Annotated in this window: 40 protein-coding genes and 3 tRNA genes; 4 read left to right on the forward strand and 39 right to left on the reverse strand. The window is 47.3% G+C overall.

The window, feature by feature from the left end:
- The 13 genes from ACTO17_RS13645 to ACTO17_RS13705 form a co-directional block, all read right to left on the reverse strand.
- Positions 1-89 (reverse strand): ParA family protein (locus ACTO17_RS13645; RefSeq protein ID WP_166554284.1); only part of this gene is annotated, 89 nt, incomplete at its 3' end.
- A 453-nt stretch (positions 90-542) separates the two neighbouring features.
- Positions 543-935: a 30S ribosomal protein S9 gene (gene rpsI, locus ACTO17_RS13650; protein ID WP_482558317.1), complete on the reverse strand. Its 393-nt coding sequence runs from the start codon at positions 933-935 to the stop codon at positions 543-545.
- A gap of 17 nt (positions 936-952) precedes the next feature.
- A complete protein-coding gene (rplM, locus tag ACTO17_RS13655) occupies positions 953-1,381 on the reverse strand; it encodes a 50S ribosomal protein L13 (protein WP_135990204.1) in 429 nt (142 codons plus the stop codon).
- 229 nt (positions 1,382-1,610) lie between these two features.
- On the reverse strand, positions 1,611-3,296 hold the full coding sequence (locus ACTO17_RS13660; protein ID WP_172539403.1) for a methyl-accepting chemotaxis protein: 1,686 nt from the start codon (positions 3,294-3,296) through the stop codon (positions 1,611-1,613).
- Positions 3,297-3,300: 4 nt separating this feature from the next.
- Complete coding sequence (truA, locus tag ACTO17_RS13665; protein WP_482558318.1) at positions 3,301-4,050, reverse strand: tRNA pseudouridine(38-40) synthase TruA; 750 nt, start codon at positions 4,048-4,050, stop codon at positions 3,301-3,303.
- A gap of 12 nt (positions 4,051-4,062) precedes the next feature.
- Positions 4,063-4,869, reverse strand: coding sequence for an energy-coupling factor transporter transmembrane component T family protein (locus ACTO17_RS13670; RefSeq protein ID WP_482558319.1), 807 nt, complete (start codon positions 4,867-4,869; stop codon positions 4,063-4,065).
- 16 nt (positions 4,870-4,885) lie between these two features.
- Positions 4,886-5,746 carry an energy-coupling factor transporter ATPase gene (locus ACTO17_RS13675; protein WP_482558320.1) on the reverse strand — a complete coding sequence of 287 codons (861 nt, stop codon included), beginning with the start codon at positions 5,744-5,746 and terminating at the stop codon, positions 4,886-4,888.
- A complete protein-coding gene (locus ACTO17_RS13680) occupies positions 5,731-6,582 on the reverse strand; it encodes an energy-coupling factor transporter ATPase (protein WP_482558321.1) in 852 nt (283 codons plus the stop codon). Before ACTO17_RS13680 ends, ACTO17_RS13675 begins: the two co-directional genes overlap by 16 nt.
- Before the next feature lie 66 nt (positions 6,583-6,648).
- Complete coding sequence (gene trmL / locus ACTO17_RS13685; RefSeq protein ID WP_172539408.1) at positions 6,649-7,155, reverse strand: tRNA (uridine(34)/cytosine(34)/5-carboxymethylaminomethyluridine(34)-2'-O)-methyltransferase TrmL; 507 nt, start codon at positions 7,153-7,155, stop codon at positions 6,649-6,651.
- Positions 7,148-8,329 (reverse strand): aminotransferase class I/II-fold pyridoxal phosphate-dependent enzyme, encoded by a 1,182-nt coding sequence (locus ACTO17_RS13690; protein WP_172539409.1) that lies wholly within the window; start codon positions 8,327-8,329, stop codon positions 7,148-7,150. The genes trmL and ACTO17_RS13690 overlap by 8 nt, the downstream gene beginning before the upstream one ends.
- Entirely contained in the window at positions 8,329-8,808 is a 480-nt protein-coding gene (locus tag ACTO17_RS13695; RefSeq protein ID WP_482558341.1) for an Lrp/AsnC family transcriptional regulator, read from the reverse strand. The genes ACTO17_RS13690 and ACTO17_RS13695 overlap by 1 nt, the downstream gene beginning before the upstream one ends.
- Positions 8,809-8,837: 29 nt before the next feature.
- Positions 8,838-9,821 (reverse strand): AIR synthase family protein, encoded by a 984-nt coding sequence (locus tag ACTO17_RS13700; protein WP_482558322.1) that lies wholly within the window; start codon positions 9,819-9,821, stop codon positions 8,838-8,840.
- 99 nt (positions 9,822-9,920) lie between these two features.
- Positions 9,921-11,618 carry a VanW family protein gene (locus ACTO17_RS13705; protein WP_482558323.1) on the reverse strand — a complete coding sequence of 566 codons (1,698 nt, stop codon included), beginning with the start codon at positions 11,616-11,618 and terminating at the stop codon, positions 9,921-9,923.
- Positions 11,619-11,943: 325 nt separating this feature from the next.
- Between ACTO17_RS13705 and ACTO17_RS13710 the strand changes: the two genes are divergently transcribed.
- Positions 11,944-12,558 carry a hypothetical protein gene (locus ACTO17_RS13710; RefSeq protein ID WP_172539412.1) on the forward strand — a complete coding sequence of 205 codons (615 nt, stop codon included), beginning with the start codon at positions 11,944-11,946 and terminating at the stop codon, positions 12,556-12,558.
- Positions 12,559-12,615: 57 nt separating this feature from the next.
- Here the strand turns inward: ACTO17_RS13710 and ACTO17_RS13715 are convergent, their stop codons facing one another.
- The 6 genes from ACTO17_RS13715 to dhaL all read right to left on the reverse strand — a co-directional run bounded on the left by ACTO17_RS13715 (position 12,616) and on the right by dhaL (position 18,176).
- The gene (locus ACTO17_RS13715) at positions 12,616-13,344 is read right to left on the reverse strand and encodes a 3'-5' exonuclease (protein WP_172539413.1); all 729 of its coding nucleotides are present in this window, start codon (positions 13,342-13,344) and stop codon (positions 12,616-12,618) included.
- A gap of 85 nt (positions 13,345-13,429) precedes the next feature.
- Positions 13,430-14,062, reverse strand: coding sequence for an endonuclease III (nth, locus tag ACTO17_RS13720; protein ID WP_172539414.1), 633 nt, complete (start codon positions 14,060-14,062; stop codon positions 13,430-13,432).
- Complete coding sequence (locus ACTO17_RS13725) at positions 14,059-15,936, reverse strand: B12-binding domain-containing radical SAM protein (protein WP_482558324.1); 1,878 nt, start codon at positions 15,934-15,936, stop codon at positions 14,059-14,061. The genes nth and ACTO17_RS13725 overlap by 4 nt, the downstream gene beginning before the upstream one ends.
- Before the next feature lie 172 nt (positions 15,937-16,108).
- Positions 16,109-17,104, reverse strand: a complete 996-nt coding sequence (gene dhaK, locus ACTO17_RS13730) for a dihydroxyacetone kinase subunit DhaK (RefSeq protein WP_172535483.1) — start codon at positions 17,102-17,104, stop codon at positions 16,109-16,111.
- Positions 17,105-17,149: 45 nt separating this feature from the next.
- Positions 17,150-17,539 (reverse strand): dihydroxyacetone kinase phosphoryl donor subunit DhaM, encoded by a 390-nt coding sequence (dhaM, locus tag ACTO17_RS13735; RefSeq protein ID WP_172535482.1) that lies wholly within the window; start codon positions 17,537-17,539, stop codon positions 17,150-17,152.
- Between the two features lie 7 nt (positions 17,540-17,546).
- Positions 17,547-18,176, reverse strand: a complete 630-nt coding sequence (gene dhaL / locus ACTO17_RS13740; protein WP_172535481.1) for a dihydroxyacetone kinase subunit DhaL — start codon at positions 18,174-18,176, stop codon at positions 17,547-17,549.
- A gap of 247 nt (positions 18,177-18,423) precedes the next feature.
- On the opposite strand from dhaL, the gene ACTO17_RS13745 reads away from it, so the two are divergent.
- Positions 18,424-18,705, forward strand: coding sequence for an ArsR/SmtB family transcription factor (locus tag ACTO17_RS13745; RefSeq protein ID WP_172535480.1), 282 nt, complete (start codon positions 18,424-18,426; stop codon positions 18,703-18,705).
- A 53-nt stretch (positions 18,706-18,758) separates the two neighbouring features.
- On the opposite strand, the gene ACTO17_RS13750 is transcribed toward ACTO17_RS13745, so the two are convergent.
- The 13 genes from ACTO17_RS13750 to ACTO17_RS13810 form a co-directional block, all read right to left on the reverse strand.
- Positions 18,759-19,952 carry a GGDEF domain-containing protein gene (locus tag ACTO17_RS13750; RefSeq protein WP_482558325.1) on the reverse strand — a complete coding sequence of 398 codons (1,194 nt, stop codon included), beginning with the start codon at positions 19,950-19,952 and terminating at the stop codon, positions 18,759-18,761.
- A 117-nt stretch (positions 19,953-20,069) separates the two neighbouring features.
- Complete coding sequence (locus tag ACTO17_RS13755) at positions 20,070-22,589, reverse strand: lipocalin/fatty acid-binding family protein (protein ID WP_482558326.1); 2,520 nt, start codon at positions 22,587-22,589, stop codon at positions 20,070-20,072.
- Positions 22,590-22,611: 22 nt separating this feature from the next.
- Complete coding sequence (locus ACTO17_RS13760; protein ID WP_482558327.1) at positions 22,612-24,711, reverse strand: efflux RND transporter permease subunit; 2,100 nt, start codon at positions 24,709-24,711, stop codon at positions 22,612-22,614.
- 174 nt (positions 24,712-24,885) lie between these two features.
- Entirely contained in the window at positions 24,886-25,449 is a 564-nt protein-coding gene (locus ACTO17_RS13765; RefSeq protein WP_482558328.1) for a TetR/AcrR family transcriptional regulator C-terminal domain-containing protein, read from the reverse strand.
- Positions 25,450-25,462: 13 nt separating this feature from the next.
- Positions 25,463-26,500, reverse strand: coding sequence for an HD-GYP domain-containing protein (locus ACTO17_RS13770; RefSeq protein WP_172535475.1), 1,038 nt, complete (start codon positions 26,498-26,500; stop codon positions 25,463-25,465).
- A gap of 3 nt (positions 26,501-26,503) precedes the next feature.
- Positions 26,504-28,189 (reverse strand): GGDEF domain-containing protein, encoded by a 1,686-nt coding sequence (locus tag ACTO17_RS13775; protein WP_482558329.1) that lies wholly within the window; start codon positions 28,187-28,189, stop codon positions 26,504-26,506.
- Positions 28,190-28,336: 147 nt separating this feature from the next.
- Positions 28,337-28,409, reverse strand: a tRNA-Gly gene (locus tag ACTO17_RS13780).
- Positions 28,410-28,412: 3 nt separating this feature from the next.
- Positions 28,413-28,483 (reverse strand) — tRNA-Gly (locus tag ACTO17_RS13785).
- A gap of 25 nt (positions 28,484-28,508) precedes the next feature.
- Positions 28,509-28,581 (reverse strand) — tRNA-Phe (locus ACTO17_RS13790).
- Positions 28,582-28,703: 122 nt separating this feature from the next.
- Positions 28,704-29,504 (reverse strand): gluconate 5-dehydrogenase, encoded by an 801-nt coding sequence (locus tag ACTO17_RS13795; protein WP_482558330.1) that lies wholly within the window; start codon positions 29,502-29,504, stop codon positions 28,704-28,706.
- Positions 29,505-29,529: 25 nt separating this feature from the next.
- The gene (locus tag ACTO17_RS13800; protein ID WP_482558331.1) at positions 29,530-30,318 is read right to left on the reverse strand and encodes a carbohydrate-binding protein; all 789 of its coding nucleotides are present in this window, start codon (positions 30,316-30,318) and stop codon (positions 29,530-29,532) included.
- Positions 30,319-30,337: 19 nt separating this feature from the next.
- A complete protein-coding gene (locus ACTO17_RS13805; protein ID WP_482558332.1) occupies positions 30,338-31,228 on the reverse strand; it encodes a glycoside hydrolase family 88 protein in 891 nt (296 codons plus the stop codon).
- 75 nt (positions 31,229-31,303) lie between these two features.
- Positions 31,304-31,462 (reverse strand): hypothetical protein, encoded by a 159-nt coding sequence (locus ACTO17_RS13810; RefSeq protein WP_482558333.1) that lies wholly within the window; start codon positions 31,460-31,462, stop codon positions 31,304-31,306.
- A gap of 187 nt (positions 31,463-31,649) precedes the next feature.
- Here ACTO17_RS13810 and ACTO17_RS13815 point away from each other — a divergent pair, with 187 nt between their 5' ends.
- A complete protein-coding gene (locus tag ACTO17_RS13815; RefSeq protein WP_482558334.1) occupies positions 31,650-32,498 on the forward strand; it encodes an AraC family transcriptional regulator in 849 nt (282 codons plus the stop codon).
- Between the two features lie 56 nt (positions 32,499-32,554).
- Here ACTO17_RS13815 and ACTO17_RS13820 read toward each other — a convergent pair whose 3' ends face one another.
- The 7 genes from ACTO17_RS13820 to ACTO17_RS13850 form a co-directional block, all read right to left on the reverse strand.
- On the reverse strand, positions 32,555-33,427 hold the full coding sequence (locus tag ACTO17_RS13820; protein WP_482558335.1) for a carbohydrate ABC transporter permease: 873 nt from the start codon (positions 33,425-33,427) through the stop codon (positions 32,555-32,557).
- Positions 33,428-33,447: 20 nt separating this feature from the next.
- Positions 33,448-34,347, reverse strand: coding sequence for a carbohydrate ABC transporter permease (locus tag ACTO17_RS13825; protein WP_016285682.1), 900 nt, complete (start codon positions 34,345-34,347; stop codon positions 33,448-33,450).
- Between the two features lie 75 nt (positions 34,348-34,422).
- On the reverse strand, positions 34,423-35,793 hold the full coding sequence (locus ACTO17_RS13830; protein ID WP_482558336.1) for an ABC transporter substrate-binding protein: 1,371 nt from the start codon (positions 35,791-35,793) through the stop codon (positions 34,423-34,425).
- Between the two features lie 223 nt (positions 35,794-36,016).
- Positions 36,017-38,074 (reverse strand): DUF2264 domain-containing protein, encoded by a 2,058-nt coding sequence (locus ACTO17_RS13835; RefSeq protein WP_482558337.1) that lies wholly within the window; start codon positions 38,072-38,074, stop codon positions 36,017-36,019.
- Between the two features lie 102 nt (positions 38,075-38,176).
- Positions 38,177-39,040: a 5-dehydro-4-deoxy-D-glucuronate isomerase gene (kduI, locus tag ACTO17_RS13840; RefSeq protein WP_482558338.1), complete on the reverse strand. Its 864-nt coding sequence runs from the start codon at positions 39,038-39,040 to the stop codon at positions 38,177-38,179.
- Between the two features lie 274 nt (positions 39,041-39,314).
- A complete protein-coding gene (locus ACTO17_RS13845) occupies positions 39,315-39,995 on the reverse strand; it encodes a TIGR00266 family protein (protein WP_482558339.1) in 681 nt (226 codons plus the stop codon).
- 71 nt (positions 39,996-40,066) lie between these two features.
- Positions 40,067-41,557, reverse strand: a complete 1,491-nt coding sequence (locus ACTO17_RS13850; protein WP_172539520.1) for a methyl-accepting chemotaxis protein — start codon at positions 41,555-41,557, stop codon at positions 40,067-40,069.
- A gap of 206 nt (positions 41,558-41,763) precedes the next feature.
- Here ACTO17_RS13850 and ACTO17_RS13855 point away from each other — a divergent pair, with 206 nt between their 5' ends.
- Positions 41,764-43,104 (forward strand): butyryl-CoA:acetate CoA-transferase, encoded by a 1,341-nt coding sequence (locus ACTO17_RS13855; RefSeq protein WP_482558340.1) that lies wholly within the window; start codon positions 41,764-41,766, stop codon positions 43,102-43,104.
- Positions 43,105-43,343 lie beyond the last annotated feature (239 nt).

Genomic DNA, 43,343 nt, shown 5'->3' on the forward strand with positions numbered 1-43,343 from the left:
TGTGCCAGTCCAATCCCTAAGTTGGCACAGGTTGTGGTCTTGCCCACACCTCCCTTTTGGTTGGCGATGGCGATGATTTGCGTGTTCAAGATAATCACCTCATTTCTGATTCGTTGTGGATGCTTCTGGAAATAGAAAAAGCCGCCACTTCATAAATTGAAAAGTGACGGCTTTTTCTGATCCCGGAATACAGTTTCCTGGAAATGCAAAAAGCACCCAGCAAAAAATACTGAGTGCCTGCATTAGAATCATATTCAATTATTCAAATTCGGTCAAACTATGCCAAACTGTTCTCGTATAAATCGAGGGGAGAGAGGGAGTAAAAATCACCTCTGAAATACCCCAAAAACAGAGCTGTGGTTATCCTATTTTGTAACCACTTGACCCTCTTTTTGCCCTCTTTTTGCCCGGTTATCCTATTGGGAACCACTATAAATTTGGTGAAAAATGGCTTTTTTGCGTCAAACTGCATCAAACCCTATCAAAAGCAAAAGCCCGGAAAACCTTGATTTTCCGGGCTTTTTGAGCCATTTTGATAAAATTTAACGCTTGCTGAACTGCGGAGCGCGACGAGCCGCTTTGAGACCGTACTTCTTTCTTTCCTTCATTCTCGGATCACGGGTCAGATAACCTGCGGTCTTAAGCACTGGTCTGTAATCAGAGTCAGCTTCCAGTAATGCTCTGGCAATTCCGTGACGGATTGCGCCTGCCTGTCCGGTATAGCCGCCGCCCTTTACATTTACAAGGACATCGAATTTATCTACGGTATCTGTTGCCACCAACGGCTGACGAACGATAACCTTCAGGGTTTCTAATCCCAAATATTCATCAATATCTCTTTTATTAATGGTAATTTTGCCAGTTCCCGGCATTAAATACACTCTGGCAACTGATTTTTTTCTTCTACCTGTTCCATAATATCTTGCATCTGCCATTTTATTTTACCTCCTGATTAAAATGTGAAAGCTTCTGGTTTCTGAGCTGCATGCTTGTGCTCCGGTCCCGCATAGACGAATAATTTCTTATACATCTGTCTGCCCAGGGGTCCTTTTGGAAGCATACCTTTTACAGCAAGTTCAACAACTCTTTCCGGTTTATCTGCCAACATATTTTTCAATGTGGTCTCTTTCATTCCGCCCACATATCCGGAATGATGATAATAAATCTTCTGATTCAATTTCTTACCGGTTACTTTCACCTTCTCAGCATTGACAACAATCACATAATCGCCTGTATCAATATGAGGAGTAAAAATCGGCTTATGTTTTCCTCTTAATACTTTTGCCACTTCTGATGCCAAACGTCCCAATGTCTTTCCTTCAGCATCAACTACATACCATTTTCTTTCCACTGCCGCTGTGCTGGCCATAAAAGTTTTCATCAAATGTTACCTCCTTGAATTTTACAATGTTACTCTGATATCCGGATGCCGTCCTGATTGTATGAATTCACCCGTTCTATCATTTTCGCACCATTTACATTTTTCTTTGTACATCAAAGTAAAAACGCTTCGCCGGAGAAAGGCTTGCATTTCTAACTCGCCATACCCGACTATTATATTACATCGCTTCTTCCCTGTCAATTATTTTTTCAAACGCTTTGGCGCCTGTTTAAAACTTTCCGACTCTGAACTGCTGTATCATGCCCCGCAGCGTCTCTGCCTGGGCCGTCATTTCCTCACTGGAGGCTGCGCATGCCTCAGAGGTTCCTGTATTGGTCTGCACCACATGATTGATCTGATCTACGCCCTGATTGATTTCCTCCACTGCCTCTGCCTGCTCTCTGGAAGCTTCCGCAATCAGATTGATTTTGTCAATAATTGTTCTTGCGCCTTTTACTACTTCCTGCAATTGATTTGCGGTTTCATTGGCAATCACCATTCCCTTTTCCACGGCCCGGACAGATTCCTCAATCAAAGCTGTGGATTCTGTTGCTGCTTCCGCGCTCTGGGAAGCCAGCAGAGATACCTGATCCGCAACCACTGCAAATCCTCTTCCGGCTTCTCCGGCCCGGGCAGCTTCTATGGAAGCGTTCAGCGCCAGAAGATTTGTCTGGGAAGCAATCTCATTGATGGCGGCAATGATCTTGCTGATTTCATTGGAGGACCGGCTGATTTGGTTCATGGATTCCACCATTTCCTGCATTTTGCCGTTGCTGTATTCCAGTTCCTGACCTACCTGCTGCACTTCCCTGCTGATATCAACCGCTTCCTTTGCATTCCGGTCAATCTGCCCGGAAACATTCTCAATTGTAGCGGAAAGCTCCTGGGTCACCCCTGCCTGCTCAGAGGCTCCCTCTGCCAGTTCCGTGGAATTTGCGGCAATCTGCTCAGAAGCTTTTGTCACCTGATTTGCCACGGTCTGAACATTTTTCACCATATCCGACATATTTTTTTCAAAATGCAGCAATGATTCTTCAATTCCCACAAAATCTCCCCGGTATTCCACGCCGGCCTGCACGTCAAAATTCCCTTCTGCAAATTCAGACATGGTATGATCGATATCCGCCACATAGGAGCTTAACCCTTCTATGGAGCTGCGCAGGGCATGGGCCAGTTTCCCGATTTCATCTTCGCTGCGGTAGGTAACATCGGCATGAAGATTGCCCTTGGACAGCTCCACAGCCGCTCTCTCAATCTCATTTAACGGCCCTAAAATACTTTCCACAATCCTATTTCCCACCTTCATAGAGGTAAATATGGCAAGCCCCAGCACCAAAAACATCACAACAATTACAATGATTACCGTTTTCTGATTGATTTCCAGTGAAGATTTTTTCATTAAGTTGGTAGCGTCATCGATTTCTTTTGCGATTCCCACAGCTTCTTCCAGAGCCGGAGAACATTCTGTAATAATCAGGGTAATCCCCTCTGCCCGGTTTCCGGCTTCCAGCTCCTCCACAATCTGGTATCCCAGTTTCATCCAGTTCTCCAGCGCTGTCTCGTATTTCTCATTCAGCTGTGTGGTCAGCACATCCGCCGCTTTTAAATCTTCCAAAGCCTCTGTGATGGTATTCATGCTTTCTTCGATATTCCCCTTATATTCCGCCAGCATATTCTTATCATCATTCAGCGCCAGCTCCCTTATCATCCTGGCTGCAATATTGCATTCAACCCGGCAGGTTTTTACCGCAGTATCTGCAGCCTGAGCGCCTTTGATATAAGAATTCATCTTCCCCTGCACCAGAAACAGCCCGATCATGGCAAACACGGTAATTACAATCATAAGCCCGATCACCAGACTGTAGCCAAACTGGAGCTTCTCCTTCATCTTCATCCGATCCATTTTCTTTAACATCTCATTAATTCCCTCCTCCGTAATTAATTCCAATCATGGTAAGCCCGTGAGCCGGCGCTGTGGGCCCTGCAGCGCTTCGGTCCTTTTTTTGCAAAATCTCCAACAGAGATTCCGGAGCAAATTCTCCCACGCCGACAGAAATCAGCGTTCCGGCAATAATCCTTACCATATTATAAAGAAATCCTGTCCCGGTTACCCGAATAGTGATGATGCTGTCCCGGGATCTTTCAACGGTACAGGACAATATTTTCCGTACCGTGTCCTCTGCGCTTGTCTTAACGGAACAAAAGCTTCTGAAATCATGCTCCCCTACCAGAAAAGCCGCTGCCTTCTGCATATTTTCCAGATTCAGCTCCCTGTAATAAAAATATGTATCCCGCCGCAAAGTAGGAACCGGTATCTTTCGGTTCAGAATGCGGTATTCATATGTTTTTTCACTGTAACAGCGGCGGGGATGAAAATCCTCCGGCGCCTGACAGGAACTCTGAACTGCAATATCCTCCGGCAATCGCTGATTCAGCGCATAACATATTTTCTCCGCCGGGATTCTGGTCCCTGTATCAAAAACCGCCACATTTCCCAGGGAATGTACGCCTGCATCCGTCCTGCTTGCGCCGATTACCTGAATCTTTTCTCCCAGCAGCTCTGACAGAGTTCTGTTTAACACTTCTTCGATTGTGATTCCATTGGGCTGAACCTGCCAGCCGCAGTAATTCGTGCCTTCGTAGGCAACTGTCAGTTTTACTCTTTTCAATGGTTTCCGGCGTCAGAATTTCAGCCATATCCGCAGCGCTATGATTCCTGCAAAATACAGGGCGAGCAACAGATAGGCTGCGCCATCCCTCCTTTCATATTTCAAAGGTTTCATTTTTGTCCTTCCCATTCCGCCGTTATAGCATCTGGCCTCCATTGCCAGGGCAAGATCATTGGCGCGCCGGAACGCTGAAACGAACAGCGGCACTAAAAGGGGCACCATGGACTTTGCCCTTTTTATCAGATTCCCGCTTTCAAAATCCGCGCCCCGGGCAAGCTGGGCTTTCATAATCTTGTCGGTTTCCTCCACCAGAATAGGGATAAACCGAAGGGCAATGGACATGATCATGGAGATTTCATGCACCGGAACTCCGATTCTGTTTAAGGGCCTCAGAGCTTTCTCTAACCCGTCGGTCAGCCGGTTGGGCGTGGTGGTCAGCGTCAGCACAGAACTGCCCAGAACCAGGTATGTCAGACGCACCACCATAAATGCAGCGCTTTTTATCCCTTCTTCTGTAATTTTAACAGCCCCAAAGGATATCAGAGGCTCTCCCGGCGTCAGGAGCAGATTAAACATTCCGGTCAGTATAAGAATTACCGCAATGGCCTTAAGCCCTTTCACCATATAGCCAACAGGCACGCCGGACAAGCGGATCAGAACCGCCAGTCCCAGAGTAACGGCTAAAAAGCCCGACACACCCCGAAAGAAAAACAAAGACAATACATAAACCAGCGTTCCCATCAGTTTTACCCTGGGGTCCAGTTGATGCAAAATGGAATCTGAAGGATAATATTGTCCGATTGTAATATCTCTTAACATAATAATTTCAGCTCCCTTATGCCTGCCTGTGTTTTGAAAATGCCTGCAAAACAGCTTCTTTTGCTTCTTTCAGCATAGTAACCTCCGGAGAAACCGGAATTCCCCTGTCCCTTAACTCCTGCATCAGTTCTGTAACCTGGGGAACGGACAGCCCTGCCGCCTCCAGTTCCTGCCGGTAACGGAATACTTCCTTTGGAGCGCCGTCCAACAGAATGCTGCCCTGATTCATCACAATAATCCGATTCACATATTCCGCCACATCTTCCATGCTGTGGGACACCAGAAGGATCGTCATATTTAATTCCCGATGCATGGACGCTATCTGATTTAAAATTTCATCCCTGCCCAATGGATCTAATCCGGCGGTGGGTTCATCCAGAATCAGTACCTCCGGCTTCATGGCAAGGACTCCGGCGATGGCCGCCCGCCGTTTCTGCCCACCGGACAATTCAAAGGGAGAACGGTACCAGTATTCCTCCGGCAGTCCCACTCCCCGCAGCGCGCTAAATGCCCGAAGCTCCGATTCTTTCCTGGAAAGTCCCAGATTCTTTGGCCCGAAGCACACATCTGCAAACACTGTCGGCTCAAATAACTGATGCTCCGGATACTGGAATACCAGTCCTACCTTGCTGCGCAGCTCCTTACGGTCATAATCTTCCTCGTAAATATCCCGGCCATTATAATATATTCCCCCGGAAGATGCCAAAAGCAGCCCGTTCAAATGCTGAATCAGCGTGGATTTGCCGGAGCCTGTATGACCGATAATTCCGATAAACTCACCGTCCTGGATTTTCAGGCTGACCTGATTTAACGCCCGCTTTTCATAAGCTGTTCCCCCGCTGTACACATAATCCACTTTGTCTAATATAATTGACATAATGCCTCCGCCAGTTCCTGTTTCGTGAGAATTCCTTCCGGTATCTGAAGCCCTTCCCGGCGCAGTTTATGGGCCAGAAGGGTGATCTGGGGCACATCCAGGCGATAAGATTTCAGCCGGTCCACCTGGGAAAAAATCTCCCTGGGCGTTCCCTGCATCACAATTTTTCCATGATCCATCACATAAACCTTATCCGCCTGCACCGCCTCTTCCATATAGTGGGTAATTAAAATCACGGTAATGCCTTTCTCTCTGTTTAACGCTCCTGCCGCCTCCAGAACCTCCCTGCGCCCTTTCGGGTCTAACATGGCGGTAGGCTCATCTAAGACAACGCATTTTGGCTCCATTGCCATTACGCCGGCAATGGCCACCCGCTGCTTCTGGCCGCCGGAAAGTTTATTGGGGGAATGCTCCCGGTATTTAAGCATTCCCACGGATTTGAGGCTCTTTTCCACCCGGCTCCAGATTTCTTCTGTGGGCACCCCGATATTTTCCGGGCCGAAGGCCACATCCTCTTCCACCACGCCGGCAATAATCTGATTATCCGGATTCTGAAAGACCATGCCTGCATTTTTGCGGATATCCCACTGATACCTGTTATCCAGAGTATCTTTTCCATCCACCCAAAGAGTGCCTTCACTGGCCTTTAACAGTACGTTTAAGTGCTTGGCAAGGGTGGATTTGCCGGAGCCGTTATGGCCTAAAATCGCCACAAATTCTCCTGCCTTCACTTCCAGATCCACACCGTCCAGGGCTGCAAGGATTCCTTCCACATTGCCTTCTTCATCCCGCCTGATATATTCGTGCACCAGCTTCCTGGCTTCTATAAAATTCATGGCTTCCACCTTTCCTGATTTCTCTTCCCATTCCGCCCGCCCCTTTCCCTGCTCAGCCGGTTTCCGTCACATATCCTCCCAGTTCAGCCGGTGAAGCTGCCCTTCCAGCTTCATTCCCTCAAACTGGTTCTGCCGCAATGCTTCATACAGGACAATGGCAGCTGAATTGGAAAGGTTCAAAGAACGGGTTTCCCCTACCATGGGAATCCGCACACAGGTATCCTGATATTCTTTCAGAATTTCTTCCGGAATTCCGCCGCTTTCCTTTCCGAACATCAAGTAGCAGTCCGGCTCGTATTGGACTTCTGTATACAGCTTCCTGGCCTTGGTGGTGGCCATATAGATTCTGGCGCCGGGATTTTTCTTAAGAAAATCCTGCCAGTTTACATACCTTTCCACCGCCACATCCTTCCAGTAGTCCATGCCGGCCCGTTTAATCGCCTTTTCATTCAGCTGAAATCCCAAAGGCTCTATCAGATGAAGCCTGGTTCCGGTGGCTGTGCAGGTGCGGCCGATATTTCCGGTGTTTGCCGGAATCTCCGGCTCAAAAAGCACAATATTTAACTCAGCCATCTTTATTTCCCCTTAATTTGCGGATGAAGGCTTCCATTCTGTCCAATGCTTCTTTCAGGCTTTCCAGGGAATAGGCATAGGAAATCCGGAGAAATCCTTCCCCGCAGTCCCCGAAAGCAGTTCCCGGAACCACCACCACTTTTTCCTCCTGCAGCATCCGGGTGGCAAATTCCTCAGAGGTCATGCCGAACTCCTGGATACAGGGAAACGCGTAAAAAGCCCCGAAAGGTTCAAAGCATTTCAAGCCCATCTCCCGGAACCGGTGCATCAGATAACGGCGCCTGCCATTATACTCTTCCCGCATTCCCGCCACATCCGCGTCTCCGGCGCGCACTGCCTCCACGGCTGCATACTGACTGGTGGTGGGGGCGCACATAATGGCATACTGATGGATTTTCAGCATTTGCTCCAAAATCACTCCTGGCGCGCAGGCATAACCCAGACGCCATCCCGTCATGGCATATGCTTTGGAAAATCCATTAATTAATACCGTCCGCTCCCGCATTCCCGGAAGGGAGGCGATGGTTACATGATCCTGACCTTCCACATAGGTAAGCTCTGCATAAATTTCATCGCTCAGCACAAATAAATCATGCTTTTGCACCACTTCCGCAATAGCTTCCAGATCCTTTCGCTCCATAACGGCCCCGGTGGGATTATTAGGAAAAGGCAGTACCAGAAGCTTTGTTTTCGGCGTAATGGATGCTTCCAGTTCTTCCGGCGTCAGGCGGAATTCATTTTCTTCTTTCAGGTTAATAATCACCGGCACTCCGTTTGCCAGGGCTGCGCAGGGCAGATAGGAAACGTAACTGGGCTGAGGAATCAGCACTTCATCTCCCGGATCTAACATGGCCCGCATGGCGATATCTATGGCTTCGCTGCCGCCTACCGTTATCATCATCTCTGTATCATAGTCATAAGACACCTGAAACCGCCGCTTTAAATATTTTGCAATCTCTATCTTCAGTTCTTTTAAGCCCGCATTGGAAGTATAGGCCGTTCTGCCTTTTTCCAGAGAATAAATTCCTTCATCCCGGATGTGCCAGGGCGTGTCAAAATCCGGTTCCCCCACCCCCAGGGAAATAACGTCTTTCATCTCCGCTGCAATATCAAAAAACTTCCGAATCCCGGAAAAAGGAATCTCCACAATGCGCTCCGACAATGGATTTCTCATTAGCTCACCAACATCCTTTCATCCTCCTGGGGTTTTGCAATTACAGTTCCATGATCTTTGTATTTTTTCAGGATAAAATTTGTTTTGGTGCTTAACACAGACTCCAGAGGAGACAGCTTATCTGAGACAAACTGCGCCACTTCCCGCAGTGTTTTTCCTTCTAAGGTCACCAGTAAATCGTAACCGCCGGAAATCAGATAAACGGCATTCACCTCCGGATAGTTGTAAATCCGCTCTGCAATACTGTCAAAGCCCCTGCCCCGCTGAGGAGTGACGCGAACCTCAATCAGCGCATTTACCTTCTCGATACTGGTTTTTTCCCAGTCAATCAGCGTGTGGTATCCGCAGATAATATGCTCCTGCTCCATGGCCGCCATTTCATTTGCCACTGCCGCTTCGTCCACTCCCAGCATAATTGACAGTTCCTTCAAATCCACTCTGCTGTTTTTTTCTATAAATGTTAATATTTTCTCTCTCATTACCATTTTATTTTCCTTTCAGCCCTCTGCTACACTACTTTATAAAGTTCATCTGTCTTAGGCGGCTCCAAAAATCTCTTCTCTTCTTCATTCAGCAGCACACGGTCATTTCCCTCTGTTGCTTTTCCGATGATCACCGCATGAATTCCCTCTTTTTCCAACTCCCGTGTCAGTGCGTTTCCATCCGGCGCAGCCATCAGCATGCAGCCGCTGGAAATCAGTTCATAGGGATTAATTCCAAAAAATTCACACACTTCTATAGTTTCCTGCTTCACAGGTATTTTTTTCCAGTCAATTTCCAGACCAATACCGGAGCTTTCTGCCAACTCCCAGAGGGCTCCGAAAATTCCGCCTTCCGTCACGTCATGCATGGCGCTGACTCCCATTCTGACCGCCGCTGCGGCTTCCGGCAATACAGAAAGATACTGATCAAATTCCTGGGCTTTTTGGATGAAATGCATGGGATAGCGGCCGGCCAATTCCTGTTCCTTCTCTTTGGCTATGATAGACGTGCCCTCCAGGCCAATCCATTTGCTGACCAGAATATCATCTCCCGGCTTTGCCCCTGCAGTGGATACCAGCTTTCCTTCCCGGGCCTTCCCCACGCCGCACACATTTACCAACGGCTGATTCACTGCCTTTGTCACCTCGGTATGGCCGCCTATAATCTGCACCTTGCCCTGGGCGCAGGCCTCTTCAATCTGCCCCATAATTTCTTTCAGCTCCGACTCTTCGGAGCCCTCCGGCAGCAGGATAGTCAGCATCACTCCCACTGGCTCCGCGCCGGAAGAAGCCAGATCGTTCATGGTGATGTGAATGGCAAGATTTCCGATATCTGTGGCTGTACCGGTAATGGGATCGGTAGAAATCACAAATATTTCATCTTCTGCCAGTTTCAATGCGGCACAGTCTTCCCCTACGCCGGCTCCCAGCAGAACTTCTTCCCGTCTGGTGTGTATTTGTCTCAATACGGAACGTTTCAGCACGCTCTCCGGAACTTTTCCTGTTTTCATTCTTCCAATCCTCTCCGGTAATTTCTGATTTATAAAAATGGACAGGATAAGGCTGTCTCACTCATGAAACAGCCTTATCTCTTATCATTCTTTTGCTATTTATTCTTCACCTTCGTCTTGGGAATCATTGTCGTCACCGCCATCTTCCGGTGCGTCGTCACCGCCGCCGTCATCTTCTTTTTGATCATCGTTTTTCTTGTCGTTGTCCTTCTTGTCGTCCTTGCCGTCTTTATCGTCCTTTTTGTCTCCGTTTTTCTTATCGTCGTCCTGCTGTTGTTGCTGCTGTTGCTGCTGAGCCGCCGCTGCTGCCGCCGCATCTGCCGCCGCCTGCTGCTGCGCTGCAATGGCAGCGTCATTCCACTGGGCTGCCGCCGCGCTGATGGCTCCTTCATCCTGGGCGCCGATTGCAGCGTTCATGGCATTTACCGCATCGGGATTGCCGGAAGCAGTCCCCACTGCCACAATTCTCGGAGACGCCTTATATGTGCTCTTATTAAATATTTCCCGGCTCTGTTCCACGCCGTTTACCGTTACCACTTTCCAAAGCTGAGCGGTATAACCAGTATGGGAAGACTGAGTCTGGCTCATGTAACCGATAGGCTGACCCGGCGCCGCCTGATACTGGGTGCCCGGCTCCGTTGTGGACAGCGTCTCGCTGACGAAGCTTACTTCTCTGCCCGCTTCCCGGGTCTCTTCGCCGAATATATTAAAATACAGAGAACGTCCCTGGGTATATCCCTCAATATAAATAGGCGCTTTGGTGTTGTTCACAAATTTTAAATCTTTATACGTTCCCGCAATGGCTGCATCCGCTGAAGGATCTACATAGCTTACAATCATGGAATGGTTGAAACGCTCGGTTACCTCCAGTTCGGAACGGATGACTGCGTTATATAAGGTAGTGGATACCTGACAGATTCCTCCGCCGTAAGTTTCCACCGTGGTTCCGTTCTCATAAGAGCCTGCCAGTTCATATCCATTCTCCGGCTCAAAGGGACTTACTGCCTCATATACGGAAAAGGTGTCGCCCGGATATATTACAGAACCGTTGATTTTGTTGGCTCCGTTTTCCACGTTTTTGGATCGCCCTGCGCCGGATGACGCATAAGAGGTATTAAATCCGCCCAGAAGGTCCTTGACCTTGCTCAGCTCCTCTTCCGTACCCTTTGGATCTACCACATCCGCCACAATCTCAACGGTGCCGGCTCCCTCCTCCCATTCCAGGGAGAAATATTTCTCAAGGATGTCCACCGATTCTTTCACATTCACCGTAACGCCCTGGCTTCCGGGAATTACGGTGAAGCTGCCGTTCTCTCTGGTCAGTCCTGCATTTTCAGCTTCTGTATTCAAAACCTCTGCGTTATTCTCCAGAACCTTTGTCACCATCTGCTTATCTATCTGAAAGGCCAGTTCATAGACTTTATCTTCATTCTCCAGATCTTTCATAGCTTTGTAACGGGTAATCAGGTTGCCGCTTTTTCCAAGTCCTGCGGCTTCCTCCACAATCTCTTCGTTTCCCCAGGAAAGTCCCATCTGGGAAACCGGAACCTGCACCGTATTCTTGCCGGCCTGCAGGGTAATAATCTCGCTCTGAAGCTTCTCCACATGTTCTTTTACTGCTTCTTTTGCCTCTTCCTGTGTCATCCCTCCTACGGAAATATCACCGAAATACACCCGCTCCGGGATTGTATCGGTTTCCTTCGTCTCCGCGTCCACCGGAATAGTAATGACAGCAGTCAGGATCAGCGCCAGAACTGCACCGGCCGCTGAAACATACATTTTCCACTTTCTCTTCATACCTATTCTCCTACCGATTTGCTTCGTTTACTAACTACTCACCTAATTTTATCATAAAAAAGCAATTTTTCAAGATACGAAACCACGAATTTCGTTGACATAATCATGGACTTTCTGTATATTATGAACAGACGCAGACCATTGCCTACACAAATGCAGACAGAAACACAGACACAACCATAGACGCAACTAAAATCAACGCAATTACCGCGGCAATTGTCTTTTTTGTTTTCGGATTATTAAAATTAATCATTGGACTCACCTCCATATTGTAAAAGTAAAAATATACCTGAATCATATTGCAAAAGAAAGGAAGATGAATGTTATGAAAGTCCCTGTACTCTTTGGGTGGATTATGATTTTTGTTGTGGTGGTTTCTTACAAACGCCGGAAAGCCGACCGCACACGTGAGAATAAGGAACGTGATTTCTGGGAGCGGGAAAATGCTGCCAATGCCACCAGAAAACAGGACATTTCCAATCTGAATTATGTGGATTTCACCGGAGTGTCTCTGCCCTTTGCCAGATTTTCAGATGATTTCCTGCATCAGTGCGAGGAACAGATTCTAAAATTAAAGGATGAAAAAATTCTGAACCTCACCGGAATTACCAACACGGATTTAAAGCTTAAGTACGGCGCCGCCAACCTGACTTTTTTAACCCAGTGCGATCAGAATTTCACACTGCTGGCCCGTACTCTGAATTCCTGGGGACAGCGGCTGAAAGAACTCTCTCACACAGAAGAGGCCATCCAGGTATTGACATTTGCAGTATCCATTGAAAGCGATATCAAAAACACCTATCAGCTTTTGGCGGAACTTTTCCTTCAGACCGGGCAGCAGGAAAAACTGAAAGATTTAAAATCCAGCGCTTCCAATCTGAATTCCCTGATGAAAGAGCCGATACTGGCCATGCTGGATAAGATGGAAAACTCTGATTAATTACCGGTGATGGAAAACATCTCACCATCCATGTTTCGGCATGCAGAATGCAAAAGTTTACAGGCGCCCTTCACGCACTCCAGAAGATTTTCCATAAGCGCGCAGAATTTTATCGGTGATTCTGGAAGCCTCATTGCGGGTGAGGCTGTCCAGTTCCACATTTAAATCTATTTTATGCCAGTCTGCCAGTTCTTTCAAGTATTTTTTTTGTCTTGCAGAGGCCGGCCCCTGCTTTTTCACTTTGTACAGCAGCGGTTTCGGCCAAAAAGCCTCCGGCTCCTGACTTTCAAACTGCTCCTTAAGATATTGAAACAGCAGATTTGTGGCCCCGGCGTCCTCTAAGGCCCGGTGATTTCTGCTTCTTTCAATCTGCAGATATGCACACAGATAATCCAGGGTCTTTTTCTCTGCTTCCGGTAAGAATTTCCGAGCCAGTTTTAAGGTGTCAATTCCGTCTTTTTCAAAGGTCCCCCCATGATTTACAAGACATTGTTTTAAAAAGCTGTAATCAAATATCAGATTGTGGCCCACCAGGGGGAATCCTTCTGCAAAATCCCGAAATTCCGCTGCCGCCTGCTCCGGTTCACAGCCGTCCTTCACCATGTCATTGGTAATCCCTGTCAGTTCCGTCACCTCTTTGGAAATTTCCATCCTGGGATTTACCATTCGGTGAAAGTTTTCCTGTTTCCCCTCTTTTATTTTTACCGCGCCGATTTCCAGAATCCGGTCTGTCCTGGCATGCAGTCCGGTCATTTCCAAATCCACTACCACATATCCTTTCAGCATGGTCTTCCGCCTTTCCGTTTTCGTTCCTATCTTTCAAAAAGCCGCTCAGATACAGCAGCCGGCAATACAATTGAACGGGGCTGATTTAATTTCTTTTGTCCTCTGCCCGGCATAAATCGCTTAAAAAGCATTCGCTGCATTTGGGGCTTCTGGCGGTGCAGATGCTTCTTCCCAGGGTGATAATCTGGATATTGTAAAGAATCCAGTGTTCTTTGGGCAGAGCCTTCATCAAATCAAATTCCACCTTCACCGGATCTTCCTCTTTCGTCAGTCCCAGACGCCTGGAAATCCGTTTGACATGGGTATCCACCACTACGCTTGGCTCATCGTAGATGTTTCCCCGTATTACATTGGCTGTTTTCCTTCCTACTCCCGGCAGGGAGGTCAGCTCTTCCAGACTTTTCGGTACCTGGCCGCCGAATTCTTCCACTAGCTTCCTGGCGCAGAGAATAATATTTCTGGCCTTGTTATGATAGAATCCGATGGAATGGATATCCTGTTCCAGTTCTTCTATTTCAGCATATGCAAATTTCTCCAATGTATCATATTTTCGGAATAAATCTTTTGTGACAAGATTCACTCTGGCATCGGTGCACTGTGCGCTCATAATCACCGCAATCAATAACTGCCAGGCGTTGTCATGATTCAGATAACAGCGGTATTCTCTGCCGTATGCCTCGTCCAGCCGGTTTAAAATCTCTTTTGTCCTTTTCTTCATCTCAGTTCCTTCCCTTCATTCAGCCGCCGGACTGCTGCCTGTCCCGTCAGAGGATTTCGCTCTTCATAGGAAAACAGATAAAACTGCCGCCCCTCCTGCCTCCGGGGATAGGAACCCAGAGTCTTTTGCTGTCTGATTCCCTCCATATCATACCAGAAAGGTTCTAAATGGGACAGCTTTCCTCTTTTGCAATATTTTCTGGCCAATTCTTTATATTCCGTCCGTTCCGGCGCCCAGGACGGGCGTGTTTTCATATTTTCCCTTGCATACAAATCAAAGGTCATTGTTTCCTGATAAAGCTCCAGATGTTCCCCGTCTGTTTCGGCGGCAAACTCAAGCAGAATCTCACCTCTTCTCATACGGGAATGGCTCATGGCCAAAAGCCCCCGTTTTTCATAGAATTTCCCCAGTTCCAGATACAGTGCGAAGGGATGCTCTGCGGTAAGCTCCAGTACTTTCACTGTCAGTTCAAACTGGCCGCTGTTGTAATATATCTCCAGCATTTCTTCCGCCAGTTTCATTTCCAACAGTTCCTCATAAGACAGCCATTGGGTGGCCAGTACCTCATAGGGCGGCTGTTCCCGGTAAACCAGGCCGTATTCCTTCTGGTGTCCGTACATGCGGGAGCCTTTCAGCACTTTCAGAAATCCAAGCTGCAATTGCTCCGGCTTCCACCCATACACCTGTCCAAAAGATTTAGCAAAAGCAGCAAAATCTTCTTTGGGCAGCCCTGCAATTAAATCCAAATGCTGATGCACATTTCCTGCCTGCTGCATGCGTTTCACCGCCTTCTCCAACCGGTTCAGATTCATGGTTCGCCCAATTGCCTCTATGGTGGGCGGGTGGGTGGACTGCACCCCGATTTCCAATTGAATCAGGCCGGGACGCAGGGAATGAATCAGCTCCAGTTCCTCCTCTGTCAGCAAATCCGCAGAAATCTCAAAATGAAAATTTGTAATTCCATTGTCATTTTCCTTCAGATACTGCCAGACAGCCAGCGCATGCCTGTGATTGCAGTTAAAGGTGCGATCCACAAATTTCACCTGGGGAACCTTATGGTCCAGAAAAAACTGCAGTTCTTTTTCCACCAGAGAAAGTGAGCGGAACCGCAGAGTTTTGTCAATGGATGACAGACAGTAACTGCAGGAAAAAGGGCATCCTCTGCTTGTCTCGTAATAAATAATTCTGTTATGAAACTCCTCCAGGCCTTCATAGCAGAAAGGCAGTTCATCCATAGACAGAGGCTCTCTGGCCGCTGTCCGCACCAGAATATTGTCCTCATTCCGAAACACCAGCCCCAAAATCTCTTCCAATCTCTGAGCATGCTGCGTTCCCAATCTCCGGCCAATCGCCGGGTTCTCCCATTTTACGGCGGCCCCGCTGCCCTGCCGGATTCCGGAACCAGCGGCCCTGCTGCCCTGCCGGATTCTGAAACCAGCGGCCCCGCTGCCCTGCCGGGTTCCGGAGCCGGCAGAATCATTCCCCTGTTTCAGATAGTAAGCGCACAGCTCCCGGAATGTCTCTTCCCCTTCTCCTGTCATAACGCCGGCCGCTCCCGGATTCTCCTTCAGAAAAAGCTCTGATTCATAGGAAACTTCCGGCCCTCCCACCCAAACCGGAACCTCCGGCAGCAATTTATGCAGTTCCCCAATCAGTTCCCGCACATACCGGTAATTCCAGATATAGCAGGAAAAGCACAATACCTGCGGCTTTCGCTTATAGATTTCCTGTAAAATATATTCCAACGAATGGTTAATGGTGTATTCCGCAATTTGAATCTGATTTTGGTATTCTCCTGCGTAAGATTTCAGACTGTGCACGGCAAGATTGGAATGGATGTATTTGGCATTGATGGCAACTAATAAGATATTCACGGCTGTCCTCCGGTATGAATGTTGATGTTTTCTACTATAGCACCAATTCTTCCGGAGGGCAAGAGTGGAGGAAATGAAAAAACAGGATACGGCATATTTCATTAGAAACATGCCTGTATCCTGCTGTTCTTATTTTCCCAACTCCTGATAAATTTCCTGAAATCCGCTCTGCTTATACCTGTACGAAAGCAGGAGTGTCTGCCGGAGCAGCCAGATATTTCTTCAATTCGTCATCCAGTTTCAGCAGCGTTACAGAATATCCTGCCATATCAATGGAAGTCATGAAATTGCCTACCAGTGTCTTGGCAACCTTGATGTTCTTCTCTGCCAGAACTTCAGACACTCTTAAGTTTGCAAGATATAATTCCTGCAGCGGAGTTCCGCCCAGGCCGTTTACCATCACTGCAACTTCATCGCCTTCCTGATAGATGCCTTCTGCAAAAATCTTCTCCAACAGAGTATCTGTTGTTTCTTTGACTGTGCGGATCTCTTCTCTGTGGGTTCCGGGCTCTCCGTGAATTCCCATTCCGATTTCCACTTCATTCTCGCCCAATTCAAAGCTGGGCTTGCCTGCTGCCGGAACGGTACAGGGCGCAATAGCCATACCCATCGTGCGCACATTGGCAATTACTTTCTCCGCCGCTGCCTTTACAGCCTGCAGATCTCCGCCTGCTTCTGCGCATGCGCCTGCAATCTTATGTACGAAAATTGTACCTGCAATTCCTCTTCTTCCGGTTGTCCATGTACTGTTCTCTACAGCAACGTCATCATTCACAACAACCTTTTCCACTTCAATTCCTTCGTCTGCCGCCATCTCTGCCGCCATCTCGAAGTTCATCACATCACCGGTATAATTCTTGATAACTAAAAGAACGCCCTTGCCGCCGTCGCATGCCTTGATTGCCTCGTATACCTGATCCGGTGTGGGAGAGGTAAACATTGCGCCTGCCACTGCTGCATCCAGCATTCCTTTTCCAACATATCCGCCGTGGGCCGGTTCATGTCCGCTTCCGCCGCCGCTGACCAGTGCGACCTTCCCCTGAGATCCGCCTGCTCTTACGACCACATCACAGCCATCTACTCTTTTCAGATATTCCGGATGCGCTGCTATCATCCCCTGTAACATTTCTTCTACTACATCATCTGGTTTGTTGATCATTTTTTTCAAAGCAAATTCCTCCTTCTCCATGTGTTTCCTTCTATGTGTTATCAGCTACATCAGCTTGGACAGCTGCTTTGCTTCCTCGGCAGCCTCTGCCACCTCTTTGAGCGTTCCGCCGATTGCCGCCTGTACCGCCGCGCCCACTGCGCCTTCTAAAATCGGCGCGTCCGCAATTACCACCTCAATGTCCTCTTCCAGCAGGTCGATTGCCACCTGAGAGCTTAAAATACCGCTTCCCAGATCCGCCAGAATCACAACGCCGTCTCCGTCATTGGCCTCTTTAATCCCCTGACAGATACGTATAGCGTCTGTCCCGATACTTCCGTCCTCCATGCCGCCCACTGCAACAATCCGATGATCCTTCCCCGCCATCTGGACTGCCAGTTCAAAGATTCCCTCCGCAGCTTTCCTGCTGTGGGATACAATCAATAATCCTACCATAATTTCCTCACTTTATTTGTTCCAGATAAAACGCACGAATTGCTTCCAATGTAATTAACGAAGAAGTCGCTCCCGGGTCCTGATGTCCGATGCTCCGTTCGCCCAGATAACTGGCGCGCCCTTTGGTTGCGCGGATGGTCTTGGTATATTCCACGCCTTCTTTGGCCGCCTCGCACATGTGAGCCAGACAGTCCTCCGGGCTGTCTCCCGCTTCTATTCCTTTGTTCAGCGCTTCAAATGCCGGTTCCAGGGCATCCAGCATGGTTTTCTCTCCCCGTTCTGCCTTGCCGCGCATCTTAATGCCGCCAATCACTGCCTCCATCATATTCCTGCCGTCCTCTAAGGTAATCTCCTTCTTGCCTGCCACAGCGCCGGCTGCCTTCATATAAGCAGTCCCGTAAAGAGGGCCGGAAGCGCCGCCTACTTTAGACAGCAGAACCATACCGGTTTTCTTCAGGATTACGCTGATGTCCTCTTCTTCCTGGGGAAGCTGCTGCAGTACTTCTGTAAATCCTCTCGCCATGTTAATGCCGTGATCCGCATCACCGATGGCAGAGTCCAAATCTGTTAAAAACTCCTTGTTTGCAATAATATCCTCCCCGATTTTCTGCATACACTGATACAATTTGCTTGCCATATGAATCCTCCTGTCTCCTTACCGGTTCCGGCGGCAATTCCGCCTGAAATTCCCGCCGCAATGCCCGTTCTTTTTCTAATATCTCTTTTTAGATTATATCACACCCCGGATACAATCCGCAATCCGACAAAAATGCCAAACTGTCTAATTTGAACTTTTTCATAATTCTTTTGACAGCTTTCCTCTTCTATGTTATTTTTTTATTAAAGGTTTTAATCATATTATTAAGGAAAAAGAAGGAACTTTCATGAATCAGAACGAATTTGAAAAGCTTGCGGAACTGTTTAAAATATTCGGAACCCCCACCCGGCTTCAGATCATGTACGCCCTGGTGGACAAAGAAAAATGCGTTTATGACATTGCAACGGAACTGGGCATGTCCCAGAGCGCCATTTCCCATCAGCTCAGCATCCTGAAACAGAGCCGCCTGGTCAAAAACCGCCGGGACGGAAAAACCATTTATTATTCCCTGCTGGACTCCCATGTGCTTACAATCATCGATCAGGGCCTGGAGCATATCCGGGAATAGCCCTGCAGTCCTGCGGCTTTCCAGACGCTCCATGCCCCGCCGCCATCAGATATTTACTGGCTGCTGCTGAAATTCTGATAACTGTACTCATTGTTGTCTCCTTTTCTCCAGCCCCGGCAGACGGTCTTATTTTTACCCGTCTGCTTTGCCTCATACAGTGCAGAATCCACCTCTTTAAACAGCAGAATTCCATTTTTATCTCCCGGCTTTACCTCCAGCATTCCAAGAGAAATCGTTATCCGGCCGGTCACACCGACTACTTCTGCATTTTCTACCTCCCGCCGTATCCGCTCCGACACATTATAAGCTTCCATTTCTGTTTTGCCTGCCAGAATCAAACCGAATTCTTCTCCGCCGTACCGGGCGGCAACGTCCTGATCCGTCACATTTTTCTCAATAATGGACACAATTTTCAGAATTACGTTGTCTCCCATGGCATGTCCGAAGGTATCGTTGATCCGTTTAAAGTTATCGATATCTATAATAACCAGAGACACCGGGCACTCTTTACTGCACAATTGAAGATGCTCATTCAACTTGTCGTAAAACATCTTATGGTTATACAGCCCCGTCATGGAATCCCTCTGGGAAATCTCCAGTATCTTCTCTTTTTCTTCATGAATTTTCTGTTTTTCCTCATGAACCTTCTGGTTTTCCTCATAGATTTTCCGGTTCTCTTTCTCAAAGTTCACAACGACCGAAGTCAGCACCTTGCTGAAAGAAAAGGCCACGATTGTAAAGCCCACAAAGATTACCAGATATACCTCCCTGCTGTTGTCCGGCCTGAATTCCGTGGAGGGAATGAAGCCGTAATTAATGCCGGCATACACCAGAATACAGGCCGCAAAAGCCGCATAACGGAATATCTTTTCCCGGTAAACATTGGCAAAAATCACGGGATAAGTCAGAATCATGCACATATAGGGGACAGAGCTGTGTACTGCCGCAACTGTCCCCAACAACAAAAACTGGATCAAAAGAAATAAAATGGTGGTAACGTATTCTCCAAGCGCCTCTCCAAAGAAGCGGGAAATCAATTCCATGCAGCCTGCATACATCACAATCATAATGCTCGGCCTTATTACAAATGTATCCAGATATTCTCTTTTGCTGCACTCCGGAACCGGCTGATAAAACAGAAACAGCAGAATTTCGATAAAGATAACGAGACCTATACTGATCCAAATCCAGCGCATCACTTTCCGGTTCCACTCCGTAATACTTACGTATGCAATATTTTTATTCATAATCTAACACTCTGGTCCTCTCTTGCGGCTGATACTCACATCTGTTCTCTTTTGTCATACCACAATTATATACGATACCAGGTCAGATTACAATGGCCAGATATGCGGCCGTCACTCTTAGTTCTCTTCCCCTTTGACTGCTTCGGTGCGGAGAATAAATTTCACAGAGCCTTTCGTGCCCTCTGCAACCTTGGTGAAGGTCTGATACTCTTTTCCTGCATCCGCCACTGCTTCCAGTTTGCTTAAAAGCTCTTTCACATCTCCGTTGTAAGCCTCCAGAAGCTTTTGGATGCCTTCCTCGTCAAACTGAACCATGCCGTCCATCAGCTTCACAGAACCCTCTGCCAGTTTCTCTACCCCTTCCCCAATCTGGGTGGTTGCGCCAAAGAGCTTTCCTGCTCCCTCCGTCAGCCCGCCGTTATTGGAAACAAGGTTTGCGGCTCCGTTGGTTAACTGGGAAATTCCCGCAGTCAAGGCCGGAATGCTGTCGTTCATGGTCTGTGTTCCGGCGCTGAGGGCCTGCATTCCGGATACCAGGCTGTGTCCCCCTTCACTCTTGGCATTGATTGCCTGGGAAATCTGGGATTTGGTAGCGGAAACTGCTGTTAAGGTGGCAGATTCCGCTGCCGTCTTAGCTGCTGTTTTGGCCGTGTCTGCAACGGCAGCGCCTACCGTGTCTTTGGCTCCGTCCGCAATTCCTGCCACAATCTGAGATGCTGCGTCCTTCATGCCCGCCTTTAAAGCTTCATTGGCCATGGCTGCGGCAACCGCCTGCTGCGTCTGGGCATTTACCGTCTGCTGTATCTGGGCTTTGCCTTCCTCAGACTGTAATCCTTCATTGACTGCCCCTTCCAGCTGCGCCATAGTCTGGGCGGCCGCTCCCTGGGCGTCAACCTGGCTTAATACCCCGTCATGGATCTGGGTGTTTCCTTTTACCCCTGCTGCTACCTGCAGGCAAATCTCCTGAATTGCCCCGTTGATTGTCTCTGCGTCCAAAGGCTGACCTGCTGCCGCCAGCGCTTCTAATGCCGGCACCAGATTTTCCGCTAATGCAGATGATATTGCGGCGGCGGCAGCGTCTGCTGTGGCGCTCTGGGTTCCGGCTTCCACCCCTTCTGCCACCTGGCTCAATGCCTGCTGAATTGCCGCAGGCGCATGCTCCACCATCTTCTGATTTCTGGCCATCTCCGGCGCTGCCGTTCCAAAAGCCTGGCTTAATACCTGATTCAAAACGCCTTCCGTATAGGCGTTCAGCCCTGCAGCCACCTGGGCCTTTGCCCCGTCATTGTTGGCCAGGCTGTTGTAGAATACCGAAGCCGCCTGGTTTTTGATGGCTTCTGTTCCGCTTTCTGTATTATTAAAAGTGCTGTCAATGGCATCGTCCGCCTGTTGAATCAGAGAATTTCTCTCTTCCCTGGACATTTTGGCCTTTAAGGTTTTATCCAATTCTGCCACGCCCTGATTCAAAGCCGCCGCACTGCTGTTTAATGTGCCCACTCCTTCTGTCAATGTGCCGGAGGAATCCGCCAGGGTATGAATTCCATCGTTTAACTGAGAGGCTCCGTTGGTATAACTTGTAACTCCATCTTTTAAAGCCCCCGCTCCTGAGGCAAATTCCTTCATGCTGTCCTTTAAAGTTCCCAGCCCCTCAGACAATTCCTTCGTGCCGTCCAATAACTGTTCTGACGCATCGGTTAAAACGTCAAAATCCTCATCCAGACCGCTCAAATCAAATCTGTCTGCCAGACTTGCCTCGCTGACCAGATCATTCATAATGATGGACATACTCATTTCCAGGGAAAAATTCTCCACATCCGCCGTTACTTCCACATATTCCGGAATTTCCAGATTTCCGTCCAGATCCCCCTCTTCTACTGCAAGGCTCTCCTTTAACCCGGGCATTGCAAGGCCCACCACTATCTTTTTATCTCCGTCGGAAATCACTTTTCCGTTGGTCACTTCCACATTCCTGTAATCCTCCGGCAGAATCATGCCTGTCATAACCGTAAAAGGCACATAGACTTCATGTTCTTTTCCGTCAACCGTCCGGGTGGTCTTTTCATGGTTGGTATAGTCAAATCGGATGGTGGCCTTTCCGCTTTTTCCCGCCATCTCCTCCGGTTTTACTTCCCTTCCGTCCATAAAATACGTCACTTTCTCGGTAACCGGCAGAGCTCTGTCTGTGGTTCCCTGGTAATAAATGTCTCTGCCCTCTGCCTGCCAGGTAATCGTATCTCCCTTTTGGGTAAAGGTCTCATCACCCTTTACATTTTCAATGTCCTTCAAATCAGAAGCATCTTCTATGGTATCCAGTCCTTTCTCATTTTTCAGCCATTCGCTGACAATCACATTTTTGACACTGCCGTCGGCGTCAGCCACCACATACACCGTCTCTTCCTTGCCGGCATTTTTATTTTCCGTGCCTGCAGTCAGGGCTTTTTCCAATGTCTCTTCGGCCTCTTTCTGTTGGGAATCCTCCTCTTTTGGGGTCTCCTTTACCACAGAATTCTGTTCCGCCCTTACGGTATATGCGCTGACCCCGGCACTGGTGCCCAGCACTGCAATGGTAACAACTCCTGCGGCTACACGGATAACATATTTATTTTTGAACATTTTTTTCAATTCCAGATTTTTCATGTTAAGTTTCCTCCTGTAATTTCTAAACGGTTTTTACGGCCGCTGCAGATTCTTTTTTCTTAAATCCAAATCCTACGCTTGTTTTGCAAATCATTTTATCAAATACCATGAACATGGCCGGTAAAATAAAGATTACCACGAACATGCTGATGAGGGCCCCTCTTGCCATTAAAATGCACAGCGAACTGATCATATCAATGTTGGAGTACATGCCCACGCCAAAGGTTGCCGCAAAAAAGCTCAGAGCGCTGACAAATACCGACTGTACCGAGGCTGAAAGCGCTATGGTAACCGATGCCTTTTTGTCTTTTCCCCGGTTTCTCTCTTTCTTATAGCGGTTGGTCATCAAAATTGCATAGTCTACGGTGGCTCCCAGCTGAATGGTTCCGATTACAATAGACGCTATAAAGGGAAGCGTCGTTTTCGTATAGGCCGGAATTCCCATATTGATAAATATTGCAAATTCAATGACGGACACCAGAATCACCGGCAATGAAATCGACTGGAATACCAACAGGATAATCAGGAAAATTGCCCCGATGGAAACCACGCTTACGGTTTTAAAATCTTTATCTGTAATGGTAATCAAATCTCTGGTACAGGGCGCCTCGCCAATCAGCATGGCATTCTTATCATATTGTTTAATGATTTTATTCAGCTCATCAATCTGAGCGTTTACTTCGTCTGATGCCACAGAATATTCGGAGCTTACCAGCATAAGCTGCCATTGATCGTTCATCAGCGTCTCTTTGATATCATCCGGTATCATTTCCTTTGGAACGGCGGTGCCTACAATGGAATCCAGTCCCATCACTGTTTTGACCCCGTCCACCTCTTTCATTTCCCCGATCATTGCCGCAGCGTCCCTGCCGGAAAGGCTGCTGTCTGCCAAAACCATGTGGGTGGAATTCATATGGTAATTTTCCTCCAGTCTGGCATTGGCCTGAACACTCAGCAAATCCTTCGGCAGCGTTCCTGCCAGGTCATAATACACGCCGGTATGGGTATATCCGTAAATCGCAGGCCCCAAAATCAACAGGAATATCACTATAAATACCGGAAAATGCTTTGTCACAAAATTTCCGATGCCGCCCAGATCCGGAATCACCGGCCTGTGTTTTGTTTTTTCAATGGCTTTGTCAAAAATCAATATCATGGAGGGCAGAATGGTGACGCAGCCAATCACTCCGAACACCACGCCCTTTGCCATTACAACACCCAAATCCATTCCCAGGGTAAAGCTCATAAAGCACAATGCCACAAATCCCGCTACCGTTGTAATAGAACTTGCCACCACAGAAGCCAGGGTATTGGACACCGCATGGGCCATAGCCCTGTTCTTATCCTCCGGATAGCGCTCCCGGTTTTCTTCATAACTATGCCACAGGAAAATGGAATAATCCATGGTAACCCCTAGCTGAAGCACCGCGCTTAAAGCCTTTGTCACATAAGAAATCTCTCCCAGGAAAATATTGCTGCCAAGGTTGTAAAGAATGGCCATTCCTATACTTAACAGGAAAAACACCGGAGCCAGAAAAGAATCCATCGTCAGCGCCAGCACCAAAGAGGACAGCGCCACTGCAATCAGCACATAAACAGGGGTTTCTTTATTGGAAAGGTTCTTGGTATCCGTCACAATAGCCGACATGCCGCTGACAAAGCATTTCTTATCCGCAAGCCCCCGAATCTCTTCAATGGCGTCCATGGTTTCATCAGACGACATGGAGGTCCGAAACAAAATGGCCATCAGCGTACTGTCGCCGGAATTAAACTTCTCCACCAGACGATCCGGAAAAAAATCCATGGGAACGGACAGATCTGCAATGGAGTCATACCAGACAACTGCCTTTACATGCTCCACCTCCTCAATCTGTTTCTTCAGTTCTGATACCTCTTTATGCTCCATGCCCTCAATCACGCACATGGAAAACGCTCCCGTTTCAAACTCATCTACCAGGATATCCTGCCCAATCATGGTTTCAATGTCCTTTGGCAGATAGGTCAGAATGTCGTAATTCACTCTGGTTGTTATCATGCCGATTGCCGCCGGAATCAAAAGCAGCAGGCTGATGATAAAAATCGGCACTCTTAACTTAACAACTCCTTTTCCAAATTTAATCATCTTTTCTTCGCACTCCTCTTTCCTTAATTTTGTTCCATCTGTTAACTTCAAGGAAAGTATAAAAAAAAAGATCGAATAAATAAATATTCAATCTTTTCCCCCTGTATCGCTCTGCTATACATTTTGTTTGATTTGTAATTTTTAAAAAACAATTCCTGCTGATTGTATGGGTGATTACAGCTCTTCCATTACCTGGCTCATGGAACGGGTGATCATATAATTATAAATGTCCGTAATTTCCCGGGGCTCCACTTCCATTCCGCTTTTAATCCACTGAATCACCACAAAAGACATGGACTGGGCGTAAAACAATGCAATATGCTCCGGCGTCAGCCATGGATGCTGCCTGTGAAGAGACGGCTTTTTGCCCTGAATCACTTCCAAAAGCAGCTCTCCGATACAGGTTCTTGTAATCATTTCAAAAGAATTCTGTCCCTCCAGCCGCACTGCCTTCTCATAGAACTCTTTTTCTTTCTTCACGGACGTAAAAACTAAAAGAAGCGCCTCGTCCACAAGGCCTGCCTGAATCAGCGGCCTGGTAGGCTCTAAAATCTGAACCTTGATAATCCATTCCAAAAGTTCATATTTATCCTGAAAATGGTTATAAAACGTGGGGCGTATCACCCCTGCTTTTTCTGTAATGGCCTTAATTGTAATTTTCTCAATGGGCTGTCGGCATGCAAGCTCCTTAAAACTCTCAGCCAACAGAAGATCGGTCGTTTCTTTCTGTCCCGTCACACTCTCACTCCTGTTATACAAATAATTCCAAAACCGCCAAATCCTTCTGAGATTTCAAATCAATCATTTCCCCGTCTGGAAGGGTCATAACCCTGGGTCTCAACATATATTCCGGATCATTCTCCGTCACCAGGGCGGTTCTGCCGTCCGACAGCATTACTTCGCATCCTGTGGGATAAATTGCAATTTTGCCGGTAAATAATTCTGCCAGATCCGGATCAAATTCGGACCCGGTATTGCCCAGAATATAGTCCACCGCACCGGAAGGGGAAATGGGATCATGATAGGGCAGTTTGGAGGTCAGCGCGTCAAACACATCCGCCACCTTGATAATTCTGGCAAAATAAGATATTTCATAGCCGGATCTGCGCATTGGGTATCCGCATCCGTTGTACCATTCATGATGCTCCAGTACGCCGTCGCAGACTTCCGGCGCAAAATCATAATGCTCCGTCAAAAAATCATAACTCAGTTTAGGATGCTGTACCACAAGAATCCGCTCTTCCTCTGTCAGCGAACGTTTGGCGTTCAGCACATCCGCTTCCACATAACGCTTTCCCACATCATGCAAAAGGGCGGCGGCGGCCAGTTTATTCAGCTGCTCCAGATCCAGATTGCCGGTTTTCACTCCCAGCATCACAGACAGCGCCGCCACATTGACGGAATGAAAGAATGTATAGTCGTCAGCCACCCTGACATTTACCATATGGTACATCTTGTCTCTGCCTGCAAGAATCTGACGGGTCATCTTTTTTGCCGTCTCCTGAATGCTTTCCTGTTCAATTTCCAGGAAATCCTCTTCCTGAAACAGACGGTGCACCAGTCCCAGCGCTTCCCGTTCCAGCTCCCGGCTGATCAGCCTTGGAACCCTCAAGTCCCAACTGATGTCGTCTTCTGTATAAATTCCCGGCAGCCCCATCTGAAACAGACGCTGCACATCCTCTTTCATCAGCTTTGTCTCCTGCTCCAGTAAAATCCTTCCTTCTCCACTGCAGATGTGCTGCCCTAAGATCATTCCCTCTTCCACTTTTGTGATAGGCGTATAACGCATACTCTAGCACCCTCCTCCCTGCGCATTCTGCGCTTTTTGTTTCCTTTTGCACTGATACATTTCCTTATCTGCGCGTTCCATGGTGTCCAGCAGATTCCGGTCCGTATTCCGGTTAAAGGCTGCAAATCCCGAAGCAATCTGCATCAGTCCTTCCACATGGGCTCCCTTCAGGCTTGACATCCAACTGCACATCCGCTCGGCCCTTTTTATATAATCCTGTCTGGTAAGCCCGCGGGCAATCAGACAGAACTCGTCTCCGCCAATCCGGTAAATCTCTCCCAGAGAGCCGAACACATCCTGAATAATTTCACTTCCTGAGATAATATAATAATCTCCCATGTGGTGTCCGTACTCATCATTCATCCGTTTTAAATTATTCAAATCAAACATGACAATTTCATATTCTTTTAACTCATTTTCCGGAACTCCGATTAAATCAATTTCAAAAATCCTGCGGTTTTTCAGCATGGTAAGCCCGTCCCGCTCCGCTTCTTCCTTCAGAGTCTCCGCCTGTTTTCCCGCTTCTATCAGATTCATGGAATCTTCCAGAAACTCCGCCGTCAGGATAAGAATAAACAACAGGCATCCCACTCTGGAAAAAGTTGCCACATCCTCATAGGCCCGGTGATAATAATTCACCGCATCCGTCAGCATACATCCCCCCACCAGGCAAATCCCGATAATATTCCGATATATTTTGCGCCTCCGACAAAAAATTTCCTGCCTTCGTTCCACCAGAATCCTGCCGCCGCATACTGCCGCGGCCAAAATTACGGCAATGCCCAGAATATGGGTAAGAAAGATGCTTTCCCTGTAATCAAACCAACCGAAAAACTGCCCGATAAAGCTCACTGCAAAATCCAGAACCCCCAGCCAGGCAAATACATTCCACAGACGGCTGCCCTTCATCTGATATACCACCCGGATGAAGCATACAATGGGAAGTATCATCATCTTCAGCATCAGAAAAGTAATCTGATTGCACAGCAGCTCCCGTTCAAACACCAGCGCCGGAATCTGTGTTTCCATGGTAGACCAGATGGAAAAATAAACTGTAAAAAGCCCAAGCCACAGGATTCCTTCATGAAAATGCATTTTCTTTCCAATGGTACACCAGCTTATAACAAGCATCAGTCCCACCACCATCATGCCGATTCCAAACACCAGTGACAGCGCCCGGTCTTCCAACTGCTGCACCAGGATGGACGACTGCGGCCCATATGTAAATTTCGGCAGCCTTACATAATTAAATTTATAACAGTTCTTCAGCCGGATTTCCAATGTTTTTCCCCGGTAATTCTCCTGAACCGGAATAAAATTCCAACAATTTCCGGGGGTTTTGCTTTTCACATACTTCGGCACTTTTTTCTGATAAACCAACTGGCTTTCTACATATGCTTCCACTTCTTGGTGCGTTGTAAAAAAGCCGATGGAACTGGCATTGTCAGCTTCTTCTCCCAGTTCCTTTCTCAGCACAATTTCTTTTCTGTCTCCGGATACCTCAATCAAATCCGGAAGCTTCCGGTATTCCCTGCTTCCCTCTTCCGTCACGCAGCTCCAGTTTTCATTATAGGAAATATTTCCGGTTCTGTTCTTCCCCCCGTCATTTACTCTGTAAAAACAAATCACCAATAGTACAAAGAGAACCGCAATTGCTATTTCTGTCAAATGCATCTTTAAAAGCTTCATTTCTTCTCCTTCCATCCCCATTAAGTCCCCGTCAGTCCTCAGGGCTTATTTTATCATAAATCAGAGAAAAGTGGAATAGCGAAACGCATTTGTATTTCTTAATTAATTTAAAAAAGCCTTCGGTATATCCGAAAGCTTCTTCGTGAGAGCGATAGACGGGGCTCGAACCCGCGGTCTCGACCTTGGCAAGGTCGCGCGTTACCAACTACGCCACTATCGCAGAAGCGGGTGATGGGAATCGAACCCACGTATCTAGCTTGGAAGGCTAGTGTTCTACCATTGAACTACACCCGCAGAACAATATATGATTCAGTCCTAGTGCCCAGTTCCGGAATCGAACCAGAGACACGAGGATTTTCAGTCCTCTGCTCTACCAACTGAGCTAACTGGGCTTGCTGTTTTCCAACAACGATATTATTCTAACCGCTTATTGCCAAAATGTCAATACCTTTTTTCATTTTTTTATATTTTTCTTCCCCGGGGAACATCCGCCGGGGAAGAACGTTTATGCGCTCTACGGCTGTTTGCCGATATACGCAAGAATACCGCCGTCCACATACAGGATATGTCCGTTCACAAAATCGGAGGCGTCAGAAGCCAGAAATACCGCCGGGCCCGCAAGATCCTCCGGATTCCCCCATCTTGCCATAGGCGTTTTGGCAATGATAAACTGATCAAAGGGATGCCTGCTTCCGTCCTCCTGTCTCTCGCGAAGGGGAGCGGTCTGGGGAGTGGCAATGTATCCCGGCCCGATTCCGTTGCACTGGATGTTATACTGGCCGTACTCTGAAGCAATATTTTTGGTAAGCATTTTCAGTCCGCCCTTTGCCGCTGCATAAGCAGACACCGTCTCGCGGCCCAGCTCGCTCATCATGGAACAGATATTGATGATCTTTCCATGGCCTTTGGCAATCATATCCGGAATGACAGCTTTCGCCATAATAAACGGCGCGTTTAAGTCAATGTCAATCACCTGGCGGAATTCCTCTGCGCTCATCTCCGTCATGGGGATTCGCCTGATAATCCCCGCGTTGTTTACTAAAATATCAATGACTCCCAGTTCTTCCTTAATGGAAGCCACCATCTCCGTCACCTGTTCTTCCTTTGTAACATCACAGATATATCCCCTGGCGCCGATCCCCTTCGCCTGATAGTCTGCCAGAGCCTTCTCCATATGCTCTGTTCCCCGGCAGTTAAAGGCAATCTTCGCTCCCGCCTGCGCCATTGCCTCAGCCATTGCGAAACCGATTCCGTAAGCGCCTCCTGTTACAAGCGCAACCTTTCCTTCCAGTGAAAATTTTTCCGTTATGCCCATGTTTCTTCCTCCTGACATTCAGTTCCTATTTTTCCGTTCCATATACAATCAACTGGGACAAAGCCGGAAACGGCGAGGTTCCCTCTGCTTTCTTAAGTTCCGACAATTCCAGCCAGTCAATCTCTTTTTTCTCAAAGCACGCTTCCTGTCCATGTCCGCCCTGTTCCCAGTGAAGAATCAGCTCACTGCCGTCTGAAAATGTAAGTTTTCCCTGGTTCCACCAGTTATCATGGGGAAAATCCGCCCGCAGATGGACAACAATTCTGTCAGTTACCACTGTTCTTCCGAAGTCCAGCCGCCAGCACGCATCCTCTCTCCGATTAATACCCCAGGACTGATAAGGCCAGTTTCCGTGGCTTTCAGGCGCAATCACCCCGTCAATGGCGTTCATCGCCGCAAATACAGATTCCCCTCTGGTCTCTACGTTTGCCGACGCATGGGGAAAACAATTCTCTCCGCCATGCTGATCGTTCACATTCTCAGACAGGTTGCGGTAGCATTGAGATTCGAATTCCCGCGCCTTCCGAATGCTGATCAGATGACAGTCTCCGGCAAATGCCTTGGGCGACAGATTCAGCCTGCGTTCTTCAAAGGGAATCTCATATATGACTGTTCCCGTCAGATACACCATAGATTTTCCCACAGATTCATCCATCTGCATCCAATAGAACGTGTTCTTTTCTTCTATTTCCACAATAATTTTATCACCGGGCGTATATGCGCCCCGATACACAAGGACTGCTTCCTGCCGGCCAGAGACCGCCTGAAGCTCCTCGCCCCGGATATTTACAATCTTAATATCAATTCGTCCCATAATATCTCCTTCTCAGCTTCTACCAATAGGTTCCCCAGTTAGGATTCCACATCCGGTAAAGGGCCTCCAGATAAAAATAATCGCCCCAGATGCATGGCTCATCCACGCCTTCATTCAGCCTGTAGGTATATACACTGTGCAGCAATAACCCCTCAGATTCCGGCTCCTTCTCAGAGGATGCTCCCTGTTTTAATACCTGCATCATCTCTTTTGCCCGTTCGGTATTTCCTGTTTCCAGCATACCGCACGCTGCAATTGCCAGCGCCGAGCTGTCCCTTGGCATGTCTGAGCCTTCCCCAAAGAACAGATCCCAATACGGCATCCCATCCGGCGGAAGATGAGTTTCAAAATATTTCACCACATTTTCATACAGCAGAGTTTCTTTTTCTGTAAAAGGCTCTCCCGCAGTTCTTGCATGAAGAGGCATTCCCAGAATGGCCCATGCCTGTCCCCTGGCCCAGCAGGAATGATCCGAATGTCCCTGATGCGTGGCTCCGTGATCCGGTTTTCCGGTTTCCGGATGAAAATAAAAGGTATGATAGGTGGAATAATCCTCCCTGACAATATTGCTGATCACTTTGTCATAGTGGGAATCCGCTATCCTCCGGTATGATTCTTCCCCGGTCAGCCTGTATGCCTCATAAAGAAGGGGAAGATTCATCAGGGAATCGATGATCAGGCGGTATTCCTGGTCAGCCCCCATCTTGCCCCAGGCCTGAATAAATCCGCCTTTTTCCTGAAATCTTGCGGCCAGCTCCTTTGCAGCCCAAAGAATCACCGGTTTCAGGGTTTCATCCTTCAGAACACGGTATCCCGCCACAACAGATAAGCTGTATAAAAATCCAATATCATGATGGTCCAGCACATAATGGTCTTTCAGGCGCTGTTCAAAGCTTTTTATGTTTCTCAAAGCGGACTCTTTCTATTTCTCCTGCCCGCTGTACTCATAAGCAATCCAGAGCATCCCGGTCCAGAACCCGTTGGTTCAGTCATGATTGGGAGTAATCTCATATGTTCCCTCTACCGCGCATGCCGAGGGGAAGGCTTCTCCAAAACGCTCCATATTCCGATCCAGTATGTTCAGACAGCGTTCCAGCTCCTCTTTGATCCAGAGTTCCTCCTTTTCATTATGTAACGTTTTCATTCTGAATTCATCCTTTCTTTACAGAATTACAATCATTTTTACCATATTTTATTTCCCTGCCGGATGTTTTCGTTTATTTTCCTTGCTTTTTTCCCGTTCATATATTATTGTAATACTACATGATTTTCCTTGAAGCTTCTTAAATCAGGGCAACATTTACAACCCTAACACTCCAGGAGGTGTTCACATGGGACATCGCTATTATTCAATTACAAATGCGGACGATCAGTTAGTAAACACCCGGCTGCTGTCCATCTCCTTATCGAAAGACGACGCTGATTGGCAGAATATACTCCACACCCATCAGTTTACAGAACTTTTTTATATTATAGAAGGGGAAGGGCAGTTTCTGTTCCGGGACGAAACATTTTCCTCAATCCAGAAAGGGGATCTTATCATCATACCTCCTTATACCGAGCATACCGAGCAGTCTTTTCCCGGAACCTCTTTAAAATATTATGTTCTGGCTGTTGACGGCGTTGCTTTCCAATTAAAAAATGAACAGCGCCTTTCACAGATTTTCTGCAATTTCCGTTCAAACAGCTTTATTCAGACACTGTTTGAACAAATGTACTGCGAAGTCCGCAGCCACGACAGCCTGACGGACGCCATCTGCCAGAAGCTGCTGGAGCTTTTGATTCTCAAGATTCTTCACAGCCAGCAGGTGAATGTGGTGCCTGCCACAGCTACAAAGATGACCAAGGAATGCGCAAAGATCAAAGAATATCTGGACACCAACTATGCGGAAAATATTACGCTGGATACTCTGACCAAGCTGACCCATATGAACAAATACTACATCAGCCACTCTTTCGCGAAGTATACCGGCTTGTCCCCTATCCAGTACCTGAATGAAATTCGTCTGCAAACAGCCTGCCACCTCCTGCAAAAGACGGATTTTCCGATTGCAGACATTGCCTCAGCCACCGGATTTTCTTCTCAGTCTTATTTTACACAGGCATTTCATAAAAAACACGGCATTACTCCCATTAAGTACCGCCAGAACAGCAAAAAGGACGGCAATTCTCCCTCTTAAAATACGGGCCGGCACAGCCCTGCCATGCCAGCCCGCTATAATCCCATACTGTCCGGTTAACCTTTGACTCCGCCTCCGGTAACTCCTGAAATAATCTTCTCTGATAAGAAAATGTAAAGCAGGAAGGTCGGCAGGAATACAATGATAACCGCTGCAAACAGTCCGCCGTAGTCTCCTGAATATTTCATACCGTTGACAATCTGCAAAAGTCCTACGCCAACTGGCGTCATATCGGATGACGATGCAAAGATAAGAGCCATAAAGAACTCGTTCCATACGCTTAAGAAGTTAAAGATTGTAACTGTAATCAGCGCTGGCTGCACCAATGGCAGCATAATCTGCCAGAAAGTCTTTGCCGGCGTACATCCATCAATGGTTGCTGCTTCCTCGTAGCTTTTTGATAAGCTGGCAAAGAAGTTCAGCAGATATGTGGTAGTAAACGGCACACGCAGGAAGATATAAAGCACCATCAGAAGAATCCTGCCCTTAATATGATACTGGGCCGATAAGGAATAGATCGGCATGATAATCATAACCTCTGGAATACTCATTGCCAAAATCAAGCTAAATCTCATGGGCTTTCTTCCAAGAAATGTATACCTTGACAATACGTAGGCTGCTGGCGCTGATATCAAAATCACGCATACACAGGTTACCACGGCATACATCAGAGAGTTGCCAAAGAATACTGAAACATTGCTGGCTGCCCATGCATTTACATAGTTTTCAAAATGTATGCCTGTCGCAAACTTAAACACATTTCCAGAAAAAATCTCTCTGGATGTAGAAAGGCTGGCTGCGATAATCCAAAACAGGAATGCAGCAGTAAACATGATCCAGATCAGTACGATTACATATCCCGGAAGAAGCGCAGCTTCTTTTTTCCAGTTTATTTTTTCCCTATATACTACTTTTTCTTTTTTCCTCATTTTATCACTCCATTCCGCCCTTAGAATTCCAAATCATCATCTTTGATTACTTTGTTCATAATAAAGTAAACAACTGCTATAAAGAGTGACAAGACAACGCCGATTGCCGCGCCGGCTCCGGCATCTCTTGTTACATTTCCGGTAGTTCCAAACACAGTGTCATACAGGTAGACTACAGGCACTACCGTAGATGCCTCTGTGTTGACCGGAGCAAACATTTTGGACCAGAGGAAGAAGGAGATACAGTTAATACTCCAAAATGTAATATTTGTCTTAAAGATGCTGCGCAGCAGTGGCATGGTAATACTGAAAAACTGCTGTATCTTATTTGCTCCGTCAATGGTTGCCGCCTCAAAAATATCCCCCGAAATCCGTTCAATTCCGTTTATGAAAATCAGCATATAATATCCAACGGCTCCAAATACGAATGCAACGAGCATTGCCCAGAACTTCATATCCGTTCCCATCCAATTCTTTCCTTCCAGCCCCAAGGCTTCCAGAAATTTATTCAGCAGACCGTATTCCTGATTGTAAATATACTGAATCCACATGGTTGCCAATGCAACTGCGCTGATGATATTCGGCATATAAATTGCGGCACGGAAAAATTTCTTAAACCGAATACCGCTGGTAAGGATCACTGCAAATAACAGCGCAAACGACAACACCAGAATCCCCCCTACGATCCAAATCAAAGCCATATTTCTTATTGCCTGATGAAACGTAGGGCTTGAAAATATTTTCTGGTAATTTGCTATTCCATTAAAAGACCACTCCGACATACGGGCTGTTACACTTTCCACACCGAAGAAGCTCATAATCACTGTACGCACGATTGGATACAGGTACATGATAAATAAACTCAAGGCGCAGGGAAGCGTAAACGCTATAATAAATAACCGATTCTTCTTTGATTTCATATTCTCATCCCACCTCTTGACAAAAATATAGTGGCGTCCATTACAGACGCCACTCTTTAACCATATACTACTTGCTTAGTATAATCCATCCAGAGCCTTTGCAAAGTCTGCACCAGTAGCAAATTTACCTTCAAATAATTGAATTATGCACTCATCGAGTTTCGGATACAAGTCAGGATTTTCTCCAATTCCCATGTTCCAAGCAAGAGGAGCGGTGGTTGCTTTTAAAACTTCAACCGTACCATCCTGGGATGCCGGAGCCTGGTTTGCCGGATCTGCCGGAATCTGTCCTGCTTCATTTGCCATCTGCTGGTCGATCTCACCGGTAACAATCATCATAGCCAGGTCAAACGCTGCCTGTTTATTCTCGCAGTAATCTGTGATTGCGATGGAGTTTGCTCCTGCATATGCGCTTGCCGCAAGATCATCTTTGCCTTCTACGCCAGGATAGTTGAACAGTCCCCATTCAAGCTCTACCTTTGTGGTATTGTTTACTTCTGTGGTAACGTAATTTGCACAAATTACCATTGCAACTTCATCACTCATACCAATCTTGTTCTGAGAATTCGGGTATTCATCTGGTGCGCCATCTGCAAGGTATCCAGCGTTTACGAACTCAATCATGCTGTCTGCTGCTGCTGCAACGTCTGCATTGCTGCTCCAGCCGCCTTCTTTTGACATTTCGCTGATGGTTTCCTCCGGTACATAACGGGAAAGATGATAACCAAATGCGAAGGATGCATAAGCGCTGTCAAGAGCCAATGGCTGAATGCCATTCTCTTTCAAGGTCTTACATACTTCCATAAATTCGGTCCATGTAGTCGGAACTTCTACGCCAGCCTTTTCAAAAAGGTCTTTCCGGTAAAAGATTCCACCAACCTGAGGCTGTTCTGCAAGAGAAGTAAACTTCTCTGATCCTGTCTTTTTCTGTGCCCATGCTTTCTGCTGGGTCTGGAATACCGCATAGCTCTTGTCTGCATATCCTGCAGCCTCTGCCATCTCGGAAAGGTCTGCTACATATTTTACATAATTCTGGGCGATTCTCTTATAATCGTCCTCGAACAGGTCGATGTTCTCTTTGGACTCTAATGCTGAGTTCAGGATGTCCTTGACGTCACGGTTTTTCCATTCAATGGTAACCTTAGCGCCAGTTTCTTCCTGGAACTTATCCACTGCTGCCTGGATTACCTTTCCCTGAGGCTCTGTGTTTGCCCACATGGACCAATATGTAAGCTCAACGCCTTCGTAATTGCCGCCGGCTGCTTCGCTGTCTCCAGCGTCCTCGCTGTCTCCGGCATCCTCGCTATCCCCAGCATCCTCACTTTCCTGACTGGTTTCATTGCCGCTGTCTGACTTACTGTTGCCGCCGCCTTCGTTCGTACCGCATGCTGTAAGTCCTGTAACCATTACAGCAGCCAGTAATAAACTGAGTACTTTCTTTTTCATGATCCTGTTCCTCCTTTAAATTTTGTAGACTTATTATAACACGTCTGCACAACAAGTTTCTATAAATATATTGTTCTTTTTTTTATATTTTTTGTCAATCCGTAAACAAGAATTTATAAATTTCTTTCCAAACACTGTCATATTGCACAATTATCCTTATTTTTTCTCTTTTTATAGATACTTTTTGCACTATTATATTCGAATTTCCATCCGGAAATCTTGTTTATATTTGAAGATTCCCTTCTGTTTTTCCGTAATCTATAGTCACTTTTCTTCCGTCCCGCAGCTCAAGCCGGACAGGCCCGTACCCTCCGCAGTTCTGAGGATCTGTGTATTTGATGGCTTCAACCGGGAACAGCTCTTCTTCTGTAAAATCCTCAAAAGATTCTCTTGTAATCACCTGACTCACCAGCACAAAGGGTTCGTATCCATACAGTTTTTTTCTGGAACAGGATGCGGAAATTATCATGCTCCGATCTGCATCTGCATTGGTTTCCCGGCTGTATGCCAGGCGGAGATTCTCCCACATGCCGTACGCAGTCATGGCCATCTGCTTTTCTCTTCCCTGGGAATCTTTTCCCTTCAGAACCACCGCCCTGGCATTGCCCCTGGCCAATTCCCGGATTTGTACATTCCCCATATCCGGAAAGCCATAGGAGCCGAGGGTGATTCTCACGCCGCCCCGGCAGGGCTTCAGCCTGATTCTGTCCGCCCGTATGATTCCTTCCGGCACCGACAGGTCTGCCAAATCTATCGCATGCATCCAGTGCAGTTCTTTGCCCCATTCATAATCAAACAGGCAGCGGCGGTACAGCGCCCCGTCTTTCTCCGCGCTCCACAAAAGGGCATTGGGTCTGCACAGGATTTCTCCTCCTTTTTCCGCTATCAGATACATCTGGGATTCACACCCCGCGCCTGTAAACGCCTCCCAGGGATATTTGCTGCTGTAAGCCAGTTTGCCGTAACAGCACATGCCGCCCTCGTCTGAAACAGCCCGAACCACCTTCCCGGTCCGCAATTCTGTGGTTCCGTTATCTTTATGGTTGGAAAAGTGCAGGCCGGGCCCCGCTAAAACAGTCTCTTTTGTCTCTCCCGGCTTCATCGCCGTCCAAAGGCCGTTTTCCTCTTTTGCCCTCCAAAAAGGATGCTCCTCAGGCAGCAGCAGGCATAAAAATGCCTTTCCCATCCAAAGAGGGCTTTCCGCGCAGCTGTAAGACTGAATCATCGGCAGAAAGGGACGGTAAAATCCCAGAACAGGAACCCTTTCCCACAGAATATCATCCCGCCCCAGAAACTGCAGAAGGGCTCCTGAAGAAATTCTTCTGGCCAGTCCCGGGTTGGCCCTGTGGTTTTTCAAAAAATAATTGCCGGTAAAAGCAGAAGTCACCGCATTCCGGTACAAGCCGCTTCTTCCCCACATATTGACCCAGCCCTTTTCATCAAACATCACCGGATAATTGTCCATCAACCGGTTGGAATGCTCTTCAAATTCAGCAGCCAGACATGGTTCTTTCTCATATCCATACCATACACACCAAAGAGGCGCATACAGTTGGAATGCCCATACCGAGTAATAGTCAAAGGAATTGCCGTCCCGATACCAGCCGTCGCCGCTGTAATAGTTTAAGATTGCCGCTGCGTGATGCCGCATCATATCCTCGTCGATGTCCTGCCCGTTCATCCACAGAAAGGCAAGGGACAGCATATTAAACATCCGCCAGTTATGGGGCACGGTTGCCTTGTCTGCATATCCTCCGATGAAATCAAGGATAACCTGCCTCTCTGATTCTTCATAGTCGTCCCAAATTACAGCTCTGCAGGCCCACAGGCAGATGACAAGGGCGCAGGTTTCCACCGTCTGCTGATATAAGTTCAGCGGTTCCCGCTCCCCTTCGAGCCGGCACAGCTCCTCATAACCCAAAACATAATTCTCCGCTCCCGGCGTACATGCTTCCAATACCTGCTTCTTATAATACTCTCTTAAAGGAAGCCCCCCGGCCGTCACCTCCGGATCTTCCGCAAGAAGGGGCGCCGCCAGAAAAAAGCTTCTGGCAAGCCCTTCGAACATCTCCGCTTTCTTTTTCCATTCCGGCGAAGCTTCATTTGGATAGGTGACTTCTTTCTCATATCTGGGCACAAGCACCGGGGAGCTGATATCCCTGATATGGCAAAATACCCCGTCTAAGAGGTATTTTGCCGCGTCTTTCCAGTGTTTTCTTGTCATGCCTGTATAGGGGCTTCGCTCATAATCCGGCTCTTTTGGCACAAATCTCTGATTCACTGATTATTCTCCCACAATCTCTTTTACTGCCGTAATTTTCATGATTCTGTTTCCTCCCTGTCAATGTTTTCAGAAATAGCCGATTTTTCTTTTTCCAGGCCTTTACATCAAATCCTGCATTGCTATGCCGTCCATATCGTCAAAATCCTGATTTTCTCCTACCATTCCCCAGATAAAGGTATAATTTCTGGAGCCGCTTCCGGAATGAATGGACCAGCTGGGGGAAATCACCGCCTGCTCATTTCTCACTATAATGTGTCTGGTCTCTGAGGGCTCGCCCATATAGTGCATCACAAACGCGTCCTCTGGCAATTCAAAATACATATAAACTTCCATTCTTCTGTCATGGGTATGGGAGGGCATCGTATTCCATACGCTTCCCGGTTCCAGGCTTGTCATTCCCATTTCAAGCTGGCAGCTTTCCACCTGTCCCGGAAGGATATATTTGCAGATAGTGCGGTGGTTGGAATCCTCAAGACTTCCCAGCTCCACTTTATTCTCATCCTTGATAATTACAACGCCTTCTTCCTGCTCCCCTTCCCGCTTAATCAAAACAGTGGGATATGCCATATGGGCCGGTGCGCTGTTCAGATAGAATTTCGCCGGTTTTTCCGGATCTGCGCTTGCAAAGGAAATTTCTTTCGCGCCTTTTCCAATGTACATACCCTGCTTATGTTCAACGGTATAGACTTTCCCGTCTACGATAATGCTTCCGGCCCCTCCGATATTAATCACGCCAAGCTCGCGTCTTTCCAGAAAATATTTTGCCCGAAGCTCTTCTCCGGCCTCCAGCTTCAGTTCCTTTTTCACCGGCATTGCTCCGCCTGTAATAATCCGGTCGATATGGCTGTACACCAGTTTCATATAATCTTCAAAAAAAAGCTGCGGAATCAGAAATTCTTCTCTCAGTCTCTGGGTTGTGTAATGTTTTACGTCTCTGGGGGACGCCGCTGTTCTCAGTTCCATACTGTAAAACCATCCTTTCTTCCATATTCGATACTTAAAAACATGCTTTTGGTCAAATTACTTGACTCACGGTACAATGATTTTATTATAGCTTTTTTTCCGGTGAAAAAATATCTCTCTTTTGCTCTCTTTTTTAGATTTCCACAGATTTCTTTACCAAAAGGCTGTCTGCATTCATGCTTCAACGGCAAAAAATTTCTCCCTTCTGCAGGGAACCAATATTCCATGCAAAAAGGAGAAATCCTGTTGAAAAGCGCAGTCTCTTTGCCTTCTGTTATTTTCCCGGAATCATACGGGCAATTCTTCCGGCAAATTCATTAAAGTTCTGTGTCTGCAGAACAATTCTTCCCGGCCCGGTCAGTTTCGTCAGGAACAATCCCTCGCCGCCGAAGAAAATATTTTTAAGGCCCTTTACCGTTTCCACTTCATATTTTACAGTTTTTTCAAAGGCAACCACATTACCGGTATCCACTTTAATCACTTCTCCCGGCGCAAGCTGCTTCTCTACTTTATTTCCGTCAATTTCCAGAAACACCATTCCCTTGCCGGAAATATCCTGCAGGATAAATCCTTCTCCGCCGAAAAATCCGGCGGACATTTTCTTGGTAAGGGCAACGCTCAGATTCACTGTTTCCTCCGCGCACAGGAAGGCGCCTTTCTGGCAGATCATTCCTCCGCAGGCTCCCACATCCACAGGAAGAACTTCTCCGGCCACAGTGGACGCAAAAGCAATCATGCTTCCGGGACGTTCTGCTTTATAGGTAGCCATAAACAGAGATTCTCCGGAAAACATTCTTCCGATGCTCTTCCCCAGACCTCCTCTCATATTAGAATCCATGGACACGCCTTCTGACATCCACGCCATTCCTCCGGACTGGGTATACATGGTTTCCCCCGCTGCATCAAATACAACTTCCACTGCCGGCATAGTATCACCGATTACCTGATATCTCATAACTTCTTCTCCTTTGATATAATTATAGTTTGTAAGTTTATGTCAATCCGTTTTACCGGATAGCCACCCTTTTATATGTATTGCTCCATTCCTTCCGTTGTGTGCCGAATCATGGAAATGGCTTCCCTGGTCTGCTCTGCAACTTCCATATTCTTTTCACTGAGTTGGTTCGCCTGCTCTGCACTGGCGGTTACTTGTTCCGTGGTAGCGGATAAGTGAGCGATATTTTCTACAATTCTGTTGTTGGATTCTGACAGATTGCCGATTCTGTAATCAATCTCCTGAATATCGCTAATCAATTCTGATATATTCTGATCCAGTTTGCCGAAGCTGTCTGCCGCAGTGCGGATCATTTCATTCTGGTTGGCTGTGGCTCCCACAGAGCTTTCCACAGAATGCACCACTTCACTGGCGTTCTCATTCAGTTCATTTACAATTTTTGTAATATCTTCAGTAGATGCTTTGGTCTGTTCTGACAACTGGCGGATCTGATCTGCCACTACTGCAAATCCCCGGCCTGCTTCGCCTGCCCGGGCGCTTTCAATGGACGCATTCAGCGCCAGGAGATTGGTCTGGCTGGAAATATCCAGAATCATTCCCGCAATTTCCTCCACCGCCTTCGTCCGGTTCTGCAGTTTGCCCATGGAATCTGTTACCTGCTCATTGGTAGCGGCAATCTGGGCGGCATGCAGCTTCAGCTTCTCCATGATCTGCATATTTTCCTGAATGCTGATATTGGACGCTCTGGCAATATCCACCATCTGACTGGAACGGCTTCTGGTTTCCTCAATGGATTCCTGAATGCTCTGGGTCATAATGCTCTGCTCTGAGATATTTTCCGCCGTGGTATTGGCCGCCGCCGAAATCTCCTGCATGCTTCGCGCCACCGTCTGGGTGGAATCCACCAGTTCGCCCACCAGTCCCGTGCTTTTATCAGATTCTTCCTTCACTGTCTTGGAAATAGTAATGATATCCGTAAGCATCACCGTCTGCTTTCCATTCTGCTCTTCAATGGCCCCCTGGGCATGATCGCTGAATGTCTGGGAAATGCTTCCCACCCTGGCAAGGATTAAAAAGATACTGTAGCAAATAACAGTCATGCAGATAGAATCCGGCTCCATAATCATAATATTCTTCGCCAGTCTGATTGCACCTTCCATGGCATAGAGAACTGCATAGGCAGCGGCAAGCCTGTTGCAGAATTTCTTATCATAATAAGGCACTGCCACGGCAAGCATTCCAATCAGAGTAACGTCAATGAATTTCGCATCTGTCTGGGCTGCCAGCATCAGGAATTCAAAACCAATTTCAATGGCAATTACCAGCCTCAGAAGAGAGCCCGCTTTATTCCGGCTATAGATCGCAAAATTCACTGCTGCCGCAAGTACAACAACGATTGTATTTGCATATACTGTAACCGGATTAATGTTGTGCGCCATCAATTGCATCCACAGATAGGCCACCACAATCAGTAATGCGGCAAATACGGTGATCAGGTTAAACCGGTTCATTCTCCGGTATCGTTCTTCTTTCTTTCGGTACTTAAACTTTTCTTCTCCCATCCACTCTTCCTCCATTATTAATCCAATTTTACTTATTATAATACATAAACAGCATTTCAGCCACACAAATTTATACAATTATTTTAATTTCCGAAAAGCTTCCTCCATATTATATGCCGCCATGTATTGACCCCTGTCGGGAAAAATGCTAATATGAACGTACGTTACATATTTAACAATCTATTTATCTCAGGGAGGTTTGAACCATGGATTACACACAGGAATATGCGCAGAAGCTTGTAACTGCCGAAGAAGCTGTAAAAATTGTTGAATCCGGCGATTGGATAGATTACGGATGGTGCAACGCCACGCCGGATCTTCTGGATCGGGCGCTGGCAGAACGCACAGAGGAACTGCATGACATCAATCTTCGGGGCGGCATTCTCTTAAAGCCCCTGGCAATCTTTGAACGTGAAGACGCCGGAGAACATTTCACCTGGAATTCCTGGCACATGTCCGGAATTGAACGGAAGCTGATCAACCGGGGATGCGCTTACTATGCGCCTATCCGTTATTCAGAGCTGCCCCGTTATTACAGGGATTTATCTGTGAAAAACAACGTTGCCATGTTCCAGGTTGCGCCAATGGACAAGCATGGATTCTTTAACTTCGGGCCGAATGCTTCCCATATGGCTGCAGTCTGCGAAACATCTGCAAAGATTATTGTAGAAGTTAATGAGAATATGCCCCGCTGTCTGGGCGGATTTGAAAACGGCGTGCACATTTCCGATGTGGATTTCATTGTGGAAGGGGAGAATCCGCCCATCGGAGAACTGGGAGCCGGCGGTCCTGCCACTGACGTAGATAAAGCAGTAGCCAAACTGATTGTGGAAGAAATTCCAAACGGCGCATGCCTGCAGCTGGGCATTGGCGGCATGCCCAATGCAGTAGGTTCCCTGATTGCGGAATCTGATTTAAAAGATCTGGGCGTTCATACAGAAATGTATGTGGATGCCTTTGTTGATATTGCAAAAGCAGGAAAAATCAACGGCTCCAGGAAAAATATTGACCGGTTCCGCCAGGCTTATGCATTCGGCGCAGGAACCAAGAAAATGTACGACTATCTGGACGACAATCCAGAACTGTTAAGCGCGCCTGTAAGCTATACCAACGATATCCGTTCCATTTCCGCACTGGATAATTTCATGTCCATCAACAATGCGGTGGACATTGACCTGTTCGGCCAGGTAAGCTCTGAATCCTCAGGAATCAAGCATATCAGCGGCGCCGGCGGACAGCTTGACTTTGTACTGGGCGCATACCTTTCCAACGGCGGCAAGAGCTTCATCTGCTGTTCTTCCACCTTCAAAACCAAAGACGGCCAGTTAAAATCCAGAATTCTGCCCACCCTGCATCCAGGCTCCATTGTCACTGACACCCGCGCCAACATTCACTTCCTTGTGACAGAATACGGCAAGGTGAACCTGAAGGGATTATCTGCATGGCAGAAATGCGAGGCCATTATCTCCGTGGCCCATCCGGATTTCCGGGATGAACTGATTGAAGAAGCAGAGAAAATGCACATCTGGAGAAGAAGCAATAAATAGCACTCTGTTCTGCGCTGAAATCAGACACAGAATTTCTCTTTGCTGAAAAAGGGGCTGTCGGGAAACAGCAATTTTTCACAATATATAGCTGCGGCTTCTAAGAACTTGCAACTATATATTGTGTATAAATTCCGTTTTCCGACAGCCCCTTTCAATTGCCCTTTTCTTCTATTCCGTATAAAAGCGGTAAATGGTTTTCGTGGTGAAAACTTCTCCTGCCGGCACAAGGGAAGAGGGGA

The sequence above is a fragment of the Petralouisia sp. genome, assembly GCF_056822245.1.

What these genes read in the sequence shown, in the direction of transcription:
- ACTO17_RS13675 (WP_482558320.1), bottom strand. Translation starts at nt 5,746, where the DNA reads ATGTCAATTATATTAGACAAAGTGGATTATGTGTACAGCGGGGGAACA.
- nth (WP_172539414.1), bottom strand. Translation starts at nt 14,062, where the DNA reads ATGAAGAAAAGGACAAAAGAGATTTTAAACCGGCTGGACGAGGCATAC.
- ACTO17_RS13800 (WP_482558331.1), bottom strand. Translation starts at nt 30,318, where the DNA reads ATGGGACGAATTGATATTAAGATTGTAAATATCCGGGGCGAGGAGCTT.
- ACTO17_RS13705 (WP_482558323.1), bottom strand. Translation starts at nt 11,618, where the DNA reads ATGAAGAGAAAGTGGAAAATGTATGTTTCAGCGGCCGGTGCAGTTCTG.
- ACTO17_RS13670 (WP_482558319.1), bottom strand. Translation starts at nt 4,869, where the DNA reads ATGTTAAGAGATATTACAATCGGACAATATTATCCTTCAGATTCCATT.
- ACTO17_RS13680 (WP_482558321.1), bottom strand. Translation starts at nt 6,582, where the DNA reads ATGAATTTTATAGAAGCCAGGAAGCTGGTGCACGAATATATCAGGCGG.
- ACTO17_RS13750 (WP_482558325.1), bottom strand. Translation starts at nt 19,952, where the DNA reads ATGAATAAAAATATTGCATACGTAAGTATTACGGAGTGGAACCGGAAA.
- dhaL (WP_172535481.1), bottom strand. Translation starts at nt 18,176, where the DNA reads ATGGCAAGCAAATTGTATCAGTGTATGCAGAAAATCGGGGAGGATATT.
- ACTO17_RS13830 (WP_482558336.1), bottom strand. Translation starts at nt 35,793, where the DNA reads ATGAAAAAGAAAGTACTCAGTTTATTACTGGCTGCTGTAATGGTTACA.
- ACTO17_RS13660 (WP_172539403.1), bottom strand. Translation starts at nt 3,296, where the DNA reads ATGTTAAAGAAAATGGATCGGATGAAGATGAAGGAGAAGCTCCAGTTT.
- kduI (WP_482558338.1), bottom strand. Translation starts at nt 39,040, where the DNA reads ATGGAACTGAGAACAGCGGCGTCCCCCAGAGACGTAAAACATTACACA.
- ACTO17_RS13745 (WP_172535480.1), top strand. Translation starts at nt 18,424, where the DNA reads ATGAATCAGAACGAATTTGAAAAGCTTGCGGAACTGTTTAAAATATTC.
- ACTO17_RS13850 (WP_172539520.1), bottom strand. Translation starts at nt 41,557, where the DNA reads ATGGGAGAAGAAAAGTTTAAGTACCGAAAGAAAGAAGAACGATACCGG.
- ACTO17_RS13795 (WP_482558330.1), bottom strand. Translation starts at nt 29,504, where the DNA reads ATGGGCATAACGGAAAAATTTTCACTGGAAGGAAAGGTTGCGCTTGTA.
- ACTO17_RS13715 (WP_172539413.1), bottom strand. Translation starts at nt 13,344, where the DNA reads ATGCTGAAAGGATATGTGGTAGTGGATTTGGAAATGACCGGACTGCAT.
- rplM (WP_135990204.1), bottom strand. Translation starts at nt 1,381, where the DNA reads ATGAAAACTTTTATGGCCAGCACAGCGGCAGTGGAAAGAAAATGGTAT.
- trmL (WP_172539408.1), bottom strand. Translation starts at nt 7,155, where the DNA reads ATGGCTGAGTTAAATATTGTGCTTTTTGAGCCGGAGATTCCGGCAAAC.
- ACTO17_RS13710 (WP_172539412.1), top strand. Translation starts at nt 11,944, where the DNA reads ATGAAAGTCCCTGTACTCTTTGGGTGGATTATGATTTTTGTTGTGGTG.
- ACTO17_RS13825 (WP_016285682.1), bottom strand. Translation starts at nt 34,347, where the DNA reads ATGAAATCAAAGAAGAATCGGTTATTTATTATAGCGTTTACGCTTCCC.
- ACTO17_RS13820 (WP_482558335.1), bottom strand. Translation starts at nt 33,427, where the DNA reads ATGAGGAAAAAAGAAAAAGTAGTATATAGGGAAAAAATAAACTGGAAA.
- ACTO17_RS13855 (WP_482558340.1), top strand. Translation starts at nt 41,764, where the DNA reads ATGGATTACACACAGGAATATGCGCAGAAGCTTGTAACTGCCGAAGAA.
- ACTO17_RS13760 (WP_482558327.1), bottom strand. Translation starts at nt 24,711, where the DNA reads ATGATTAAATTTGGAAAAGGAGTTGTTAAGTTAAGAGTGCCGATTTTT.
- ACTO17_RS13775 (WP_482558329.1), bottom strand. Translation starts at nt 28,189, where the DNA reads ATGAAGCTTTTAAAGATGCATTTGACAGAAATAGCAATTGCGGTTCTC.
- ACTO17_RS13700 (WP_482558322.1), bottom strand. Translation starts at nt 9,821, where the DNA reads ATGAAAACAGGAAAAGTTCCGGAGAGCGTGCTGAAACGTTCCGTATTG.
- ACTO17_RS13755 (WP_482558326.1), bottom strand. Translation starts at nt 22,589, where the DNA reads ATGAAAAATCTGGAATTGAAAAAAATGTTCAAAAATAAATATGTTATC.
- dhaM (WP_172535482.1), bottom strand. Translation starts at nt 17,539, where the DNA reads ATGGTAGGATTATTGATTGTATCCCACAGCAGGAAAGCTGCGGAGGGA.
- ACTO17_RS13695 (WP_482558341.1), bottom strand. Translation starts at nt 8,808, where the DNA reads ATGAGAGAGAAAATATTAACATTTATAGAAAAAAACAGCAGAGTGGAT.
- rpsI (WP_482558317.1), bottom strand. Translation starts at nt 935, where the DNA reads ATGGCAGATGCAAGATATTATGGAACAGGTAGAAGAAAAAAATCAGTT.
- ACTO17_RS13810 (WP_482558333.1), bottom strand. Translation starts at nt 31,462, where the DNA reads ATGAAAACGTTACATAATGAAAAGGAGGAACTCTGGATCAAAGAGGAG.
- ACTO17_RS13690 (WP_172539409.1), bottom strand. Translation starts at nt 8,329, where the DNA reads ATGAGAAATCCATTGTCGGAGCGCATTGTGGAGATTCCTTTTTCCGGG.
- ACTO17_RS13815 (WP_482558334.1), top strand. Translation starts at nt 31,650, where the DNA reads ATGGGACATCGCTATTATTCAATTACAAATGCGGACGATCAGTTAGTA.
- ACTO17_RS13845 (WP_482558339.1), bottom strand. Translation starts at nt 39,995, where the DNA reads ATGAGATATCAGGTAATCGGTGATACTATGCCGGCAGTGGAAGTTGTA.
- ACTO17_RS13770 (WP_172535475.1), bottom strand. Translation starts at nt 26,500, where the DNA reads ATGCGTTATACGCCTATCACAAAAGTGGAAGAGGGAATGATCTTAGGG.